General features: G+C 58.8%; 54 protein-coding genes (2 of these 54 only partly in view). 15 read left to right on the plus strand and 39 right to left on the minus strand.

Going from position 1 to position 57,671, the window contains the following annotated elements:
• The 3 genes in view from spoT to ACA075_RS29725 are tightly spaced (at most 55 nt apart) and all read left to right on the plus strand, a layout consistent with a single transcriptional unit that may run on beyond the window.
• On the plus strand, nt 1-1,848 hold the 3' portion of the coding sequence (spoT, locus tag ACA075_RS29715; protein ID WP_403099825.1) for a bifunctional GTP diphosphokinase/guanosine-3',5'-bis pyrophosphate 3'-pyrophosphohydrolase. Its footprint begins 258 nt before the window's first position; only the last 1,848 of its 2,106 coding nucleotides appear in the window; its start codon lies beyond the left edge, outside the window; it ends in the stop codon at nt 1,846-1,848.
• Nucleotides 1,849-1,872: 24 nt separating this feature from the next.
• On the plus strand, nt 1,873-2,253 hold the full coding sequence (locus tag ACA075_RS29720) for a RidA family protein (RefSeq protein WP_003229509.1): 381 nt from the start codon (nt 1,873-1,875) through the stop codon (nt 2,251-2,253).
• 55 nt (nt 2,254-2,308) lie between these two features.
• Entirely contained in the window at nt 2,309-3,049 is a 741-nt protein-coding gene (locus tag ACA075_RS29725; protein ID WP_497296653.1) for a hypothetical protein, read from the plus strand.
• A 141-nt stretch (nt 3,050-3,190) separates the two neighbouring features.
• Here the strand turns inward: ACA075_RS29725 and ACA075_RS29730 are convergent, their stop codons facing one another.
• Nucleotides 3,191-4,048 (minus strand): SDR family oxidoreductase, encoded by an 858-nt coding sequence (locus ACA075_RS29730; RefSeq protein WP_497296655.1) that lies wholly within the window; start codon nt 4,046-4,048, stop codon nt 3,191-3,193.
• A gap of 189 nt (nt 4,049-4,237) precedes the next feature.
• On the opposite strand from ACA075_RS29730, the gene exbB reads away from it, so the two are divergent.
• The 6 genes from exbB to ACA075_RS29760 all read left to right on the plus strand — a co-directional run bounded on the left by exbB (nt 4,238) and on the right by ACA075_RS29760 (nt 11,155).
• The gene (gene exbB, locus ACA075_RS29735) at nt 4,238-5,212 is read left to right on the plus strand and encodes a tonB-system energizer ExbB (RefSeq protein WP_497296656.1); all 975 of its coding nucleotides are present in this window, start codon (nt 4,238-4,240) and stop codon (nt 5,210-5,212) included.
• A gap of 6 nt (nt 5,213-5,218) precedes the next feature.
• On the plus strand, nt 5,219-5,647 hold the full coding sequence (exbD, locus tag ACA075_RS29740) for a TonB system transport protein ExbD (RefSeq protein ID WP_109626740.1): 429 nt from the start codon (nt 5,219-5,221) through the stop codon (nt 5,645-5,647).
• Nucleotides 5,644-6,393 (plus strand): energy transducer TonB family protein, encoded by a 750-nt coding sequence (locus tag ACA075_RS29745; RefSeq protein ID WP_461977860.1) that lies wholly within the window; start codon nt 5,644-5,646, stop codon nt 6,391-6,393. The genes exbD and ACA075_RS29745 overlap by 4 nt, the downstream gene beginning before the upstream one ends.
• A gap of 268 nt (nt 6,394-6,661) precedes the next feature.
• Nucleotides 6,662-7,591 carry a hydrogen peroxide-inducible genes activator gene (locus ACA075_RS29750; protein WP_219094646.1) on the plus strand — a complete coding sequence of 310 codons (930 nt, stop codon included), beginning with the start codon at nt 6,662-6,664 and terminating at the stop codon, nt 7,589-7,591.
• A 9-nt stretch (nt 7,592-7,600) separates the two neighbouring features.
• Nucleotides 7,601-9,676, plus strand: a complete 2,076-nt coding sequence (gene recG / locus ACA075_RS29755; RefSeq protein WP_403099836.1) for an ATP-dependent DNA helicase RecG — start codon at nt 7,601-7,603, stop codon at nt 9,674-9,676.
• 78 nt (nt 9,677-9,754) lie between these two features.
• Complete coding sequence (locus ACA075_RS29760) at nt 9,755-11,155, plus strand: aminoacyl-tRNA deacylase and HDOD domain-containing protein (protein ID WP_497296658.1); 1,401 nt, start codon at nt 9,755-9,757, stop codon at nt 11,153-11,155.
• 252 nt (nt 11,156-11,407) lie between these two features.
• On the opposite strand, the gene ACA075_RS29765 is transcribed toward ACA075_RS29760, so the two are convergent.
• The gene (locus ACA075_RS29765) at nt 11,408-11,797 is read right to left on the minus strand and encodes a hypothetical protein (RefSeq protein WP_008150118.1); all 390 of its coding nucleotides are present in this window, start codon (nt 11,795-11,797) and stop codon (nt 11,408-11,410) included.
• Nucleotides 11,798-12,299: 502 nt separating this feature from the next.
• Here ACA075_RS29765 and ACA075_RS29770 point away from each other — a divergent pair.
• On the plus strand, nt 12,300-12,683 hold the full coding sequence (locus tag ACA075_RS29770) for a DUF6124 family protein (RefSeq protein ID WP_497296660.1): 384 nt from the start codon (nt 12,300-12,302) through the stop codon (nt 12,681-12,683).
• Between the two features lie 55 nt (nt 12,684-12,738).
• Here the strand turns inward: ACA075_RS29770 and ACA075_RS29775 are convergent, their stop codons facing one another.
• From ACA075_RS29775 to ACA075_RS29930, 32 genes are all read right to left on the minus strand, one after another.
• Nucleotides 12,739-13,170 (minus strand): hypothetical protein, encoded by a 432-nt coding sequence (locus tag ACA075_RS29775; RefSeq protein WP_497296661.1) that lies wholly within the window; start codon nt 13,168-13,170, stop codon nt 12,739-12,741.
• Nucleotides 13,171-13,183: 13 nt separating this feature from the next.
• Nucleotides 13,184-13,495, minus strand: coding sequence for a hypothetical protein (locus ACA075_RS29780; RefSeq protein ID WP_497296662.1), 312 nt, complete (start codon nt 13,493-13,495; stop codon nt 13,184-13,186).
• 16 nt (nt 13,496-13,511) lie between these two features.
• Complete coding sequence (locus ACA075_RS29785) at nt 13,512-13,904, minus strand: lysozyme inhibitor LprI family protein (RefSeq protein WP_497296663.1); 393 nt, start codon at nt 13,902-13,904, stop codon at nt 13,512-13,514.
• Nucleotides 13,905-14,204: 300 nt separating this feature from the next.
• Nucleotides 14,205-14,702, minus strand: coding sequence for a lysozyme inhibitor LprI family protein (locus tag ACA075_RS29790; protein ID WP_497296664.1), 498 nt, complete (start codon nt 14,700-14,702; stop codon nt 14,205-14,207).
• A 61-nt stretch (nt 14,703-14,763) separates the two neighbouring features.
• The gene (locus ACA075_RS29795; protein ID WP_497296665.1) at nt 14,764-15,294 is read right to left on the minus strand and encodes a tetratricopeptide repeat protein; all 531 of its coding nucleotides are present in this window, start codon (nt 15,292-15,294) and stop codon (nt 14,764-14,766) included.
• Nucleotides 15,295-15,396: 102 nt separating this feature from the next.
• The gene (locus ACA075_RS29800; protein ID WP_497296666.1) at nt 15,397-15,846 is read right to left on the minus strand and encodes a hypothetical protein; all 450 of its coding nucleotides are present in this window, start codon (nt 15,844-15,846) and stop codon (nt 15,397-15,399) included.
• A gap of 245 nt (nt 15,847-16,091) precedes the next feature.
• Nucleotides 16,092-16,835 (minus strand): hypothetical protein, encoded by a 744-nt coding sequence (locus tag ACA075_RS29805; protein WP_497296667.1) that lies wholly within the window; start codon nt 16,833-16,835, stop codon nt 16,092-16,094.
• 2 nt (nt 16,836-16,837) lie between these two features.
• Nucleotides 16,838-19,921: a hypothetical protein gene (locus tag ACA075_RS29810; protein ID WP_497296669.1), complete on the minus strand. Its 3,084-nt coding sequence runs from the start codon at nt 19,919-19,921 to the stop codon at nt 16,838-16,840.
• 16 nt (nt 19,922-19,937) lie between these two features.
• Nucleotides 19,938-20,957 (minus strand): tetratricopeptide repeat protein, encoded by a 1,020-nt coding sequence (locus tag ACA075_RS29815; RefSeq protein WP_497296670.1) that lies wholly within the window; start codon nt 20,955-20,957, stop codon nt 19,938-19,940.
• 5 nt (nt 20,958-20,962) lie between these two features.
• Nucleotides 20,963-22,999, minus strand: coding sequence for a type VI secretion system Vgr family protein (locus ACA075_RS29820; protein WP_497296671.1), 2,037 nt, complete (start codon nt 22,997-22,999; stop codon nt 20,963-20,965).
• Nucleotides 23,000-23,027: 28 nt separating this feature from the next.
• Nucleotides 23,028-24,029 (minus strand): serine/threonine-protein kinase, encoded by a 1,002-nt coding sequence (locus tag ACA075_RS29825; protein ID WP_497296672.1) that lies wholly within the window; start codon nt 24,027-24,029, stop codon nt 23,028-23,030.
• Nucleotides 24,026-24,754, minus strand: coding sequence for a PP2C family protein-serine/threonine phosphatase (locus ACA075_RS29830; RefSeq protein ID WP_497296673.1), 729 nt, complete (start codon nt 24,752-24,754; stop codon nt 24,026-24,028). The genes ACA075_RS29825 and ACA075_RS29830 overlap by 4 nt, the downstream gene beginning before the upstream one ends.
• Complete coding sequence (gene tssM, locus ACA075_RS29835) at nt 24,754-28,293, minus strand: type VI secretion system membrane subunit TssM (protein WP_497296674.1); 3,540 nt, start codon at nt 28,291-28,293, stop codon at nt 24,754-24,756. Before tssM ends, ACA075_RS29830 begins: the two co-directional genes overlap by 1 nt.
• Before the next feature lie 13 nt (nt 28,294-28,306).
• The gene (gene icmH / locus ACA075_RS29840; RefSeq protein ID WP_461977899.1) at nt 28,307-29,182 is read right to left on the minus strand and encodes a type IVB secretion system protein IcmH/DotU; all 876 of its coding nucleotides are present in this window, start codon (nt 29,180-29,182) and stop codon (nt 28,307-28,309) included.
• 5 nt (nt 29,183-29,187) lie between these two features.
• Nucleotides 29,188-30,519 (minus strand): type VI secretion system baseplate subunit TssK, encoded by a 1,332-nt coding sequence (gene tssK / locus ACA075_RS29845; protein ID WP_094469962.1) that lies wholly within the window; start codon nt 30,517-30,519, stop codon nt 29,188-29,190.
• A gap of 2 nt (nt 30,520-30,521) precedes the next feature.
• Complete coding sequence (gene tssJ / locus ACA075_RS29850) at nt 30,522-31,022, minus strand: type VI secretion system lipoprotein TssJ (protein ID WP_094469961.1); 501 nt, start codon at nt 31,020-31,022, stop codon at nt 30,522-30,524.
• A 5-nt stretch (nt 31,023-31,027) separates the two neighbouring features.
• Entirely contained in the window at nt 31,028-32,224 is a 1,197-nt protein-coding gene (tagH, locus tag ACA075_RS29855) for a type VI secretion system-associated FHA domain protein TagH (RefSeq protein ID WP_497296675.1), read from the minus strand.
• Nucleotides 32,225-32,241: 17 nt separating this feature from the next.
• Entirely contained in the window at nt 32,242-32,382 is a 141-nt protein-coding gene (locus ACA075_RS29860; RefSeq protein WP_497296676.1) for a type VI secretion protein, read from the minus strand.
• 306 nt (nt 32,383-32,688) lie between these two features.
• The gene (locus tag ACA075_RS29865; RefSeq protein WP_497296677.1) at nt 32,689-34,206 is read right to left on the minus strand and encodes a sigma-54 interaction domain-containing protein; all 1,518 of its coding nucleotides are present in this window, start codon (nt 34,204-34,206) and stop codon (nt 32,689-32,691) included.
• 10 nt (nt 34,207-34,216) lie between these two features.
• Entirely contained in the window at nt 34,217-36,865 is a 2,649-nt protein-coding gene (tssH, locus tag ACA075_RS29870; protein ID WP_497296678.1) for a type VI secretion system ATPase TssH, read from the minus strand.
• 13 nt (nt 36,866-36,878) lie between these two features.
• Nucleotides 36,879-37,886: a type VI secretion system baseplate subunit TssG gene (tssG, locus tag ACA075_RS29875; protein ID WP_010465275.1), complete on the minus strand. Its 1,008-nt coding sequence runs from the start codon at nt 37,884-37,886 to the stop codon at nt 36,879-36,881.
• A complete protein-coding gene (gene tssF / locus ACA075_RS29880) occupies nt 37,850-39,637 on the minus strand; it encodes a type VI secretion system baseplate subunit TssF (RefSeq protein WP_497296679.1) in 1,788 nt (595 codons plus the stop codon). Before tssF ends, tssG begins: the two co-directional genes overlap by 37 nt.
• A 389-nt stretch (nt 39,638-40,026) precedes the next feature.
• On the minus strand, nt 40,027-40,392 hold the full coding sequence (locus ACA075_RS29885) for a hypothetical protein (RefSeq protein ID WP_497296680.1): 366 nt from the start codon (nt 40,390-40,392) through the stop codon (nt 40,027-40,029).
• Nucleotides 40,389-41,066 (minus strand): hypothetical protein, encoded by a 678-nt coding sequence (locus ACA075_RS29890; protein WP_497296681.1) that lies wholly within the window; start codon nt 41,064-41,066, stop codon nt 40,389-40,391. Before ACA075_RS29890 ends, ACA075_RS29885 begins: the two co-directional genes overlap by 4 nt.
• Before the next feature lies 1 nt (nt 41,067).
• Nucleotides 41,068-41,592, minus strand: coding sequence for a PAAR domain-containing protein (locus ACA075_RS29895; RefSeq protein ID WP_497296683.1), 525 nt, complete (start codon nt 41,590-41,592; stop codon nt 41,068-41,070).
• Nucleotides 41,593-41,602: 10 nt separating this feature from the next.
• Nucleotides 41,603-42,010, minus strand: coding sequence for a type VI secretion system baseplate subunit TssE (gene tssE, locus ACA075_RS29900; protein WP_008150080.1), 408 nt, complete (start codon nt 42,008-42,010; stop codon nt 41,603-41,605).
• A 14-nt stretch (nt 42,011-42,024) separates the two neighbouring features.
• Nucleotides 42,025-43,500, minus strand: coding sequence for a type VI secretion system contractile sheath large subunit (gene tssC, locus ACA075_RS29905; RefSeq protein ID WP_109626782.1), 1,476 nt, complete (start codon nt 43,498-43,500; stop codon nt 42,025-42,027).
• Nucleotides 43,501-43,528: 28 nt separating this feature from the next.
• On the minus strand, nt 43,529-44,032 hold the full coding sequence (tssB, locus tag ACA075_RS29910) for a type VI secretion system contractile sheath small subunit (protein ID WP_403099869.1): 504 nt from the start codon (nt 44,030-44,032) through the stop codon (nt 43,529-43,531).
• 32 nt (nt 44,033-44,064) lie between these two features.
• Nucleotides 44,065-45,621, minus strand: coding sequence for a type VI secretion system protein TssA (gene tssA, locus ACA075_RS29915; protein ID WP_497296684.1), 1,557 nt, complete (start codon nt 45,619-45,621; stop codon nt 44,065-44,067).
• 651 nt (nt 45,622-46,272) lie between these two features.
• A complete protein-coding gene (locus ACA075_RS29920) occupies nt 46,273-46,548 on the minus strand; it encodes an HU family DNA-binding protein (RefSeq protein ID WP_003213368.1) in 276 nt (91 codons plus the stop codon).
• A 192-nt stretch (nt 46,549-46,740) separates the two neighbouring features.
• Nucleotides 46,741-47,889 carry an NAD(P)/FAD-dependent oxidoreductase gene (locus tag ACA075_RS29925; protein ID WP_497296685.1) on the minus strand — a complete coding sequence of 383 codons (1,149 nt, stop codon included), beginning with the start codon at nt 47,887-47,889 and terminating at the stop codon, nt 46,741-46,743.
• 22 nt (nt 47,890-47,911) lie between these two features.
• Nucleotides 47,912-48,079 (minus strand): rubredoxin, encoded by a 168-nt coding sequence (locus tag ACA075_RS29930; RefSeq protein WP_074872076.1) that lies wholly within the window; start codon nt 48,077-48,079, stop codon nt 47,912-47,914.
• Nucleotides 48,080-48,281: 202 nt separating this feature from the next.
• On the opposite strand from ACA075_RS29930, the gene ACA075_RS29935 reads away from it, so the two are divergent.
• Both ACA075_RS29935 and ubiA read left to right on the plus strand, forming a co-directional pair.
• Nucleotides 48,282-48,833, plus strand: a complete 552-nt coding sequence (locus tag ACA075_RS29935; protein ID WP_497296686.1) for a chorismate--pyruvate lyase family protein — start codon at nt 48,282-48,284, stop codon at nt 48,831-48,833.
• Nucleotides 48,833-49,723 carry a 4-hydroxybenzoate octaprenyltransferase gene (gene ubiA / locus ACA075_RS29940; RefSeq protein ID WP_497296687.1) on the plus strand — a complete coding sequence of 297 codons (891 nt, stop codon included), beginning with the start codon at nt 48,833-48,835 and terminating at the stop codon, nt 49,721-49,723. Before ACA075_RS29935 ends, ubiA begins: the two co-directional genes overlap by 1 nt.
• Before the next feature lie 101 nt (nt 49,724-49,824).
• Here the strand turns inward: ubiA and ACA075_RS29945 are convergent, their stop codons facing one another.
• The gene (locus ACA075_RS29945; RefSeq protein ID WP_094469949.1) at nt 49,825-50,208 is read right to left on the minus strand and encodes a COG4315 family predicted lipoprotein; all 384 of its coding nucleotides are present in this window, start codon (nt 50,206-50,208) and stop codon (nt 49,825-49,827) included.
• Nucleotides 50,209-50,361: 153 nt separating this feature from the next.
• Here ACA075_RS29945 and phoB point away from each other — a divergent pair, with 153 nt between their 5' ends.
• From phoB to ACA075_RS29960, 3 genes are all read left to right on the plus strand, one after another.
• On the plus strand, nt 50,362-51,051 hold the full coding sequence (gene phoB, locus ACA075_RS29950) for a phosphate regulon transcriptional regulator PhoB (RefSeq protein WP_008150066.1): 690 nt from the start codon (nt 50,362-50,364) through the stop codon (nt 51,049-51,051).
• 81 nt (nt 51,052-51,132) lie between these two features.
• Nucleotides 51,133-52,419 (plus strand): phosphate regulon sensor histidine kinase PhoR, encoded by a 1,287-nt coding sequence (gene phoR / locus ACA075_RS29955; protein WP_257605207.1) that lies wholly within the window; start codon nt 51,133-51,135, stop codon nt 52,417-52,419.
• Between the two features lie 123 nt (nt 52,420-52,542).
• The gene (locus ACA075_RS29960; protein WP_219094661.1) at nt 52,543-53,883 is read left to right on the plus strand and encodes a hemolysin family protein; all 1,341 of its coding nucleotides are present in this window, start codon (nt 52,543-52,545) and stop codon (nt 53,881-53,883) included.
• A 175-nt stretch (nt 53,884-54,058) separates the two neighbouring features.
• On the opposite strand, the gene ACA075_RS29965 is transcribed toward ACA075_RS29960, so the two are convergent.
• The 4 genes from ACA075_RS29965 to pstB all read right to left on the minus strand — a co-directional run.
• The gene (locus tag ACA075_RS29965; protein WP_497296690.1) at nt 54,059-54,955 is read right to left on the minus strand and encodes a peptidoglycan DD-metalloendopeptidase family protein; all 897 of its coding nucleotides are present in this window, start codon (nt 54,953-54,955) and stop codon (nt 54,059-54,061) included.
• A gap of 204 nt (nt 54,956-55,159) precedes the next feature.
• The gene (locus ACA075_RS29970; protein WP_497296691.1) at nt 55,160-56,062 is read right to left on the minus strand and encodes a response regulator; all 903 of its coding nucleotides are present in this window, start codon (nt 56,060-56,062) and stop codon (nt 55,160-55,162) included.
• Between the two features lie 167 nt (nt 56,063-56,229).
• Nucleotides 56,230-56,991, minus strand: coding sequence for a phosphate signaling complex protein PhoU (phoU, locus tag ACA075_RS29975; RefSeq protein ID WP_008150055.1), 762 nt, complete (start codon nt 56,989-56,991; stop codon nt 56,230-56,232).
• A 71-nt stretch (nt 56,992-57,062) separates the two neighbouring features.
• On the minus strand, nt 57,063-57,671 hold the 3' portion of the coding sequence (gene pstB / locus ACA075_RS29980) for a phosphate ABC transporter ATP-binding protein PstB (RefSeq protein WP_497296692.1). 225 nt of this gene lie beyond the right edge of the window; only the last 609 of its 834 coding nucleotides appear in the window; its start codon lies beyond the right edge, outside the window — the gene reads right to left on this strand; its stop codon occupies nt 57,063-57,065.

Consider the following 57,671-nt stretch of genomic DNA (forward strand, 5'->3'; position numbering starts at 1 on the left):
GCGCAGTTCGGTGAAACCGTGGCCGAACTGGTCGATGGGGTCAGCAAACTGACCCAGATGAACTTCGAGACCAAGGCCGAAGCACAGGCCGAAAATTTCCAGAAAATGGCCATGGCCATGGCACGCGACATTCGCGTGATCCTGGTCAAACTCGCCGACCGTCTGCACAACATGCGCACGCTGGAAGTCCTCTCCGGTGAAAAACGCCGGCGAATCGCCAAGGAAACCCTGGAAATCTATGCACCCATCGCCAACCGACTGGGCATGCACGCCATTCGCATAGAATTCGAAGACCTCGGCTTCAAGGCCATGCACCCGATGCGTTCCGCGCGGATCAACCAGGCGGTCAAACGCGCCCGGGGCAACCGCAAGGAAATCGTCAACAAGATCGAAGAATCCCTCAGCCACTGCCTGGCCATCGATGGCATTCAGGGCGAGGTCAGCGGTCGTCAGAAACACCTCTACGGCATTTACAAGAAAATGCGCGGCAAGCGTCGAGCCTTCAACGAGATCATGGACGTTTACGCGTTCCGGATCATCGTCGACAAGGTCGATACCTGCTACCGCGTACTGGGTGCTGTGCATAATTTGTACAAACCGTTACCGGGGCGCTTCAAGGACTACATCGCGATCCCCAAGGCCAACGGCTATCAGTCGCTGCACACCACGCTGTTCGGCATGCACGGCGTTCCGATCGAAATCCAGATCCGCACCCGTGAAATGGAAGAGATGGCCAACAACGGCATCGCCGCCCATTGGCTGTACAAATCCAGCGGCGACGAGCAGCCAAAAGGCACTCACGCCCGCGCCCGCCAGTGGGTCAAAGGCGTGCTGGAAATGCAGCAACGGGCCGGCAACTCGCTGGAATTCATCGAGAGCGTGAAGATCGACCTGTTCCCGGACGAGGTCTACGTGTTCACGCCCAAAGGCCGGATCATGGAGCTGCCAAAAGGCTCCACGGCGGTCGACTTCGCTTACGCGGTGCACACCGACGTGGGCAACAGCTGCATCGCCTGCCGGATCAATCGTCGTCTCGCACCGCTGTCCGAACCGCTGCAAAGCGGCTCCACGGTCGAGATCGTCAGTGCTCCCGGTGCGCGGCCAAACCCGGCGTGGCTCAACTTCGTGGTCACCGGCAAGGCGAGGACCCATATCCGCCATGCACTGAAACTGCAACGCCGTTCCGAGTCCATCAGCCTCGGCGAGCGCCTGCTGAACAAAGTGCTCAACGGTTTCGACAGCTCGCTGGAAAAAGTAGCGGCCGATCGCGTCAAGGCGATGCTTGCCGAATACCGTCTCGAACTGATCGAAGACTTGCTGGAAGACATCGGCCTGGGCAATCGCATGGCCTACGTGGTCGCCCGACGCCTGCTTGGCGAAGGCGAACAGTTGCCAAGCCCGGAAGGTCCGCTGGCGATTCGCGGCACCGAAGGCCTGGTGCTCAGCTACGCCAAGTGCTGCACGCCGATCCCGGGCGACCCGATTGTCGGTCACCTGTCTGCGGGCAAAGGCATGGTCGTGCACCTGGACAACTGCCGCAACATCAGCGAAATCCGTCACAACCCGGAAAAATGCATCCAGCTCTCGTGGGCCAAGGATGTCACCGGCGAATTCAACGTCGAGCTGCGCGTCGAACTGGAACATCAGCGCGGCCTGATCGCCTTGCTGGCCAGCAGCGTCAACGCGGCCGACGGCAATATCGAGAAAATCAGCATGGACGAACGCGATGGTCGCATCAGCGTTGTCCAACTGGTGGTCAGCGTGCACGACCGCGTGCACCTGGCCCGCGTGATCAAGAAACTGCGTGCGTTGACCGGGGTGATTCGCATCACCCGCATGCGCGCCTAAGCCCACTATTACAAGGAGTCATTCATGACCAAGACTGTTATCACCAGCGACAAGGCCCCGGCCGCCATTGGTACTTACTCCCAGGCGATCAAGGCTGGCAACACCGTCTACATGTCGGGCCAGATTCCTCTGGACCCAAAAACCATGGAACTGGTTGAAGGCTTCGAAGCCCAGACCGTCCAGGTTTTCGAGAACCTCAAAGCCGTGGCCGAAGCGGCTGGCGGTTCGTTCAAGGACATCGTCAAACTGAACATCTTCCTCACCGACCTGAGCCACTTCGCCAAGGTCAACGAGATCATGGGCAAGTACTTCGATCAGCCATACCCTGCCCGCGCCGCCATCGGCGTCGCTGCCCTGCCAAAAGGTTCGCAGGTTGAAATGGATGCCATTCTGGTCATCGAGTAATACATCCGGCGCAGCCTCAAGGGTTGCGCCGACTTCGTTCTGAAAGGATTCCACCATGCGCCATGCGCTAGCTCTCTCGCTGGTCGCCCTTCTCTTGGGCGGTTGTGCCAGTAACCCTGCCGATCGTGATATCAGCGGCACCTGGATCAATCAGGTGGCGATTGACGCTGCATCCAAAGGCGGCCCCCTGCGTGAAGCGCTCCAGGCTTATGGCCCGAACCTGGAATGGGACGTCAACACCAAGGCCGCTCAGGCCCGCTACACCAACGGTTTTGAAAACGTCGAAGGCAAGCTGCTGGGCGAAGAGTCCGGCGCCTGGAAAGTCGACTTTTACGGCAGCTCCGCCAGCGAACTGAAGCGTGACGGCAAACAACTGAGCCAGGCCGCCAGCGAAAACGAGCCGGAGCAGGTCTTTGACCGCGCGTTGATTCCGGTGCCGGATGGCGCACCGATTGGCGCGAGCTTCGAACGCGCGCTGTACACCGCCTACATGGGCGGCAGCTGGAAAATCGTCAACGGTCCAGGTGAAGGCAATACTGTGCAATTCCAGGCCGATGGCCAGGTTGCCGGCCTGCCGGGTGCCGATCGATATGCCTTGTGCCTGGCGGGCGATTGCGCATCGATGAGCGGCGGCAATGACAACATGTGGCTGCAAGTGAACGGCCAGGGCAATACCTGGATCTTTGCGCGCAAGGGCAAGGAACTGGAGATTCTGCAGGCGGTGAACACGGCTCAGGCGGACGAGATGCCTCAGTTCACGCCGGGCGAGCGCAAGTGGTTGCTGGAAAAGCAGTAACCCGGATCTAACAGCAAAGAAGAACCCATGTGGGAGCGGGCTTGCTCGCGAAAGCGGTGTGACAGACAACAGAGATGTTGCATGTCATGGCCCTTTCGCGAGCAAGCCCGCTCCTACATTTGGTTTGTGGTGTTTGGGAAGTCAGCAGCGTCCTTCGAGAATGGCGGCATAACCTTCGCGATAGGTCGGGTACTTCGGCGCCCAGCCCAAAGCCTTCGCCCGGGCATTGCTGCACTGCTTGCTGCCGGTACGCCGCACGCTCGCGTCCTCCGCCCATTCCGTCACACCCAGGTATTCACGCAACCAGCCAACCACTTCGGCCAGCGGCGCTGGCGCATCATCCACGCCAATATAGACGTCATCCAGCGCCACCCCGCGTCGATCCGCTTCAAGCAAAAACGCCATCAGCCCCGCCGCGTCGTCGGCGTGAATGCGGTTGCCATACAGCGGCGGGTCAACGGCCACGCGATAGCCGCGACGCACCTGAGTCAGCAGCCATTCGCGGCCGGGGCCATAAATGCCGGTCAAGCGCACGATGCTCGCCGGGATGCCGCTCTGCAGCGCCACTTGCTCAGCCTCCAGCATTAATCGGCCCGAATAACCTTCGGCAATGGTCGGCGAAGTCTCGTCGACCCACTCGCCACCCTGCTGGCCATACACACTGCTGCTGGAAACAAACAGCAGGCGATTCGGCACCTGCCCGTAGTCGTTCAACCACTCCAGCACATGCTGCAAGCCCTGCACATAAGCGGCGCGATAACCGGCTTCATCGTGATCGGTAGCGGCCGCACAATACACGAGGTAATCCACCGCACCGATGGGCCACGTCTCAGGACAGTCCTTATTGAACAAGTCGCCGGCAACGCCAATGACCCCCTCGGGCAGGCGCGAGACGTCACGTCTCAGGCCATGAACTTCCCACCCGGAAGCCATCAATTGCGTGGCCAGACGACTGCCGACATCACCACAACCGGCAATCAAAACAGAAGGCGCGGACATCAGAAAACTCCCATCAGAAAGGCAAAGACTAGCGCCAGCAATGGACGAGCGGCTAGCAATGAAGGAAAAAAAGATACTCTATTACTTTTGTTAACAAGAATTACTTGCAATAATGCACGCCACTTTTGTTCTCGGCCTTACGAGGCCTGGAAGAACATTCACCCTATTTTTCTCTCAGGTCCGGCCAGCATGACACGCAATCAATTCCCCGCTTCGCCAACCAAACGACCTCGCGCCTGGAGCGCAGTGGCTGCGCTGCTGCTCAGCCTGATGCTGGCACCGACCGCTGCTTTCGCTGACGCACAGGCGCCAGCCACTCCGGCTACTCCGGCCGCCACTGCTCCAGCCCCGGCTGACCATGCCGCCCCCGCCGTAGCGCCAGCCGCAACCGACCCGGCCCAGGCAGTAGACGCCGAAGACGTTCCTGAAGTCCTCGAAGCCGACAACACCCTGGGCATGGCCCACGACCTGTCGCCTTGGGGCATGTACCAGAACGCCGACATTATCGTGAAAATCGTGATGATCGGCTTGGCCATCGCCTCGATCATCACCTGGACCATCTGGATCGCCAAGGGCTTTGAGCTGATGGGCGCCAAGCGTCGTCTGCGCACTGAAATCGTCCACCTGAAAAAAGCCACGACCCTTAGAGAAGCCAGCGCGACCGCCACCCAGCCAGGCACCCTCGCCAACCTGCTGGTGCATGACGCCCTGGAAGAGATGCGTTTGTCGGTCAACAGCCGCGAGAAAGAAGGCATCAAGGAACGTGTGGCCTTCCGTCTTGAGCGCTTGGTTGCAGCCTGCGGTCGCAACATGAGCAGCGGCACCGGCGTGCTTGCCACCATCGGTTCCACCGCGCCGTTCGTGGGCCTGTTCGGCACCGTGTGGGGCATCATGAACAGCTTCATCGGCATCGCCAAAACCCAGACCACCAACCTCGCCGTCGTCGCCCCGGGCATCGCTGAAGCCCTGCTGGCTACCGCGCTCGGTCTGGTTGCGGCGATTCCTGCTGTTGTGATCTACAACGTCTTCGCTCGCTCCATCGCCGGTTACAAGGCGCAAGTGTCCGATGCCTCGGCTGAAGTCCTGCTGCTGGTCAGCCGTGACCTCGATCACCTGCCGACCACCGAGCGCTCTGCGCAACCCCACGTGGTCAAAGTAGGGTAATCAGCCATGGGCTTGCATTTGAAAGAAGGCGCAGACGACGATCTGGCCGAGAACCACGAAATCAACGTCACGCCGTTCATCGATGTGATGCTGGTGCTGTTGATCATCTTCATGGTGGCCGCTCCGTTGGCCACCGTGGACATCAAGGTCGACCTGCCCGCCTCCAGCGCCAAACCGGCACCGCGGCCAGAGAAGCCGGTGTTCCTCAGCGTCAAGGCTGACCAGCGCCTGTACCTCGGCGAAGAAGAAGTGAAGGCCGAAGCACTCGGCGCCACCCTCGACGCCAGGACCCAAGGCAAGAAAGACACAACGATCTTCTTCCAGGCCGATAAAGGCGTGGATTACGGCGACCTGATGAGCGTGATGGACAACCTGCGCTCCGCCGGTTACCTGAAGGTAGGTCTGGTCGGGCTCGAGACGGCAGTCAAGAAATGATCACGACGCGCCATAAACTGACGCGTTACAGCGGGAGCCTGGCCGTGGTGCTGGGCGTCCATGCGCTGGCCATTGCGCTGGCGATGAACTGGACCGCGCGCCCACCGATCGAGCTGCCGCCGCAGGCGATGATGGTCGAGTTGGCACCGGTTCCGGCCCCGCCGCCGCCGGCACCGCCAAAGGTGATAACGCCGCCACAGCCACCAGCTCCGGTGGAAGAACTGCCGATCCCGAAACTGGCCGAAGTGCCGAAGGCCGAGATCGTTGTGCCGAAGCCGGTCAAACCCAAGCCCAAACCACAACCGCCCAAGCCTGTGGAGAAAAAGCCGGAGCCGCCGAAGGAGAAGCCGTCCGAGGAGAAGCCTAGCGACGCGCAACCGACCCAGGCACCGACGGAGAAATCCGCGCAGCCGGCACCGGGTCCATCGCCGGCGCAACAGGCTGCCAAGGCCAGCTGGGAAGGCACCCTGCTTGCGCACTTGGGCAAGTACAAAAAGTACCCGGCGAGCGCACAGAATCGGGGCAAGCAAGGCACCAACCGTCTGCGCTTCATCGTTGATGGCGAAGGGAATGTGTTGTCGTACGAACTGGTGGGCCGTTCAGGCGTTGCTGATCTGGACCGAGCCACCCTGGAAATGATCCGCCTCGCCCAACCGCTGCCCAAGCCGCCGGCCGACATGCTGACCAATGGCACGATTGAAATCACGGCGCCGTTCCTCTACTCACTGGAAAAACGCCGCCGCTAACAGCAACAAATAACCAAATGTGGGAGCGAGCCTGCTCGCGATGAGGTCATCACATTCAACATCTATGTTGACTGTTAAGCCGCCATCGCGAGCAGGCTCGCTCCAACAGGGTGATGTGCAAAGCCACAGAGGCACCGAAAGGTGCCTTTTGCATATCCGCCAGCGGCAAACCGGCATTACCCAGTGTCACTCAGCACACTCAGTCTGATAACGTGCGTCTATCGATTGCAGCCGGTATGCTTGGCTCGCAACTTCATGGACGCTTGCTATGACTCTCACAGAATTACGCTACATCGTTACCCTCGCCCAAGAGCAGCACTTCGGCCACGCGGCCGAGCGTTGCCATGTCAGCCAGCCGACCCTGTCGGTGGGCGTGAAAAAGCTTGAAGACGAACTCGGTGTGCTGATTTTCGAGCGCAGCAAGAGTGCCGTGCGCCTGACCCCGGTCGGTGAAGGCATCGTTGCCCAGGCGCAGAAAGTCCTGGAACAGGCCCAAGGCATTCGCGAACTGGCCCAGGCTGGCAAAAACCAGCTGACCGCCCCGCTGAAAGTCGGCGCGATCTACACCGTTGGCCCGTACCTGTTTCCGCACCTGATTCCGCAACTGCACCGGGTTGCTCCGCAGATGCCGTTGTACATCGAAGAAAACTTCACCCACGTGCTGCGCGACAAACTGCGCAACGGCGAACTCGACGCGATCATCATCGCCCTGCCGTTCAACGAAGCCGACGTCCTGACCCTGCAACTCTACGACGAGCCGTTCTACGTCCTGATGCCGGCCCAGCATCCGTGGACGCAAAAAGAATCCATCGACGCCAGCCTGCTCAACGACAAGAGCCTGCTGCTGCTCGGCGAAGGCCACTGCTTCCGCGATCAAGTGCTGGAAGCCTGCCCGACCCTGGCCAAAGGCAACGACGGCGCCAAGCACACCACGGTGGAATCCAGCTCCCTGGAAACCATTCGCCACATGGTCGCGTCCGGCCTCGGCATCTCGATCCTGCCGCTCTCGGCAGTCGACAGCCATCACTACGCCCCCGGCATCATCGAAGTGCGCCCACTGACGCCGCCGATACCGTTCCGTACCGTGGCCATCGCCTGGCGCGCGAGCTTCCCGCGGCCGAAGGCGATTGAAATCCTCGCTGACTCCATTCGCCTGTGCTCGGTGGCCAAGCCGCCGGTGCCGGTGGTGGCGGCGTAAGTTGCAGTCATGACCGAGTTGTCGCAAGTGTCGGTGACGGCACTCAAGGGTGTCGGCGAGGCCATGGCCGAGAAACTGGCCAAGGTCGGCCTGGAGAATCTCCAGGACGTGCTGTTCCACCTGCCGCTGCGTTATCAGGACCGCACTCGCGTGGTCCCGATCGGCCATTTGCGACCTGGGCAAGACGCCGTGATCGAAGGCACCGTCAGCGGCGCCGACGTGGTCATGGGGCGTCGCCGCAGCCTCGTCGTGCGTCTGCAGGACGGCACCGGCGGGCTCAGCCTGCGCTTTTACCATTTCAGCAACGCCCAGAAAGAAGGCCTCAAACGCGGCACACGGATTCGCTGCTACGGCGAAGCCCGGCCCGGCGCCTCGGGGCTGGAAATCTATCACCCGGAATACCGCGCCATCACCGGCGACGAGCCGCCGCCAGTGGATGAAACCCTGACCCCGGTCTACCCGCTCACCGAAGGCCTGACCCAGCAGCGCTTGCGCCAGTTGTGCATGCAAACCCTGACGATGCTCGGCCCGACCAGCCTGCCCGACTGGCTGCCGACCGAACTGGCCCGCGACTATCAACTCGCCCCGCTGGCCGATGCGATCCGCTACCTGCATCACCCGCCCGCCGATGCCGACGTCGACGAACTCGCCCTCGGCCATCACTGGGCGCAGCACCGTTTGGCCTTCGAAGAACTGCTGACCCATCAACTGTCCCAGCAACGTCTGCGCGAGAGCATGCGTTCCCTGCGCGCACCGGCAATGCCGAAAGCTACCAAGCTGCCGGCACAATACCTGGCCAATCTCGGCTTTACGCCAACCGGCGCCCAGCAACGGGTCGGCAACGAAATCGCCTACGACCTCAGCCAGCACGAGCCGATGCTGCGGCTGATTCAGGGCGACGTCGGCGCCGGTAAAACCGTGGTTGCCGCACTCGCCGCCCTTCAGGCGCTGGAGGCCGGTTATCAGGTTGCCCTGATGGCGCCCACCGAAATCCTCGCCGAACAGCACTTCATCACCTTCAAGCGCTGGCTCGAACCGCTGGGCATCGAAGTCGCGTGGCTGGCCGGCAAGCTCAAGGGCAAAAACCGCGTAGCCGCGCTGGAGCAGATCGCCAACGGCGCACCGATGGTGGTCGGTACGCACGCGCTGTTCCAGGACGAAGTGCAGTTCAAGAACCTCGCACTGGCGATCATCGACGAACAGCACCGCTTCGGCGTGCAGCAGCGTCTGGCCTTGCGCCAGAAGGGCGTTGGCGGACGGATGTGTCCGCATCAGCTGATCATGACCGCCACGCCGATTCCACGGACGCTGGCCATGAGCGCTTACGCCGACCTCGACACCTCGATCCTCGACGAACTGCCGCCCGGCCGAACCCCGGTCAACACGGTGCTAGTCACCGACACCCGGCGCGTGGAAGTCATCGAGCGGGTGCGCGGCGCCTGTGCCGAAGGGCGCCAGGCCTATTGGGTGTGCACGCTGATCGAAGAATCGGAAGAGCTGACCTGCCAGGCCGCCGAAACCACTTACGAAGACCTCACCGCAGCCCTCGGCGAGTTGAAGGTCGGCCTGATCCACGGCCGCATGAAGCCCGCCGAGAAAGCCGCCGTCATGGCCGAGTTCAAGGCCGGCAACCTGCAACTGCTGGTCGCCACCACCGTGATCGAGGTGGGCGTCGATGTACCAAACGCCAGCCTGATGATCATCGAAAACCCCGAGCGCCTCGGCCTCGCGCAACTGCACCAATTGCGCGGCCGCGTCGGTCGAGGCAGCGCCGCGAGCCATTGCGTGCTGCTCTACCATCCGCCGCTGTCACAGATCGGCCGTCAGCGCCTGGGCATCATGCGCGAAACCAACGACGGTTTTGTCATCGCCGAAAAAGACCTCGAACTGCGCGGCCCCGGCGAAATGCTCGGCACGCGCCAGACCGGCCTGCTGCAATTCAAGGTCGCCGACCTGATGCGCGACGCCGATCTTTTGCCCGCCGTGCGCGACGCCGCCCAGGCTTTGCTGGAGCGCTGGCCGGACCATGTCAGCCCGCTGCTCGACCGCTGGCTGCGCCATGGGCAGCAATACGGCCAAGTGTGAGCACCGTCGCAGTTTGTCGGCGATGCTTTTAAACAAGCTGGTTATACTCCTGCAATTGTTTGAATACGGATACAGACTATGACTGAAGCTGCCCTCGCCCCGGAACCCCTGCACGCTCCGTCTGTTATTCGGTTGCTGCTGGGCAAGTTGGGCATTGCCTACGAAGAAGTGCTCGACCACCACGGCCTCAACGCCTCGCGCAAAGTGCAGGCCGTTCTGGTGGACGACGCGGTCGGCGCCCTGATGGTGCTGTTCCCGCAAAGCCAGTTGCTCGACCTCAATCGCCTCGCCGAACTGACCGGCCGCCGCCTCACCGCCGTGCCCACCGAACGCCTGGTGAAAATGCTTGGCAAGCACAGCTTGAGCCTGTTGCCCGGCCTGCCGGCGCTGACCAGTTCGCCGTGCCTGTACGAAGAATGCCTGCTGCGCGAACCGAAGTTGCTGATCAACTCGGGCGAACCGGGCCTGCTGCTGGAAATCACCAGCGAAGATTTCAAGACCATGCTGACCAAGGCCAGCGCCGCCAATTTCGGCGAGAACCTGACCAGCATCCGCCCCAACCTCGACCGCCCCGACGATGACCGCAAGGAAATCACCCAGGCCGTTCAAGTGTTCACCGCGCGACGCATCCAGCAACGCCTGGAAGAGACCATCGAGATTCCGCCGCTGGCCGAGACCGCGCAGAAAATCATCAAACTGCGCGTCGACCCCAACGCCACCATCGACGACATCACCGGCGTCGTCGAAACCGACCCGGCGCTGGCCGCACAAGTGGTGAGCTGGGCTGCGTCGCCGTACTACGCTTCGCCGGGCAAGATTCGTTCAGTAGAAGACGCGATTGTGCGAGTCCTGGGTTTCGACCTGGTGATCAACCTCGCGCTCGGCCTGGCCCTGGGCAAAACCCTGAGCCTGCCCAAAGACCACCCGCAACACGCCACGCCGTACTGGCAGCAATCGATCTACACCGCCGCCGTCATCGAAGGCCTGACCCGCGCCATGCCCCGCGCCCAGCGCCCGGAAGCCGGCCTGACCTACCTCGCCGGCCTGCTGCACAACTTCGGCTACCTGCTGCTGGCCCACGTCTTCCCGCCGCACTTCTCACTGATCTGCCGCCACCTGGAAGTCAACCAGCACCTGTGCCACAGCTACGTCGAGCAACACCTGCTCGGCATCAGCCGCGAACAGATCGGCTCATGGCTGATGCGCTACTGGGACATGCCCGAAGAACTGGCCACCGCCCTGCGCTTCCAGCACGACCCGCACTACGACGGCGACTACGCGGAATACCCGAACCTCGTGTGCCTGGCGGTGCGCATGCTACGCGGCCGCGGCATCGGCTCCGGCCCGGATGAAGACATACCGGATGCATTGTTGGAACGCGTAGGACTGACTCGCGAAAAAGCCAACGACGTTGTCAGCAAAGTCCTCGAAGCTGAAGTGCTGCTGCGCGAACTCGCCTCGCAATTCAGCCAGGCCTAAAGCACCACGGGCAAGCCCACCCCCACAGGATTTACGCAATCCCTGTGGGAGCGGGCTTGCCCGCGATAAATCCACCCCGATCCAACTGAATCACCCCAACCCCTGTGGCGAGGGGACTTGTCCCCGTTCGACTGCGCAGCAGTCGCAAACCCAGCCAACACGGTACGCCTGATACAACCCAGTCTCAGGTTTGAGGGCCGCTTCGCAGCCCAACGGGGGCAAGCCCCCTCGCCACAGGGTTAATCATCGACCTCAAGCCTTGGCTTTTGCCTTCGCCTTCCTAGGCTTCAAATACTTGGTCAACCCCTGAAACCAGATCACCAGAGCCGGGTTGCCCTTAATCTGAATCGACTTGTCCTGAATCCCCGTCATGAACGCCAACTGCTTGTTCTTCGCCTGCATCGTGGCAAAGCCATACGCCGCATCTTTAAAGGCAATCGCAAACGCCGGCTCGGCATACACGCCCGACTTGCTGGTAATGCGCTGATCCTTCACAAAGAAATGCCGCGCCACCTTCCCGTCCAGGGTCTGTAGCTGGAACACCAATTCCTTGTCACCCAACTGCTGCTGAAACGCAGGATTAGTCCGACTGGCCTTACCCATCAACAAACCCAGCATCCACAGAAGAAAACGAAATTTCATGCGCACAGCCTCAAGAGAAAAGTGAACGGCCGGCGCAGTGTAGCGGCTTCAAGCGAGAACGCCACTGTTGTGCAGCGATAGAAGAAGATGCCGTGGTTTTTGACGCTGATGACTACCAAGTCATTGACGAAACGCCTGTGTTTAAAAGCGAAGATCTTTTGAAGTTTCTACGTTCGACGCTATCGGAAGTTTCCTGCAACACGTGGCGCTGTTCGTGAACTAGGCAGCCCTGGGCTTCGCCGATAGTCTTTGTTCGTTACCGCAAAATCGGTGACACGGACGTGCAAGTCCGGTACATATCGCCGCACGGTCGCCAAACCGAACATCGAGCGTCTTTCTGCTCGTTGTAAATGCTTTATGGCGGCTGTGCGTGGGAGGTCCCTTTGGGGTCTGCCGGGGTCCGATATGCCCGGTCTTGCACACCTGCGCACGGCTGCCACCCTTATTCGAATGCAAGCGAAGAGGAGACAGCTACATCTAAACCACATATCGGAAATTACCAATGATCAAACCAACACCCAATCCACCACAAAACGAAGCCACATCCCCCTACGAATCCCTCGATTCGAAGAAACTCCACGAAGCCGCCGAACGCGCCCTCAACCACCATTTCGCCGCACCACCCGGCGACAAACCCAAGCCTCGCAAAGGCAACCTCTTCGCCGTCGCCCCCAACATCGACACCGAAGCCCTCCTGGCCAACGCCTCGGAAGACCTGCTGTCCATCAGCGCCATCGCCGCCAACCTGGCCGACGACGTAGACGGAGCACGACGCTCCTTAGCCTTGGCGCTAAGCAGATTGGCGGATGGGGTCCGGTTGTTGGTGGAGCGAGCGCTGGATCACATTGATTCGCCGAATCCGGCGGAGCACCGAGCGAAGGTGTAACGGAGCCACGGAATAAAAAAGGGGACGTTGAGTCCCCTTTCTCGATGATCTCGACTCACCACTGACAGCCTGTCTCAGGTGACGCCTCCATGCTGATATCTTGATCGAACGAATACTTCTTACCGGATTTGTAATTCGTGTAGTACATCGAGTTAACCCGAGCCCCCTGAGTTGCCCTTTCATACTCCCCCGTCACCACACCGTCAGAAACCTCCACCCAAGTCGTCGTGAACTGATACGGCCCGTCTTCCGTCATGATTTCTTCCTCAGTGTTCCGATAGACGAGAGGAATGGCCTTCTTCGACTTGCTATACCTAACCCCCGCGCCGCTCCATTTGGTGACCGAGTCGTAATAGGTTGTGAATTCGAAATTGATGTTTTTGCCTTCCAGAGAACGAAAACAAGAAACCTCAGTTGTGACCTCGCTGTGAGCCGCCATCGGATAGAGGAGTAGCAGGGCTACAAAGAACGAAGAAAAATATTTCAAACCGATCATTCCTTCAGCGGTTCATAGGTAACTGAAAGCGCATTCGCACAGCACAATAAGCAAGGTCTTCATGAAACAAACGGAAACTCATCTCGCACTGTCCATCCGCATATTGCTTCCAAACCGGATCGTCGAAGTCCCCCCCTCCCAGCAGATTGATGGAGGCCTTCAGACCGCTTTCGCGATCTTGCCCTGCCATCAGCGATGCAGCTTTGTAAAAGCCATCATTCGGCATACCTGTCTGTAGATAAATGAGCTCACCTAAGCGGGCAACTGGTTGCATGTGCCAAACAGGCAAGATTTTCGACAGACGATACAGCGACAATCCATTTTTTCATTTCTTAATCCTTCATCGTCCCATCTAAATAATCCGATCGCTCTAAGCTCATCCTGGCGATGCAATTATTGACAACAGTTATGTATGCAGGCTTACCTTCTTCTATTTCAAAAGCTTCCAATGGACAGTTGGTGTCTCTCAACTTAATCCATGCTAACTGCGATGCTTTTAATTTAGCCAAAAATTTATCTCCCAATGCCGGATCTACATCATATTGTGACTTAACCCTAGCAATAAGTTTTTTATAGGCCAAATTCAGTTTTAGGTCAGCTGACTCTTTGGCATATTTAACACATTCATCAACTTGCGCACTTACCGTTATATTTTTACAGTCCGGCTCGTCAGCTAAAGCGAAACGAGAAAAAAACAAACAAACGAGCAGAATTTTAATATTCATAACAGTTTCCTATCGGTTTTTTCTAAGATAATTTGCTCTTTGGCGACCTTGCTCATACATATTCATGCCTGGCGTGGTTTCAATATAATTAATTAAACCATCAACATCATCCAACATACCCGCACGCATCGGCTTCGGCCGCGAAGTAAAACCTTGGTATACAAAATCAACCAAAATATCCCGAACTATTTGGCTCAACGAATCCGATGGCAACCGATCCGCATTCGTAGCAGAGGAAAAGGGGACGGATTTATTTATTGGCGACCGCATCATCATAAATAAATCCGTCCCCTTTTCACCTCAAATCGGAGGGTTGAACTCACCCCCTCCCAACAGATTGATCGAGGCCGTCAAGCCGTTTTCGCGATCCTGCCCTGCCATCAGCGATGCCGCTTTGTAAAAGCCATCATTCGGCAGCCCTGTCTGTAGATAAATGAGCTCACCCAACCGGGCATTGGTTGCACGCGCCAAACACGCAAGCCTCTCGATGGGCGCCTCCGCTCCCGGCAAAGCGGACTGATAGATATCCTCACAATACGTTTCCTTGAAACGCACCCACTTTCTTTGCACATTGGTCAGTTGCTTCTTGTCTGCGGGAGACAAGCTGACCAGGACTTTCTTGTATTGGTCATTCAACACGGCATCGACTCTCTCGAGGCTTTGCTGACCGCAAATGATCAAATCGGGATTGGCGAAGCTGTCGGGTTTGCAGGTTTCCTGGGCTTTCGCCGAGATCATCGACGCCGCCCAAACGATGCCCGTCAACGCGATTACAAGCCTCTTAAGTGTTGTGCTCATTGCTGGGCCTCCACGCTACTGCGAAGCTCCATTTTTTTATTCGTCACAGCCGGCCCGCCCATTAGTCCACCGCTCCTTTACTGCGCTCAGCCACTCGATCAGGAATCTTCGATCCCTTGCCCGCGCCGGTCATCAACGAGGCATACCACTTGTAAGCCTGCGCCGCCCGCACTTTATCTTTCACGCCCCAGTAACTATCCGCGAGGTTCAGATAGGTCACTGTTCTGCCGGGGTTTCTGGCAATAACCGCGCTCAACAACACAATGGACTCATCGTAATAGCCGGACTCACCCAATAGAAAACCGACGTCGTTAGACCAGCCTGGCGATTGAGCGAAGTCATACTTCTGCGCGATGTAGCTGTACGGATAGCAATGGCCTTCGCCGCCATCCATCAAAAAATTCGCCATAACCCTCGAAACAGCCTCAGTCTCCCCTCTTCGATACAGCGCCAGCGCCTGGTCGAACTGGTACGCGATATCCGACATCATCAGTTTTTTGTAGCCCTCGGCGGGTCGCTTAACGTGAAGGTCATGCAACTGCTCAAACACCTTGCGCCCATCGAAAGACCTCAACGAGGCTTCACCGATCATGCTTATCGGTACTTCTTCAACACTGACTACCGAGCGATCACAGGACTCGTTGTTGGTTACCTGCGCCAGGCTCCTCAGCTCAAACTGTTTTGAGTTTTTGTTTTAGCGAAACACCAGATTGAAGTTGTAAACGCCGTTATCTTCTTCGTTACTGACAAGCACAAGCGCGTCCCCAGCTTCAGCGGAAGACTGCTTGACTGATACGGGCTCCCCTTGCAAATCGACAACCGTAAGCACGCCCGCCGGACTGTTGATCACGTTGACGCTGAAACCTTCACTCATGGCCGCTGAATATCGGCTTTTGATTAACGGTAAAGCGTTGGAAGTATCCAGCAAAATGTCGTCGCTGGCCCCTTGCTCAGGCGCGATCAGCAGGCGGCGATAAGCCTCATCGGTATCACCGGTCAGCACAAACACATTTTGACGTGATGCATCACTCATTAAATTGACCGGAATCTTCTTGATAACCTGCGGAGTAGCGAGCGCAGACGAAAGCGGCAGAGTGACATAGCACGCTAACGCGCTAACAAAGCACAAGAAAAAGCGAGTCACTGTCTTCAATCCTCAATTTAATCGGGTGAAATACCAGGGATAAAACAACAGCATGAGGTGAAAAGAGCAAAGATTTATTTATCGATAGCTAACTACCTCATAAATAAATCTGTCCCTTTTACGATACTTTTACGAAATTAGCGCGATATAAAATCGCGTTGAGTAAAGGAAAGGGGGTGAATTTATTTTTGCTGAACATCACTCACCAAAAAAAATAGGCGCCCCTTTTCTATCTAATATCAAGGTTATTTCAACAAAGCTTTCAAACCTTCATGATCATAGCGTGTAAACGCTTTTTCAATTCCCTTCGCCGCCACTTCTAAATACTGAGGAGACTTCAAATCACTCACCTTATATACAGAAAATATTGTGCCAGAGTTGAACTGATGACGGATGCTGCCTTGCGTAATAGCAACTGATGGAGATTTAGACACCAAATCGTCCTGAGATTTATAGGTTCTCACCAAATGGATGTCCTTGTACTGAGCCTCATCCACATTCAAAGCCACCGCTGGAGTCTTAGTCAAAGACTCTATTGAAACTTTTCCCGCAGCATTCTTCCACTCGTCAGAGAACTCATAAATCGACTCCTCATAATCCTCGACGAGCGGTCTGTTAAGGTCACAAACAGCTTTGTTGATGAGAACACCGTTTCTGTCATTACGAATATTTGCATATATGCAATCGACAACGACATTGTCTCCTTGCCTACTCAGTGTAAAGTACGCTTCAAACGGGGTGCTTGACGCCAGGTTTTCATAGTGCAAAGCTTTAGCGCCATTAAAGTCAACGAAGTCCCTGGTAACTTCTCCTTTATCACCAATGACACCTTCAATAGTTTTGCTTCCGCCCGACCAGCTAACTTTCAGGCTCTGAGTCGCTTTATCTACTTCATAAACATCGCCCGCAGGGACTTTTGCTTTTTCAGCAGCAGATACGGTAAACGAGAGACCAATGAACAACAACGCAAACAGGTTTTTCTTTTTCATTCTTATCGAGTCTCCGGCGCTACGGATGTAGCTCTCAAAATAGCTTCAAATTTAGTGGCATAACTCGCGATCAGAACTTTCTGATCAGAACCGTTGATAACTTTACGAGCGCCTTGATAATCTTTGGTGGTGTTATTTACATAGGTGCCCAATTTTTGATTGGTAAAAATGCCCTCTTTCATGCCCCAAATCATAATGGGTACTGAATTTTTAAACCCAGCGGCCTCTTCAGGACTTCCAACAAAATCTATCCCGAAATAATCTTTGGCTTTCTGATAGTTGTTTTTCCATGTCAAATGCACCAAGCCACGTCCGCGGTATTTAAAACCGTCACCCTGGACGGTGTTTCCATTACCTATCGCTCTCTCCCTATGCGCAGCACTAGTTGCAAGAACGGGATCATATTTGTCGAAATAACTAACCGGCCCGATCTCCGGGGCAGCGCTAAAGTACTCGGCAATAGTGTAGTTATATGCTTCATGCCTAGCCGTTGCGAACATATATGACAATTCATATATCGTCAGCATTTCTCTATTTTTATCAACGTATATATTTATATTTTTTACAATTTCCCTGAGATTATCCTTCGATTTTGCTGAAAGTGCGGGAGATTCAGCTTGGAAAGACGCGTGCTGTTCGGCATACATTGCAACGAATCGCTCTACATCGATGTATACGGATTGACTCATGAAATTATCAAGCAACGCTATCGGATGAAAATGCCAAATCAAGCTAGAACTGATAGCCGCCTTTCCCGCGAGCTCATCCCAAAAAACATACTTGGTAATACGCTCTTTTTCGTGCTTCAACGTCTTCGGGGAGGTTTCCAATAGCTGATCCAGCTTGCTCCACTTTGCAGAGTCCGCTTTGTCCTTCCACTCGGTCGGATGATGAGCGATCAGCTTCGACCACCGTGAACGCGTTTCAGCATTTTTTAACGCATTCGCGAGCTCCGCCGAATCGACTTGACCGTCGTGGTTTGTGTCAATTTTGGCGAACAAATCTTTGAAGAACTGCGGCATGTCTTCGGGATCAAGGAAACCATCCGCCGTAGCGTTTGTTTCTTCAACAATCTGGAACCCCAGTTTTTCCCAGTCGTGCTGGGTGATGATTTTCGCCCCTGCTTTTTTTACCAGTCCGCTGACGGGTTGACCGTCGTCGGTGATGCTAACGCTGTACCAGTCTTCTGTACCGACCTTGATCACTTGGGCCTTCCCTAGGTCGACGGCGTGGTCAAGCTTTAGCGGAGTCGTGCCGGTCGCCGGGGCTACTTTCTTGAGCTCTGTTCCGGTCGGCAATTGAAGGTACTGCTTACCTGTTTTAAGGCCAGCGAGGTTTTTGAGGAAATCTTTCACTTCCGACTCGGCGGTGAATATTTCGACGTGAACCTGAAACTTGCTGTCCGACGCTCCTTGCTCGCTAGTGAGATTATCCGTCTGCCCCAGGTATCCAATCGGATCGCCAGCCTTGATGCCGGTACTGGTTGATACAACGCTATCAAAGTCCGTAGGAGTCACCGTCTCCCACTGCACATACTGACTTGCTGGATCGTTTTCGACGGTCGTCCAGAATGTCGGCGGTGCATTCCCCGTTGGCTGCCACACTCCGCCAGACACAAGTTTGCATGAGCCCATGCGCCGCAATTTGTTGCCAACCACAAGGTTAACAACTTCCTTGCTATCAAACTCGATAACACTATTGACGGCCAACTCCAGGCCACCATCGACGGGCGCACCGGCAGGTTGCCCGTTTGTTGGATTCGCCGGATTCTGATGCAGTGGCAGACGTTTAGACGCCCTAGCTTTAACCTTTCCTTGCCAGTAATTTGGCCTTGCTCGTTCTGGTATGGCGTCTGCCGTCCAAATACGATGATGCTGGGTGTTTTTGTATGGCTCGCCATCCTTCAAATAAGCGAACCAAATTTCAGCACCTACGTCGCGAACTTTGTGCGAACCAGCCTTCACGCTGCCGGAAAGAATTTTGCCTTTGGCGTAGGTGAGGTTGTTGATGTCCTTCTGCTCAAGAACTTCAAGCTTGGTGCCGTTAGTCAGTTTACCGGGAGAGGTTATGTCACTTGACAAGGGCGCCTCGTCATAAGCCTTGAAGTCCCCGACCTTCATGGTCACCTTCGGTTTTGGCGTTTCATCCGGGGATAGCGGATAGCGCTTATAAGGTAGCAAATGCATATACAGACTGTAGAAATTCAGCTTGTTTTGCTTGCCTTTACTCGGCCCTTCTTCCGGGTTTGGCGCCGACTTGTATTCATGGCGCACTAGGCAGAAGGAGTTGGAGTACTTCAGTTTTTTCTCGTTGTCTCCGAAGGTCGATTCCAGATAATCCTCATTAAGGCGATAAGCAACGACTTCGCCATCGGCCATGCAGCGTATCGGCTCATTCAGGACACATTGTGGGGCACTTGCATCGCTGATGTGGATGCCTCCATGCCAAAACTTATTGCTACCCAACAGGTAATGGCCTGATTTTTCATTTTCGAGAGTTTTGTACACATCTTCTGCATCGGTGAACTGTTTACCGTCAGCCTTACGGAACGGATATTGGAAGCTCATAACAGGTGCTGGACCTGCCGATGCAGGAGCAGGTGTCGGTGCGGGAGCGGCCGCTGGTGCCGCACCCGACCTATATTGCTCTTTTGCTCTCAAGAACTTTGTCGGTACAGGCCAGTAATACGCCGGAGGGTTATTACCGAAAAAAGCCTCCGAAGGCCCGTTCGTGGTTTGAGCACCAAAGATTTTGCCGCCGCTAGAAGCCGGGTTGAAATCCATGACGATACCGGTATGAAACAAACGACGGGAGCCTCCGGTAAGGGGAAGAATATCGATCCAAAGGGCGATATCGCCCTTCTTGACCTCTGCTGGAGCCACCTCCGTGTAATAACCGGAGACATTCATCGTTCTCGTCTCCTCATACGGAATTTGGTACCCCGCTCCAGTGAGCAACAGGTTCACCATATGAGAACAATCGATCAGCTTTTTCCCCGCGGCGTTTGTTTGCTGGCCATCACCACCCATCAGGTATACGTAATCACCGCCGGTGTACTGGTTTCTTAAATCAAGTGGTTCGGTCATTTCTGCTTCCTGCAAATTAATAGCAATAGCTGGCTTTGGTAGCATCAGCGTTTTGCGTATTCAAACGTTTCATGTTTCTGATGGCGGTGTCGTTACCCTGATCGGCAGCTAGGCGATAGCACGCCAGAGCTCTCGACATATCTTTAGTAACAAGCCTTCCTTCTTCAAAGGAGTAACCCAAGTAATTCATTGCGCTCGCAGAGCCCATTGAGGCAGCGCGAATGAGCTCCTTTTCAGATTGTTCGGGATGCAGGCAAGGGCCTTCAGCCGCAGGGTTGTTTCCGTAACAATAAAACGTGGATAGTGAGGCAGCCCCATCAGCGAGAGTGGTCGCAGCCGCTTTAAAAAGCGCCTCAACCTTCTCCGTCTCCAACTGCGGGGCCATCCCCGAAAGACTCAAACTGGCAGCATTCAAGCTGGCTTGAGGATCCCCTGAAGCCGCCGCACACAGATAGTTTTCCAGCGAGGCCTCAAAAAATTCGCCCGTCAACCGGTATAGCTCCAGCCCCCCCAGTCCCCCGAAGACTTCCGCGCGCTGAAAGCAGAAATTCTCCGCCTCGCTCATGCTCGGCTTACTCGCCACACCCAGGTCTTTCTCACTGATCGACCAGTCTTCAACACCCTCAAGCACCCAACATGCCTGACGAGAAAAATTCAAGATCTTGATGTTGCTGTTACCCGCTCGCTTATCCACGACGTTGAAGTGACTGTCGTCGACCGCTTCGACTTCGACACCTTTTGTCTTATCTGTGGCTATGGGTGCGATCAGTGGAAATGCCAATGTGGAGCTGTTGACTCCCGTCGTTTGCGGCTCAAAATTACCGCTCTCCCCCGCGGGCTTTAAAACAAGCAACTTCACTGTCATGGCAGTCAGGCGCTGCTGCGTTTCTGCATTCGCAGAGAACGCCGGAAGGAACTGAGCAAAGCCCTCGGATGGGCACTCATCCGCATAAACGCTGCCATGAAACAGGTACAGCAGTGACGCGGCGAAAACCGCTACCGCGAAGCCATTGCTCTTCTTCAAAACACCATTCATGTCGATCACTCAGAAAACACAAAAAAAGCCTTCGGTTTAACCTTCTCAGGCGGAGCATTCCCCAACGCCTGATCCATCAAACTCCCCGCCTTATCCTTATCCGCAGCCCCCGGCAGAACCGGCGGCTTGATGCCAATCCCAGTCCCCGACCCCGCCGATCCACCCGCATTAATCTTCACCACCGGCCCAACAACCGTCACCCCACCGGCATCCAGTTTGATAAAGCTCCCGCCCCCCAAAATGGTGAGTTCGCTGCCAGCCTCGATAACAATCTTCGCCCCAGCCTTCAGATGAATCTCTTTCCCGACACTCGTCAGCTGCGCAGTCCCCAGCTTCACATGCTGGTTCTGCCCAATCGTCAGGTGATCATCCAGCCGCGTTTCAACCTTACGATCAGCAATCGTCGTGCGATGTTCTTCAGCCTTGAGCTCGGTGTAGGTGTTCTTGACGACCGTATCGTGGCGTTCATTGCCCACACGAATCTTCTGATCATGCTCAATGTTTTCATCCCAATCCCGCTGGGCATGGATGAAGATTTGCTCCGCTCCCTTCTTGTCCTCAATCCGCAGTTCATTAAACCCGCCGCCCCCCGGTGAGCTGAGGGTTTTGAATACGGTGCGGGTTTTATTAGCCGGCAGCTCGTAGGGAACCTGGTTTTCCTTGTGGTACAGGCACCCCGTCACCAACGGCTGATCAGGATCCCCTTCAAGGAACGTCACCAGCACTTCCATCCCAATCCTCGGAATGACAATCGCGCCATACCGATCCCCAGCCCAACTCGAAGACACGCGCATCCAGCAACTGGTTTTGTCATCCGCCAACCCTTCGCGGTCCCAGTGGAATTGCACTTTGATGCGGCCGTATTGGTCGCAGTGGATTTCTTCGCCTTTGGGGCCGGTGACCATGGCGGTCTGGCTGCCGAGGACGCGGGGTTTGGGATGTTCCAGCGCCGGACGGTAGAACACGGTCCATGGGGTGGCGAGGAAGCGGTTGCGGTAGCCCTGGTGGAAGTCGTCTTTGTTGTCGGTGGTGTCGCTGGTCACGGACTCTTCGAGGACTTGCGGTTGTTTGCCTTCGTGGACGATTTCGGTGAGCAGCCAGAGGTCGTTCCACTCGGTGCGCGGGTGGTCGGACATTTCCAGGAAGTGGCCGCTGATGAGCCTGGTCTGGTCGCCGTGGCCTTCTGCTTGCTGATAGTCGGCGCGGTGGCGTTCGAGGGCGCGTTGGCTGAGGAATTTGCCGCGCGCGCGGTCGAGGAAACGGCCGGGGTAGTCGTAATCTTCCAGATCCGGTTCGGTGCTTTCGCCGTCGGGTTTGTAGGCGGCTTCAAGTTGCAGGCGCGGTTTTTCGAAGTCGTAGTCGCGGCGGGTGACGCGGCCGGTGCGGGTTTCGAGGCGCAGTTTGAAGCCTTTGATGACGGGCTCGTCGGCGACCATGCCGCTGCCTTGCACGTAGGCCGTTGGCTGCCCGAGTTTCGGGAACACGGTCTGGTCGTCACCGAACACCAGCAGATGACCCTTCTCGCTGTGTTGGAAGTGGTAGTGAATGCCTTCCTCTTCGCACAGGCGTTGGACGAAGTGCAGGTCGGTTTCGTCGTATTGCACGCAGTAGTCGCGGTCCGGGCAGGGCTGGCTGAGCTGGAAGCAGTAGGCGTTGCCCTTGATGCCGTGCTCGTCGAGGATCAGCGCGATGATTTTCGGCGCGGACATCTGCTGGTAGATGCGCTGGTTGGTGCGGTGATGCAGGTATTGCAGTTGCGGCACCAGGGAGACCTTATAGCGGGTCAGGCGCTTGCCGGCATCGCCTTGGGCGACGCGGTAGATCTGGCCGTGGATGCCTGAGCCCTGCGGATCGAACGCTAGGAACGCCTGTTTGTGCAGGAGTTTTTCCAGGTCCAGATCGGGGTTTTCGCTGACCAGTTCCAGGTCGAAGCGATACGGCTGGCTGATGCCTTCGGTGCCGGTGAACGACAGCACTTGCAGGTCGCCCACGTAGTCTTCGACGGTCAGGCTGAAGTGGGTTTCGTTAGCGGAGTTGAACATTGCTTGCTCCCTGTTCGGTAGTCATCCGTTACGCCCGCAGTCGCAGGCGTTGCAGCAAAGACGAAGTGGCGCCCAAGGCGTCACGCAATTGTGCGGCGGTGATGGTGCGCTTGGCCGCATCGAAAGCCAGCGCCGTTCGCAGGGCTGGCCAGCAGTGTTTCGGTAGATTCCGTGGAGCGTGCAGCTCGCGGTCGAGTTGGCCATCGCGGGCCTCGATCGACGACAAGCGGCGGAACGGGTGTTTGCCGCCCGCCAGTTCGTAGAGCACGCAGGCAACACCGTACACATCGGCGCTGGCCGACAGCGGTTGGCCTTCGAGCAGTTCCGGGGCGGCGTAGCCCGGGGTCCAGGCGTTGAAGCGGTCGCGGCTCAGGTGTGGCAGGCCGGGCAAGATGCCCTCCTCTGCCTGGCCGAGACCGAAGTCGAACAGGCGCACGCCTTCTTCGCTGAGCATCACGTTGCTTGGTTTCATGTCACCGTGCAGCACGCCGCGAGCGTGGGCGTAGGCCAGCGCGTCGAGCAGCGGCAGCGCGATGTCGCGCAGTTCTTTCCACGGCAGGCCCAAGGGGCGCTCGCAGAGCAGTTTGTCCAGGGTCAGCCCACGCATGAGTTCCATGGTGATGAAGGCGCGCTGGCAATCGGTGTCCACTTCAAAGCTGTGCAAGCGCAGCACGTTGTCGTGGCGCAGGCGCCGGATCAGGGCGAACTCGCTGTAGAGCAAGGCGCTGGCGTCCGGCGATTCGGCAAATTCTTCGCTGAGAATTTTCAGCGCGATGTAAGGGTCGGGATCGCCGAACTGTTCGCTCAGCAAGTCCCGTGCGCGGTAAACCGCGCCCATGCCGCCGGCACCGAGCAGACGCTCGATGCGGTAACGGCCTGCGAGCACGTCGGGCATTTCGCCGACGCTGGCCTTGGTTGGCGCCAGCGCGGGCTCGGCCTTGTGAGATTTGGCGAACGCAAAGTAAGTCAGGTTATTGGCTTCCTCGTCGGTCACCAGCAGGTCGTCGAGCGGCGGCATGAGTTGGGTCATTGTCGGATCACCACGGCAGTCAGGTTGTCCCGGGCCGAGCCACGCAGGGCGCCGTCGAACAGACGCTCCAGCGCAACGTGCGGCGCGGTCAGGCTCAGGGCATTGCCCAAGGCATCGCTGCTGAGCCCTTGGTACAAACCGTCGCTGCACAACAGAAACGTATCGCCGGGGTAAACCTCGAGCTCGAGCACGTCCAGCGTCAGCACATCAGCAGCGCCGACCGCACGGGTCAGGGCATGGGCCGACGGATGCGCACGGGCGTCTTCGACGCTCATGTTTTGCTCGTCGATCAGTTGCTGTTGCAGCGAATGGTCCTTGGACAGCTGATACAAACGCTGGCCACGCCACAGGTAGCAACGGCTGTCGCCGGCCCAGATGCAGGCCGCGCGATTGCCGTCCACCAGCAGTGCCACCACGGTGCTGCCCATGATGCTGTCATGGCGCCCGGCGGTGACGGTCAACTCCTGACCCAGGCGGCGATTCAACCAGTGCAGGCACTGGCGAATGCCTTTGAGTCGTTCGTCGAAGTCGTCCTGCACCGGCAATTCCGCCAGGCTGGCGACGATCAACTGGCTGGCGATATCGCCACCCTGATGACCGCCCATGCCGTCCGCGACCACCCACAGCCCCTGCTGTGGACAGTCGAGGAAAGCATCTTCGTTGCGCGCCCGAACCTTGCCGGCGTCGGTACGCGCAGCGCTGCGCCAGGGACTGGCAACCAGCATCAGAGCTGCACCGGCATACGGAAGGTGCGCAGCACGCCCATGTCGAATGGGTTCGGCGTGCGCTGGCTGCTGAGCAGGTAATTGGCGCGCAGGCCACCCACGTCAGCTTTCAGCACCAGCACGTCGCGACCGCTGAGGTATTCGGTCTGCATCAGATCGAACAGACGGAACAGCGACCATGGGCCGGTGTTCTTCTCGATACCGATCGGGCGGCCGGCCATTTTGTCGAGGACCAGGCTGGTGCGACCGTCTTCAGCGTCGGTCGGCCATTTGAACGACACCGGCACGATCGGGCCGTGGCGGTATTCGATGGTCTTGTCGCCAAACTTGAACTCGGAACGGCTGACGGCCGGGTCGAGGGTGTACGGCTCCAGTTTGAACTGCACTTGCGGCTCGGCCGGGTTGACCGAGAAGAAGCTCTGGCGGATCACTTGGGCCGCGGCCATCTGGTCGAGGTAGACCTTGGAGATCGGCATGCTGTGACCGTCGATGGTGCGCAGGCGGTAGTTGCCTGGATCGCCACTGACGAACGGACGCATGTAGGTCTCGAAGAAGCGATCGTTGATGCCCTGCGCCTTGAAGAACTCGCGGAAGTCGCTGATCGCTACGTCGCTGGTGCTGTGGGCGCTGAACGGATAACGCTTGTTGATCGCCTTGCCGTAGAAGCTGTACAGCTCGCTCTGATAACGCTGGTTCAGGTACTGGTAGGAATCGTTCAGCACCAGACGCCAGGTGTCTTCAGCCAGGACGTTGAACCACACGCTGACCGGACGCGGCAGACGGTTCGAGGCATTGCGCAGGGCGCTCAGCGCATCACGCTGGCCACTCATGCGGGTCTTGGCCATTTCGAACGCGGCCTGATCCGGGGAACTGGCACGCGCCAGGCTCGCCAGTTGCAGTTGCAGGTCGTTGAGCGCCGCGAGTGCCGGGGTCAAATCAGCGGCCGGGCCGTTGTTGTCATCCAGCAGACGGTGCAGCGGTTCAAAGCGACGTTGCAGGGATTTCTTCGCGGTGTCCGGCAGGTTTTTCATCGCGGTCATGTCCGCGGCCTGGTCTGCTGCGGCAGACGCGAGTTTGCCCAGCTTGCCCAACTTGCCCTTCTGCTCTCCCAGCGCTGCAGCGGCATCAGCCGCTTGATCAACCGGTTCGGCGTCTGCCGGGAAACGGGTGTTCTCGCGCACTTCCACCAGCAGTTGCAGCACCGGGGAGTTAGCAGAAGTCAGGCCCGCCAGTTGCTCGGCGCCCTCGCCCGCATCGTTGATCGGTGGCAAGGCCACCTGGCCAACCGCTTCACTCCAGAAGTTGGCGTAGTCGCGGAAGTACAGTTGCTCCAGTTCGACCATCAGGCGACGCAAGTCCATGCCGCTGATGCCCGAGCCTTCGCCCAGCACCCAGTTGTCACGCAGGATGTCGGTGACCAGCGCAGAACCCTGAACCGAGAAGTACTGCTGATAACCCTGCTGGGTGTAGAACCCCGGGATCACGTAGTCGGTGCCGACAAACAGTGAAGCCTGCGGGCCCATGTGTTGGCTCAAACGGTATTCCGGCAGGTTGCGGGCCTGCTCGCGCAGCATCCGGTAAACCACGTTGGCCAGCGACTCGCTGCGCAGCACCTGACGCGCCTGCGCCACCAGTTGATCGTTCAGCGGGTAGATAAACGGCTGCTTGAGCAAACGCTCGAAGTGCGTGTTCAAACCGTTCTGCACCGCGGTGTTGCCGGCGTAGCGCTGGGACCACTCGGTGGCGACCCAATCCTTGAGCCACGGCCCGTCGCGACGATCCTTCATGTTCAACATCAGGTACGCGCGCAGGCTGTTGAGCAGACGTTCGCGGTCTTTCATGTTGGCGCGGATCTGCCCTTCCAGCAGCGTCGCGACCTTCGGCAGCAATTGCGCTTCGAGCTCACGCTCGTACGCGTCCTTGACCACCGGGTTGACCTCTTCACCTTGGAACAGGCCGCCACGTTCGTGGTACGACACGTCACCTTTTTTCGGGAAGACCTGAGTCGCCGCGTAGCTGGTGTCGAGGGTCTTGAGCACCGCCATGGAATCATCACGCGCGGTCAGGGCCGAGCGCTGCTGCGTCCAGTTGGTGGCCAGGTTGCGCAGGTTTTCCAGACGCTCGTAGTTGGCGGAGAACCCGCCCGCCCACAGCATGCCGAACAGCGCCAGTGCCGCCAATGCGCCGACGTACAGCGCACGTTGGCCCCAATGGATGCGGCTGCGTTCGCGCTTGTCCAGACCGGCCAGATCGGCCTCGGGGAAAATCACCCGGCTGAGCAAATGGTGAATGAACCGCGAACGGCCACTGCGCAAGGTCGGCAGCATGCCGGCGCTCATGCCCAGACTGGCGCCGATGCCGGCGGTGGTCTGGTCCATCTCTTGGGTCAGGTGCGGTGCGCTGGTCAGGTAAAAACCGCGCAACTGGCTGACACGCTGGTAGCGGTTGCCGGTGAACGCCATGTCGACAAACAGGCACAGGCGCTCGCCGATCTGCCCCAGTTGATGCGGGAAGTCGAGAATGCGGCCACGGCGCTGGGTGTCGCGCTCCTGGTGCATGCGCATGATCACTTGGCTGTTCAGGCGACGCAGCAGCTCTTCAAACTCGGCGCGCAGGACGGCGACGTCGGTGCCGCTCTGCTCCTTGCGGAAGCTGGTGCCGAGCACCTGATCGCTTTCTTCGCGGGTCAGTTGATCGAAGAACTCGTCGAAACCGAGCAGCTTGTCGGCCTTGCTCAGCACCAGGTAAACCGGCACATCGACGTGCAGTTTCTGATGCACGTCTTGCAGACGCGCACGCACCTGACGAGCCAGGGTGTCGAGGTCTTGCTCGGTGTTGCCCAGCAGCAATTCAACCGGGATGGTCACCAGCACGCCGTTCAACGGACGGTTGCGGCGACGCTTGCGCAGCAGGTCGAGCAAGGTGCTCCAGGCACTCCCGTCGACTTCGGCATCCGGCTGGGTCAGGTAACGCCCGGCGGTGTCGATCAGCACACCGTGGTCGGCGAAATACCAGTCGCAATGACGGGTGCCGAGGGTATCGCGGGTCAGTTTGCGGTCGATCTTGTTGATCGGAAACTCAAGGCCCGAGAAGTCCAGCAAACTGGTCTTGCCGCTGCCCTGCGGACCGATCAGCAAGTACCACGGCAAATCACTGCGCCAGCGCTCGCTGCGACCGCGATACAGGCTCGAAGTCTTCAGGGTTTTCAACGCATCCTTGAAGCGCACGCGAAGCTCTTTTTGTTCTTCGTCGATCAGCTCTTCACGGCGGATACGGTCCTGGCCGTCTTCGCTGTCTTCGACGGCTTTTTTACGCACGCCAGCGCGCCAGCTGACGAAGACCATGGTCAGGCCCCAGATCAGGAACAGCACACTGATGGTCAGCAGGCGGGAGGTCGAACCTTCCCAGAACTTGTAGTCATCAACGGCCAGCAGCGGCCCGACAAACCACACCAGCAGCGCGACAAACAGCACCACCAGCAAGGTCCAGACCCAGGTCTTGCGCAAGAATGCGCCGACTTTCTTGAAAAACTTTTTCATCACACGTCCCTGTTTACGGCTGCGACTGCGGCTGGACCGCGGCCGGATCTAGCTGCTGAAAAGGTTGCAGAACGGTTTCGCGTTGCTCGCCCAAGACCCAGGCGAAACCCGAATACATCACCACCAGGCAGACCACGGTGAACAGCACCACCATCCACGCCGGCACGATGCGCACCAGGCTGCGGCGCTGATCGTTCAAGCCTTCCCAATGTGGCGAAAGCTCACGTGGCACGTCGCCGCGCAACTGACGGATCTGGCGATACAAGGCGTCGCGGATGCCTTCGAGTTCGAGCATGCCGCGGGCTTGCACGCGGTACTTGCCTTCGAAACCGAGGGACAGGCACAGGTACATCAGCTCCAGCATCGGAAGGTGCTTGACCGGGTTTTTCGACAGGCGATCCAGCAACTGGAAGAACTTCTCGCCACCGAAGGTTTCGTTGTGGAAGCTGCTGAGCAGGCTCATCTGCGACCACTCGCTTTCGTTACCCCACGGCGTGGTGACGACGGCTTCGTCGACCACGGTGCAGAGCACGTAACGCGCGGCCATCACCTGGCTGCTTTCGGCGCCGTTGTGCAGGGCGCGCACTTCAAACAGTTTCAACCCGGCGGTCAGTCGCTCGTTGAGCGCGTACATGTCTTCGCGGGTGTCGCTGTGCTTGAGGCGCACCACTTCCGACAACAGATCGGACGCGGCGGCCACCAGCGAATTGAGGCTGATGTTGAAGGATTCCGCCGGGCGCAAACGCGCGGCGTAAATCATCCGTTCTTCGAGCTGTTCGAAACGCGGCGGTGCGGCGAAATCGGTGAGCGGACTCTGCGCCGGGCCGTGGCCCTGGCGGTCGAGCAGGACGGTTTTATCGTCCTGGTTATGTTCCATGTCCTTGATCATGTCGGTCAGTTCCTGATGGCCCAGAATTTCAGTTCAAGCTCGGCGAATTCGCCGGACACGTGGAACGCGAAGCCGCCGGAGCGCTCGAGTTGTGCCAGGTCTTCGGAACTGAGTTCGAGAATGAAATAGGTTTTGTTGGAGTGGAACGCGATCTGCCGTGGTGCCACCGGCAACGGTTTGACCTTGATGCCCGGCAGGTGCAGGTTGACCAGTTGGCGGATGCGCTCCACCGGGCCGACCTTGAGGTGCGCCGGCAAGCGGTGGCGCAGTTCTTCGGAATCGCAGTTGGCACTGGCCGCGAGCACGAACGACGCCGAGCCCAGCAGTTTGTGGTCGTGCAATGGCGAGACGATGATTCCGTACTGACGCGCTTGCAGGACCAGTTCGATGGCGTGCTGTTCGAGCACCATCGACAGCACCTGACGAATCGCTTCCATCAGTTTGCGGAAGCTCGCGCCCTGGTCGCTGTGCTGGTAACGGCTGTCCAGACGCGGGCGTTTGCTGTCGCTGGAGAAGGTCGCCAAGTCGCCGAGCATGGTCAGCAGCGTGCGGTACAACTCTTCCGGGTGAACCTGCTCCAGGCCGAGGTAGTGCCGCAGCAGCAGTTCGGTGCGGTTGATCAGTTGCAGCATCATGAAGTCGCCGACTTCCGCGCCACCGACCTTGCCGTTGGAACGGATGCGCTCGGCGATGGTGTCGCCCCGGTGACCGAGCATGCTGATCACTTCTTTCAGACACGACAGCAGGTAGCTGGAGGCATGCGCCTGAATGTAGGTCGGCACGAAGTCCGGGTCGAGGCTGATCACGCCGTCGGGCGTGGTATCGAGCACTTCGCAGATCTTCAGCTTCACGTAGGCCTGGTCGCTTTGCTGCTCGCCGAGCAACAGTTTGAAATCCGGGCGGCCGCAGCTGACCTGGCTCGCGGAATCGTCACCGGCGTTGGAGTCGGCGACTTCCGCTTCATACGCGGTGTAGCGCGCCAGCACGTCGGATTGCTCCGGGCGGCGCGACTCGATGTGATTGCCGGTGACCAGCGGCAGCGCCAGGTAGATCGGCGTGTTGCCGGTGTTCGGTGGCACGTCGAGGGCCAATGGCTCGGTGTTTCCGCCGAGTTCGAACAGGCTGCCGTCCGGCAGAATCCCCGAGGCCTGACTGATCACCAGTTTGCCCATGTTGAGGAACTGCAAATCGATTTCCAGATTGAGGAAGCCCCAGGTGTAGCTGCCCAGCAACTGAGTGCGGGTCTTCATCTGGTGGTCGTAATAGCGGTCGTTATGCTGGAAGTGCTGCGGACGCAGCAGCATGCCTTCCTGCCAAATGACTTTATGGGAGTTCATGTTCAGTCATCCGCCTTGGCGAGCGTTTCGTTGCTGTTGCGAATACCGGCCTGATCGAGGGTCAAATCAGCGTCGGTGACTTCCACCGGGGTGACTTGCACCGTGTAGCGCCATTTGGTTTCCGGCAGGTCACGGTAGGCAGCGAGGATGCCGACGTAGCGACTGCCCTCCTCCACGCTGAGCTTGAGCTCGACGGTTTCGCCCGGGCGCAGTTCGAGTTCTTCGCTGGCCACCAGGTCCGGGGCCAGGGATTCCTTGGCGCGCTCGTACAAGCTGAAGAAGTCAGCGTTCTCGAAGGTCACCGGGTGCTTGAGCTCAAACAGGCGCACGACGATCGGCGACGGACGACCGTTGAGGTCCGGGTTCAGCTGATCGCTGGCAGTGAGCTTCAGGTTGAGCTTGGTGACGTGAGAATACGGCGACAGCGACGAGCAGCCGGCCAGCAGCACCAGGGCCGCGAACGCCGTCAGCGTCTTGAAAAAAGCGGTCGAGCAGCGAGACATGCGCATCATCCTTGGTGGTCGGTGTGAAGGGTGGAAATCAGGCGAATCTGTTCTTCGTAGGCCTGAGCAAAGTCGCGGGCCAACAGGCGCTCGCTCCAGTCATCGTCCTGGCGCAGGGCCTGGTGATAACGGCCATACGCTCTCCAGCGGCTGCCGGACGTGGCCAGAATCGGCTTGTTGTCGCGTTCGAAACGCAAGGTCAACTGCTCTGGCGAGAAGTGTTCCAGCGTGCCGCGAACGGCGGCGCGGCTGGCGGTCAGCAAGGCCACTTGATGCGCCTGCAAATCACGGAACGAGCGAGAGATCGCTTGCTCGGCCGGCAACTGACCCGGCTTGTTCGGCTGCAGCAAAATACCCAGCGCTTCACCCGCATCAACGGCGAATTTCAGCGGGTTTTTGTGGGTGCCTTGAACGAGGGTCTGGGCCAGGCGCAGTTCGTTTTTCAGTTCGCTGCGGGTGCGCAGGCTCTGCTGCAAACCGCCGACGCTCTGCTTTAGCAAGCGTGCTGCATTCAGCGCCAGGGCTTCGCGAGCGTCATGGTCGAGGCCTTTGAGGTCCACGCCCAGCGCCGCACCGAAGTGCTCCCAGAAACCTTCGCTCTGACGCTCGACGGCTTTCGGCGGTGGCGCGGGCGCTGGCTCTGCCGGGGCGTTGATCAGCTCCGGGACCATCAGGCTTTCCATGTCGATGCGGGCGTAGTCGGCGCGCTGACGGGTGTCCTCGATGGTGGTGCTCGGGGAGATCAGCTCGTCGATTTCCGAATACACGCGCTCTTGCTGATCGAGGGCGTTCAGCGGATCGAGGTCAAGGAACGCATCATCAGGAATGATGCTGCCGGCCGCTTGCGGGCGGCCGACTTCCACGTCGAAAGTCGCCGGGTCGCGCACCAGTCGCGCACGGATCTCGAAATCACCCAGCACGTACACGCTGCCGTGTTCGATGCGCATCGCTTCGCCCTTGCGCAGGCGCGCGCCGCTTTCGCTGTCCTGGATACCGTTGCTGCTGGTATCGGTCAGGAAAAACGTGCCTTCGCGGTAGCTGATCACCGCGTGGTGGTTGGACAGGTGACGCTTGCGGTCGGGAATGATCCAGTCGCAATCCTCGCCACGCCCAATCACGCCACCGGCCTGCTTGAAGGTCTTCTGGCACAAATCCGTGGGCACGAACTGCTTGGTGTTCAGCATTTCGAAAACCAGTTCCATGGTGATACTCCTTGCGGTCACTTGCCGCGATTGACCGCCTGCGGATCACCCAATGGGCGATAGGTGTTGTCGTTGAATTTGTAATTGCCGCTACAGCCGCCGAGGCCGCATAAAACGAAGAGGGTCAGCAGGACGGCTTGCCAGTGACGAACAGGCATCAGAGGGTCTCCATGGGTAGACAAAGCACAAAGCGCCGACCCGGTTGGGCGGCGCTATCGAAAGCTAATGAAATGGGTTGTGGGGCTCTAATCCGGTGGTTAGAGCCGATCCCCTGTGGCGAGGGAGCTTGCTCCCGCTCGGCTGCGCAGCAGTCGTAAATCAACGAATGCGGTTTGACTGAGGCACTGCGGCGCATGGTTTTGGGGCTGCTGCGCAGCCCAGCGGGAGCAAGCTCCCTCGCCACAGGGAATGTGCTGGCCAAAGCAAGCATTCCAGCCAGAGTTATTGGTGGGTAGAAAATGGGGTTAACCATCGAAATCACCCAGGTTGATATTCAAGCGCCCGAGGCGGTACAGCAGCGTGCGGCGTGGCAGGCCTAGTTCGCGGGCGGCGAGGGTCTGGTTGCCGTCGTTTTTGCGCAGGCAATCGAGCAGCAGAGTGCGTTCGACCTGCTCCAGGCGCTCGCGCAGGTTCAGGCTGTTGTCTTCCGGCATGGCTTCCATGCGCAGGGAGAAATGCTCGGCCAGCAACTCGCCGCCCTCGCACAGCAGCACCGCGCGTTCGACCAGGCCTTTGAGCTCGCGCACGTTGCCGGGGAACGCATAGCCGGACAGGTGATCCAGCGCCGCATCGGACCAACGCACCGCATCGCGCTGCAAGAACGAGCACGCCTTCTCGGCGAAGTGACGGGCCAGGTCGAGGATGTCGCCTTCGCGTTGACGCAGGGCCGGCAACTCGATCGGGAATTGCGCGAGGCGGTAGTACAAGTCCTCGCGGAATTTGCCTTCGCTGACCAGCACCGACAAATCCCGGTGCGTCGCGGCGATGATGCGCACGTCGATTTTGTGGGTGTCGTTGGAGCCCAGCGGGCGGATCTCGCCTTCCTGCAACACGCGCAGCAGCTTGGCTTGCAGGGACAACGGCATGTCACCAATTTCATCGAGCAGCAAGGTGCCGCCATTGGCCGCATCGAACAGTCCGGCACGGTCGCGGTCCGCGCCAGTGAACGCGCCTTTGCGGTAGCCGAACAGCTCGCTTTCCAGCAGGTTCTCGGGGAACGCCGCGCAGTTCTGCACGATGAACGCCTGGGAACGGCGCGGGCCGCAGTCGTGAATCGCGCGCGCGACCACTTCCTTGCCGGTGCCGGTTTCGCCACGCAGCAGCACGGTGTAAGGGCTGTGCAGGACTTTGCTGATGAGCGAATACGTCTCGCGCATGGCCTTGCTCTTGCCGATCAGGCCGTAACCGCTGGCGCTCGGAATGCTGGCCTTCAGCGGTCTCGCCTCCCCTGTCGGTTGCCGCAATCGCTGCAATAGATGCAGTTGGCCCAGCACGAACGAACCCAGTTGAGCGAGGGAATCGGCAAAGCCTTGCAGGTCGATGTGCCGGCGACTGGCGCACAGCAGCAAGCCTTCAACGGCCTTCTGCTGATTGACCAGCGGCACGCACAACAGCGACTGCCAAGGCGTGGCCTGCGGTGGCAGGAAACTGGTTTCGTGCAGGCTGCCGCTCAACTCGCTGAGGCTCACCACGCGGTTCTGGCACAGGGCGAATTGCAGCAGTTGTTCACCGTTGTAATCCGCCGGCAGGCTCTCCGCTTCCCGGGGTTGCAGGATGCCGTTGAGGCACTCGGCGTTCATCCCCAGGCATGTGTGGGTCGCGTCCAGCAGGTACAGCTGCGTCAGCTCGCAACCACTGAGTTCGGCCAACCCGCGCACGAAGTCACCCAGCAGCGCAGCACCGTCCGCCGCGCGCGACAGGCTGGCGAACTGCGCCAGCAAGGCTTCGGCATAGACCAGCGGTTGCGGCACTTGAGTGAACATCACACCCACCTCAGGCGAACTCGCACATCACGCTGGCGCCGCCGTCGAGCGTCGCGTGGACACGCTTGAGGCTTTCACCGGTGGCCATCGCGTCGAGCAAGCGGTCGGCCACCAGCGGCAGCACGTGCAGGTCGAGCAAGTGGTCGATCAGACGCGCGCCGCTGTCGCTTTGGGTGCAACGTTCGGCCAGGTGATCGACGAGGTCTTGCGAGTAGGTGAAATCCAGCTGACGACGGTTCAGGCGTTCGCCCAGACGACCGAGTTTGATCTCGATCAACTCGCGCAGCACCGGGCCGCCCACCGGGTAGTAAGGCACTACACGCATCCGCGCCAGCAGCGCTGGTTTGAAGTGCTTGCTGAGCACCGGGCGGATGGTTTCTTCGAGGACTTCGGCCGATGGGCGTGCGCCGTTTTCGCAGAGTTCGCTGATGCGGTCGCTGCCCAGGTTCGAGGTCATCAGGATCAACGTGTTGCGGAAGTCGATCTCGCGCCCTTCGCCGTCGTTGGCCACGCCTTTGTCGAAGATTTGGTAGAACAGGTTGAGCACGTCAGGGTCGGCTTTTTCGACCTCATCCAGCAGAACGACCGAGTACGGCTTCTGACGCACGGCTTCGGTGAGCATGCCGCCTTCGCCGTAACCGACGTAGCCCGGTGGCGCACCGATCAGGCGCGAGACGGTGTGCTTCTCCTGGAACTCGGACATGTTGATGGTGGTGATGAACCGATCACCGCCGTACAGCAAGTCGGCCAGGGCCAGCGCGGTTTCGGTTTTACCCACGCCACTTGGGCCGACCAGCAGGAACACGCCCACCGGCGCATCAGGTTTGTTGAGGCCGGCAGCGGTGGCGCGCATTGAGCGGTCCAGGGCGTGGACCGCTTGCTCCTGACCACGAATGCGGGTGCGCAGGTCTGTGGCGAAGCTCGCGACCTTGGCGTTGTGCTCGCGGGCCAGTTGCGCCAATGGCACGCCGGTCCAGGCGCTGATCACTTCAGCAACCAGACGCGGGCACACTTCGAAGCTCACCAGACGCTCTTTGATCTGCAGCTCGGTCAGGGCTTTGTGCGTTTCGTTGAGTGCGGCTTCCAGGGTTTCGACGCTGTGCGCTTCGTCCACCGGCAGGGTTTCGATCACGGTGCCTTCGGCGTCTTCTTCAACCGTGACGATTGGCTCGACGGCTGCCGCTTCACGAGCCTTGGCCAGTTGCTGACGCAGGTCCAGCAGGCGCTCGGCCAGTTCTTTCTGTTCGGTCCACAGGGTTTCCAGTGCGACCATTTCCTCTTCGGCAGCCGCCAGACGATCTTCCAAAGCGTCCAGCGCTTCGTGATCAATCAGCAAGCCTGCTTCGGCGTCGCGGCGCAGGGCCTGACGCTGACGGCCACCTTCGGCCAATTCGCCACGCAGCCGTTCGAGGCTTTCCGGAGCGGCGGCGAGGCTGATGCGAACGCGAGCGCACGCGGTGTCGAGGACGTCGACGGCTTTGTCCGGCAGCTGACGGCCCGCGAGGTAACGCGCCGACAATTCCGCCGCCGCCACCACCGCGTCATCGCGCAGGTAGATGCCGTGGCTCTTCTCGTACACCTGAGCCAGACCACGGAGGATGGTCACCGCTTCGCTGACGGTCGGTTCGTGCAGTTGCACTGGCTGGAAGCGACGGGCCAGGGCCGGGTCTTTTTCGAAGTATTTTTTGTACTCTGCCCACGTGGTGGCGGCGATGGTGCGCAACTCGCCACGAGCCAGGGCTGGCTTGAGCAGGTTGGCCGCGTCCGATCCGCCAGCGTTGCCGCCCGCGCCAATCAGGGTGTGGGCTTCGTCGATGAACAGGATGATCGGTTTTGGCGAGGCTTTGACTTCGTCGATCACGCCTTTAAGGCGACGTTCGAATTCACCTTTGACGCTGGCGCCGGCCTGCAACAGGCCCATGTCCAGCGACAGCAGTTCGACGCCTTTCAAGACTTGCGGCACTTCACCGGCGGCAATGCGCGAGGCCAATCCTTCGACGATGGCGGTTTTACCGACGCCGGCTTCACCGACCACGATCGGGTTGTTCTTGCGGCGACGGGCAAGGATGTCGACCATCTGACGGATCGCGCCATCGCGGCACAGCACCGGGTCGAGTTTGCCGTCGCGGGCCTGTTGAGTCAGGTTATGCGTGAAGCGCTCCAGCAGCGATTCACCCGGTACGGCGGATTTGCCAGTGGCCGGTTGTTCTTTCTGCGACAGGGCGAATTCTTTCAGGCGTTCGATGTTCAGTTTGGCCAGCAACGACTGGTAGCGGCTGCCGGCGTAGCGCATCGGGTTGCGCAGCAGCGCGAGGATCAACGCAGCTTGCTCGACCTGGCTCTGGCCCAGTTCAAGGTTGGCCACCAGCAACGCGTCTTGCAGCCACTGCACCAGTTCCGGGGCGAACACCGGATTGCGCGAGGCGCTGTGCTCGACCCGCGATTGCAACGCGGCGCTCAGTTCGCCAGCATCCACTTCGGCGTCTTGCAGCGCGCGTGCGAGCAGGCCCTGCGGGCGCTCCAGCAGGCCGAGCAGCAAGTCTTCGACGAGGATTTTGCTGCCGCCACGGGCGACGCAACGTTCGGCCGAACTTTCCAGGTCACGACGGGTTTCGGCGTCCAGCGCCTGGATAAGTTGTTGCAGGTCTACGTTGATCATGGGTCATCTGTCCTTAATGAATTTTGCTGCCCAGGGTTACCACGCCGTCCGCTTTTTCGCGGCCCAGCCAACTGGTCCATCCCAGGCGACAGGCGTTTTGCTCACCGATGCGCAGTTCGCGGATTTCTTCCTGGCGCAACACCAGGCGAATGTCGTAATCGAGCGGATCACGCAGGGTGAACCGCACCAGCGCGCACAGCGGCTGGTAACCGAAACCGATCGGCAGGAATTCGTGGAAGCGTTGCCAGTCGAGTTCGCGGATGTGAATGCGGAATTTGCCGCTGCGGTCGCGCACGTGTTCGCCCAGCACCAGGTCTTCGCCAAGCAGGCTGTTGGCGCGGCCCAAACGATTGCGCTGCTCGTCGAGAATCTCCACGCGACGCTCGATGCATTGCTCGATGGTCAGTTCAGCGTGCTTGAAGTAGTAACGCAGCACCGCTTCGATCAGCGCCGCCGAGTGCGCCCGCAAGCTGAGCAGGCCGAGGTACGGCAGCAGGCGCTTCCAGTTCAGCTCCTGGGCCTTGCGGATCTCTTCGCCGCCAAGGCCGATCAGCGCAAACAGCTGGGAAGAAAACGGATCGAGCGCGCCGCTCTCGAAACTGGCGCGGTATCGGTATTTGCGCCAGATCGGCAGCATCAGCCGTTGCAGGCGATGGTGGAACAAGTCGAGGAAGTTGCGGGTTGGGTTGCCGTCTTCGCTGTCGCCCAAGGCTTGCTCACCGTAAAACGCCGGCAGCGGCGAGCCGGAACCGACCAGGCCGATCAGGTTGAAACGCAGGCGCGCGCGCATCTGTCCGTGCTCGTGGAAAAACTCCACGCGATCGACGTCGCTGCCCGGGAAACCCAGGCTCGGGTTGGCCTGGAATTCGAGCTGGTCGTACAGATCGTCCTGGCTCAGGTGCGGGTGGGCCTCGCGCAGCCGGTCAACCACCAGCAGCACGGCCTGAAACAGCGAGTACTCGCGTATTCCTCGGGTCAGTCCGCTTAAAGAAGCGGCTGAAGGCCCATACGTGGTGTCCATTGGTACACCTCTCCCTGTGTGCTTTTTACCCGCAGCTCGTGGTACGAATTGAGACTGGCGTAAAGCGCGAAAAACTCGTTAAGAACCGAGGCGAAAACGAACAGGTCGCCCTCACCGATATACCCTTCCGGGTCGATGGTCAGCTCGGTGCGCAACCCGCGAACCGGCAACCCCCGGTGCAACCGGTCTACGTGTTGGTGCTTGATCGACTTGAGCCCGCCCAGCAGGCGTTTGCTGACTTTTTCAGCGTGTTGGTCGTAGTAGCGCGGCAGGTCGTAGGTTTCCAGAATCACCTTCAACGCGTTGACGTCGGCCAGGGACAGGTAGTTGAGCGACATGTTGCTGATCAGCTTCCAGAGGAAGTCGCGGTTCAGCGGCGGCGCGTAACTCGGGGTAGCCGGAGTGATGTTGCGGAAACTCAGGAACTCCGGCGTCTCTTCGCAGGCCTGGCTGATGTCGCCGAGCTTGAGCTTTTTGGGCAGGTTCTGGTTGGTGCACATCAGCTCGATCGACAGGGTTTCGTGGGCTTCGGTGTGGCGGATGCCGAAGCTCAGGTAGGTGTCGAGGCCGTCGTGCAACAGGGACGAACGCTGGCGGATGCTGTAATGCGGACGGCTGTTGGGCACGTCGAAACTCGGGTCGTGCTCGAAGGATTCGAACGGCACGTATTCCTGATACCCGAGACCGCCGGGCTTCCATCCCGTGACGGTTTCCACCGAGAACACGCCGCAGTTCTGCAGATCGAATTCGGCGGGCAGCAGCAGGTATTCGTCTTGCTTGCCGTCGAGGCGAATCGGCAGTGCGTCGTGCTTGAACAGGTTAACGATGGGCGTGCAGTAGAGCTTCACATTGTCCAGCGTCGGACGCATGCGCAGGATGCCGCTCTTGCGAATGTCGAAACGCAATTCGAGGCCGCGTACCTGTTTGAGGGTGTCTTCCGGCAGCGCTTTGAGCAGGTCCAGACCGTTGATATCGACGAACAGGAATTTGTCCTGGAAGGCGAAGTATTCCTGCAGGTAGCGATAGCCACGGAAGGTGTTCAGCGGATAGGGGATCAACGCTTCTTCTTCGGCAAAACCTACCGGTTGCACACGGTCGCCGGGCATCTTGAACGCCATCGGCGTGCCGTTGACGCCATTGATGGGTTTGCCGGCGCCATCCAGCGGGATCAGTTCGATGCCTTCCAGATTGCGCAGCAGGCTCAGGTAGAGCATCTGACTGATGTAGCGCTCACCGGCGAAGTGCAGACGCAAACGGCTGAGTTCGAGTTCGCCGAGGTGACCGTCAGCACTCATCTCCAGACGCAGGCTCAACAACGAACCGTCGCCCTTCACCGAGTAATTCAGCGCGGCCAGATCCAGCGGCAACACTTCGGTCGGGTAGCAGGTGCGGAAGCGGCAACGCACGTCATCGATCGGCACGCTCTCAACTGGAGTGTCGCGCTCGACCATCAACGCAGGACCCGAACGCTTCAGCGGGTCGAACTGCAAAATGCTGAACGCCGGCAGCGGCCGCATGTAGTTGGGCCACAGCAGATGCATCAACGAATGGCTCAGCTCCGGCAACTCGTCGTCGAGCTTCTGGCGCAGGCGCCCGGTCAGGAATGCAAAACCTTCCAGCAACCGCTCCACGTCCGGATCCCGCCCGGCCTGACCCAGGAAAGGCGCCAACGCCGGGCTACGCTCGGCGAATCGACGACCTAACTGGCGAAGTGCGGTGAGTTCGCTTTGGTAGTAGTGGTTAAACGACACGGGTTACCTGCCTGGTATTGAATCTCATGAAAAAACTGTTCTGTAGCGTGCAAGTGACATCATTACAATCCACCGCTCGGAAACAGGCACGGAAACAACCATAAAAATAAAGCACTACTAAACCACAGACTTAGTAGCGCTATATGTTTCGACATTCCTGACGCACTCCATCCGACAACAATCCCATAACCGACTGAAGCTTGAATTAGAGCGAAAGAGATCAGGCTTAGAGGTAACGAAACAGTATAAGTATACGGTTCGATCGTACCAGTCTTAGCCACAACAAATATCTCGTACAATGCGAACGGCAAAACCAATGCGACAGCCGAAGCCAGTACTGATCTTGTGATTAGAGCTCTATTCATAACGACCATAGTCTGTTCACAGTCTTATTTTAGTCTCACCGGGCTCAGCTTGAGGGCAGTTCCATCCTGCAAATAAACATCATCCCCGCCGTCATACCCAAGCAAGTCCTTGCTGGAAAGCTTGCCTTCACCGCTACCCTCGTATTTCACCCAACCCTCGGACCAGATATCGCCGCTCTCGTAACGGACTTCAATGTAATAGGCCGGGGGATTTGCTTTGGTGATCTCAAAAAAAACACCACCGTCCTGCGCCCCACTCCAGTAAGCATTGGGATGATCTTTCAAAGTCGGTACCTTTCTGTCGGAGCGATCAATCAATGAGTAAGCAACAACCGCCAACATCAACGTCATCGCTAAAAGAGAGATGACGGACCATTTCAGCAGCTTCACTTCGTGATCTCCAGCGTGTCTGTAGCAAATGTATAGTCCAAATCCGGCTCGCTAAATTGGAACTGAGTAATATAAGCGCTTGGCACGACAACACGCGTACGGAATGGAATAGAAAAGCCGACAGACTCTGCCAGATCAGTCGCGAAAGTTACGCAGTTATGATTACCGAGATCATACTCTTGCCGCTTATCATTGGTATTCTCGGCCTCTTTTTCCTTTAGCCACGCCAGTGCTTTATCGAAGACAGCACCTCTTAATACGACCCCAGTAATATTTCCTGACTGACCATGTTTAGCAGCAATATGTCTTAACGTTTTCTTAAGGGATGATTCAGTAATCGCTCCACCTTTCAGTACGACGTCAGGGATTTGCCCAACACGTACACGACCAGCAGGACCCGGGCCTGGATATCGACCATATTCATAATATTTCGCCTGCCCGGTTTTCCCATTAATGATTAGAACCCCCGCATGCCCAAGATACGGAGCGCTACCGCCTGGGATTTCAATCTTCCTACCGAATAATGTCGTCTGATAACCGTCGATATGAATTTTATAGTCAGGAAAAACTACCGGAATAACGTAGTCCTGGTCGCCAACCAAATAGACCGGGACGGGCGCTACTTCTACGGCCGGCGTTGTGGCTACCGTTGTGACTTGAGCGGCTTGAGCCATTTCACTCCCCCCGCAAAAGCCAGTTTGGCTTGGCAGCAAACTGGACGTTTTGTGATTGTGCTTTTTTACCTAACGATTTAGAGAGTCCCGCCTCATCGGTAACCCCTTGAACCTCGGTGCCGTCCTCAAGAATTGCCACATAGGAGACATTCTTGAGTGGCGCTCCAGTTGCCGAATCCAGCAATTGAACACACACATCAAACCCAAATATGTTCAGTGGTACCGGCGGAATAAACGGCACCGGAGAATGCGAATTCCCGATAATCACCGTCCCGGACCCGGCCGTAACCTTGTTGCCATGGGTCCCGACGGAATCCACCGTCGCAGCCGGTTTGCCGTTGATCAAAACCGTCGTCGCCAATCCGCCCGACATCGCACCACCACACGCCGAGGCATCGCCTTGGCGGGCGGCCGCGAGGCCGTCGAAGAAGACGTCGCCGGAACCGGCAGCGATCGGGTTGGTGCCGTGGCCGGGGAGCGGGCAAGCGGTGGGGTCGGATACGCGGGCTGCTGGTTTGCCGGACATACGAATCTCCTTAGTTGACCTTGACTTGACCGCTGCCATCCAGGCGCGCGGCGAAACTGACCTGACGCTTGAAACCATCAACTTCCAGCAAGCCTTCGATGCTGAAGGACAGGCGAAGCTGATCGTGGTCACGCGGCAGGGAGATGACACGCACATTGCTCAGGCGTGGCTCGTAGGCTTCGATGAAATTTTCGATGGCCAGACGGGCCTGACTCAGGGAGTCGTGCAGGCTCAGACGCATGTCATTGAGATCGGGTAGCCCGTAATCGGACAGCGTTTGCACGCTGCCCGCACGGGTGCTGAGCATCTTGGCCAGATGGGCAGCCACGGACGCCATGGCGGAGACCTCGCGGCTCCAGCCGACGCGTTTGTCCGCGTCGCCACCCAGGCGTTCGAAAAGGCTGCCGTATCCAGTCATGACTCAGGCTCCGCTTACTCTTTGTCCAGCTTGCCAACCAGCGACAGGGTGAAATCTGCACCCATGTACTTGAAGTGCGGGCGCACGTTCAGGCTGACGCGGTACCAGCCAGGCTCGCCTTCAACATCGCTGACGATGATCTGGGCAGCGCGCAGTGGACGACGGCCACGGACTTCGGCGCTTGGGTTTTCCTGGTCGGCCACGTACTGGCGGATCCACTTGTTGAGTTCCAGCTCGAGGTCGGTACGTTCTTTCCACGAACCGAGTTGCTCGCGCTGCAGCACTTTCAAGTAGTGAGCCAGACGGTTGACGATCATCATGTACGGCAGTTGGGTGCCGAGCTTGTAGTTCAGCTCTGCTGCCTTGCCTTCTGCGCTGATGCCGAAGAACTTCGGCTTCTGCACCGAGCTCGCGGAGAAGAACGCCGCGTTGTCGGAGCCTTTGCGCATGGTCAGGGAGATGAAGCCTTCCTCGGCCAGTTCGTATTCACGACGGTCGCTAACCAGAACCTCGGTAGGAATCTTGGTTTCGATTTCGCCCATGCTTTCGAAGTGGTGCAACGGCAGGTCTTCAACCGCGCCACCGCTCTGCGGGCCGATGATGTTCGGGCACCAGCGGAATTTGGCGAAGCTGTCGGTCAGCTTGGTGCCGAACGCGTAGGCAGTGTTGCCCCACAGGTAGTGCTCGTGGCTGTTGGCGACGGTTTCTTTGTACACGAACGATTTAACCGGGTTTTCTTCCGGGTCGTACGGGTTACGCAGCAAGAAACGCGGCACGGTCAGGCCAACGTAACGGGAGTCTTCCGACTGGCGGAAGCTCTGCCATTTGGCGAATTGCGGGCCTTCGAAGTGATCTTTCAGATCCTTGAGGTCCGGCAGGCCGGTGAAGCTTTCCAGGCCGAAGAATTTCGGGCCGGCAGCCGCAATGAACGGTGCGTGCGACATGCAGGCTACGCTGGACACGTACTGCATCAGTTTCACGTCCGGCGAGCTTGGGGACATGAAGTAGTTGGCGATGATCGCGCCCACCGGCTGACCACCGAACTGACCGTATTCAGCGGTGTAGATGTGCTTGTACAGACCCGATTGCATCACTTCCGGCGAATCGTCGAAATCGTCCAGCAGGTCTTCTTTGGAGACGTTGAGGATTTCAATCTTGATGTTTTCGCGGAAGTTGGTGCGGTCGACCAGCAACTGCAGGCCACGCCACGACGATTCCAGGGACTGGAAGTCAGGGTGGTGCAGGATTTCGTCCATCTGGCGGCTGAGCTTGGCATCGATCTCGGCGATCATGCGGTCGACCATGGCCTTCTTGACCGGCTCACCGTTGTTCTGCGGCTTGAGCAGCTCTTCGATGAACGCCGACACACCGCGTTTGGCGATGTCGTAGGCTTCGTCGTCCGGCGTCAGGCGGGTTTCGGCGATGATGCTGTCGAGAATGCTGTATTCGCCGTTCTCTTTGCTCTTTTGCTGTGCTGCGCTAGTGCTCATTGTGTTGGCTTCCTTGGCTGATAGAGACTCAGGCGTCCTGGGCTGCGGCGTTCAAGCCCAGCTCACCCAGTACGCGACCGCGGGATTCGTCGTCGGCGAGAACGCCTTCGATGGCTTTGCGGAACGCAGGCGCGTTACCCAGCGGGCCTTTGAGGGCCACCAGCGCGTCGCGCAGTTCCATCAGTTTTTTCAGCTCAGGCACTTGCTCGACCAGCGAGGCCGGGTTGAAGTCCTTCATCGAGTTGACGCGCAGTTTCACGGCCAGTTCTTCAGTGTCACCTTCTTCCTGAAGACGGTTCGGCACGCTCAGTGTCAGGGTCAGCTCTTGCTTGGCCAGCACTTCGTCAAACGTCATTTTGTCGATGCTGATCGGCTTGCGATCTTCGACTTTGCGTTCATCCTTGCGGTGGGTGTAGTCACCGATTGCCAGTAGTTTCAACGGCAGTTCGATCTCTTCCTGTGCACCACCGGTGGCAGGTTTGAAAGTGACGTTGATGCGTTCCTTGGGGGCTACCGAGCCTTCTTTGGCCATGGCTTTTCTCCTTGCGGTTGTGGCCCTGGGGCCTATTCGAGTACCACTTCGAGATCGAGGTGGCACAGCCTGCGATAAATCTCTTCCTTGCGTTCACGTACAGCATGGTTCTGCGGCAACAACTCGCAGCAGCTATGCAGTAAATGCAGCACTTCCAGCGCAAGATCGGGCTCCCAGGCGTTCAGGCCTGAGTCCTGTAATGTTTGGTCGAGTGTTTCGAGTTGGGTCCTGGCCAGTTCGTACTTCTTGGCCATGAAGCACAGCCGCGCCAAGGCGAACTGCCAGAAAAATCGCGCCCGCCCGCCTTGAGCGCCCTGCAGGCCCTGCTTGAGGATCTGCACGGCGGCCTTGAGGCCGTCTTTGCGCAGGATCGGCAGGACTTCTTCGAGGGCCACTTCCCAGGCTGGCTGGGTGTCGGCGACTTCGACCTTGCGTGGCGCACTGGCGCTTTGCAGGTGCGGCATGACGTTAGCGCTGATCCAGGCACGGGTGGCCGGATCGGCAAACGGCGCGCCGTCGTGGAAACGCAATTCGACGATGCCGGGCAGGCGCTGAATCAAAAGCGCGAAGTGGATTTCCACTTCGCGCATTGCCATCTCGGCGTTCAGGCCCTGAAGGCACTCCCAGACCATTCGCTGGCCATCGAACCAGAACGGCGCCTTCGCCAGGCTCGCCTCCAGTTCCACCAGCAGGTCGGCGTATTTGGCCTGGTCGTAACGGTCCTGATAGGCCTTGAGCTTGTCGGCGGGCAAGCCGCGCAGCACGGTGATTTGCTCGGCGTTGCGCTCAGGCACCGCGTCGATGGGCAGCCACAGCAGCGTGCGGTTAAGGCGCAGGGCGCGCAGGTCGGTGGCTTTCTGCTTGAGCCACCAGGCACACAACGGACGGGCGCTTTCCTGCTGAGCGCGCAGGGCCTTGTGGGCTTCTTTTTCGTTGTCGATCGGTGCGCCGGGGGTGAACAGCTGCGTGGCGGCCTGTTTGACCTGGGCCACCGCAGCGCCCACCACGCCGGGTTCCGGCTGGTTGTCAGCGGCGCGTTGCACCATGTTTTTCAGGCGGCGGGAGATCGGCAGCAGCAGCGGCGCGTCGTCGCTCAAGTGCTCGGTGCAAGCGGCATCGAGGCCTTCAAGGTGCTCGACCAGCCGCCGGAACATCGGCAACTGCTCTTTGATCGCAACGTTTTCGGTCAGCACTTGCTCGAGACGCGGCACCAGCCAACTGATCGCAGCGGAGCGGGTACGGGCCTTGCTCGGGTGAACTTCGGCCCAGTGGTTCTCGCACAAGTGGTGCAACAAACCGAGGCCGGCCAGCAGGCCTTGGAAGGATTCGCGCTGGTACAAGGCCCACGTCAGCCAGGCGCCGACCCGCAAATCCTTGGATTGGGTACGCAGCAGGTTTTCGCTGTTTTCACGGATTTTCAGCCAGTCGATCTGACCGCTTTCGTGCATGGACGAGGCTTTCGCCAGCTCGCTTTCCAGTGCCTCATATTCGCTCGAAAAGCGAACGTCCTCGCCCGCGAAATTCTCTTTGGAAACAGAGGCTTTTGCGAGATCAAGGTAATGAGCAGAAAGTTTGCTTGAGTAGGACATCCATGGCCTTTAATTAGGATTACAGTCGAACGCCAACTGCAGTTGCAGCGGCGCGGGACAGTATCAAAGAGCTGCGATGAGTCTCATCCAATTGAGTACGTGCTCTTTCAAGTGGGCGCATCGTAATCACAATGATGGCCACTAGCAAGCATCTGATTAAACAACAAGACGAAGTGTTGTTTATTACGTGTAGGAGATTTCCCTATATGTGCAAGGGGATTCCCTGATACCAATTAAATTTTTACCCCTTCATTGGACAGCGCTGAAAGCATTGAGGCAGAGCGGTCGCCGGCACCTTCATCAAACCGGGGACGGCACCTCCATGGCAGCAGGGTTGAAGCATGCCAACAATAAAAGCGAATGAATGTAGGAACTATCCGAAAGATTGCGGTCATCTGTGAACGGAACGAAGAGCGACAACGGAGAATTAAGAAAGTGCCATCTCCGTGATGGCACTTTATATAAAGCGGTCATTTTAAGGGCGAGGGCGCGAGCATTTGGATGAGGGCAGTTCTTTTCCAGAATGTATTAATCAGTCCACGAAACACATATACAAAACAAAAGGCCGTGCATAAAAAATGGGCACCCGGTTCAATCGGTGTGCCCATTTTTCAATACGGTTCTCCCCATTATTCAGGGAGTTCGCCGCAATTATGGATTAACGCTGTCTTTCAACGATTTGCCTGGCTTGAACGCAACAGTGTTGCTGGCCTTGATTTTGACAGGCTCACCGGTTTGCGGGTTTTTGCCGGTGCGCGCACCGCGGTGGCGTTGCAGGAAGGTACCGAAGCCCACCAGCGTGACGCTGTCCTTGCGGTGCAGAGCGCCGGTGATTTCTTCGAGAACGGCGTTGAGAACGCGGTTGGCCTGCTCTTTGGTGAGATCTGCTTTTTCAGCGATTGCAGCGGCGAGTTCTGGTTTACGCATTAGTGAAGCCCCTTTGACGGTTTTTTGTTGTTATGTCCGTGCTGTTCTCGTTGGAACAGCGCCCAAAGCGCCGCAGGTGCTCTACTCTGCGGCAGACGGGAGTGAGAATGGCACGCACGGAAGAGCCGCGCCAGTCTCGGCGCGACCTTTGTAGGGGCAAAAGCGGGGTGATTCCGACAGAACGACCGGTATTTACGCCAGCAGTGCCGGAAGCTCTTTGTTGAGGGCCAGTTTTTCCATCACCGCCGCGCCTGTCAGGGCATAACCGAGCAGTTTTCCGCTGGCATCGCGGCATAAAGCCTTGATGTCCGCGCCCTGCCCTTCGACCGTCCAGACGCCCTCCAAACCCCGTGGCGGCGGTGAAACCACCAACGGGCAGACCGGGGTTTTCACGGTGATTGGCATCGGGCCGTAACTCACGGCGGTGGGGTTACCGGCGAGGGTTTGCGCCAGCGCTCTCGCACAGCTCATGAGGGGCATGACGTACAAAAGATTCAGCCCATCGACCTCGGCGCAGTCGCCCAGGGCGTAGATATTGGCGTGGGAGGTTTTCAGGTGGCGATCGACCACAACGCCTCGATTGACCTGCACACCGGCCGCAGCCGCCAGATCGATACGCGGACGCAGGCCAATGGCCGAGACCACCACGTCGCAAGCAATCACCTGACCATCGGACAGATGCGCCTCTACGCCGTCTGCCACGCGCTGCAAGCGGTTGAGCACCGGCCCAAGGTGGAAACGCGCGCCCAGGCTTTCCAGGCCGGCCTGCACCGCGGCGGCTGCCGCCGGGTGCAATAGCGTCGGCATGACTTGCTCGCACGGTGCAACCAGTTGCACCTCGTAGCCGCCGAGGATCAGGTCATTGGCGAACTCGCAACCGATCAGGCCGGCGCCGAGCAGCAACACCCGGCGCTTGCCGGCCGCTGCCGCGCGAAAGCGGGCGTAATCTTCGAGGTCGTTGATCGGGAACACCACATCAGCCGCGTCGCCTTCGATGGGCACCCGCACGGTTTCCGCGCCCCAGGCCAGGATCAGGTCGCGATAAATCACCGCTTCCTCACCGATCCACAGGCGTTTGTGGCCCGGATCGATGCCGCTGATGCGCGTGTGGGTACGCACTTCTGCCTTCAATTGCTCGGCCATGGTGCCGGGTTCGGCCATGCTCAGGCCGTCGGCATCTTTGTTCTTGCCGAATCCGGTGGAGAGCATCGGTTTGGAGTAGGAGCGTCCGTCATCGGCGGTAATCAGCAGCAACGGGGTTTCGCCATCGAGTTTGCGAAACTCGCGGGCCAGGTTGTAGCCAGCCAGCCCGGTGCCGACGATCACGACAGGTGCGTTCATTCCTTACTCCTCTGGTGCTTTGTTAGTTGATTTCGATCATTTCGAAATCCATCTTGCCGACGCCGCAGTCCGGGCACAGCCAGTCTTCCGGTACGTCTTGCCACTGCGTGCCCGGCGCAATGCCATCGTCCGGCCAGCCGTCGGCTTCGTTATAGATCAGGCCGCAGACCACACATTGCCACTTTTTCATTCAGGTACTTCCTCAGGATTCAGGCTTATTGCCGGCGCGAACGGTCGATGGTTGGAGCGCTGCCGTCGGGCTCAGGGGCGTTTTGTACTGATCGGGCCCGGCAGATGCAAGCGTGTTCGGCGCAACGGCGGCCCGGACCCATCAAAATCGCTGGCTGACATGGTAAGCTCGCCGCCTCATTTGCTGCCAATAATGACTCACTGTGCCGCACTCAAACTCCCCGCTGTGGCTCACCCAAAGCCAACTCACTCCCCTCCCCGACGCCTCAACTCTCGACTGGCTGTTCGACGAAGGCTCCCTGACCCGACGCCTGATCCGTTTGTCGAATGACCGTTTCAGCGTCACGCCTCTGTTCGAAGGCTGGCAACCGCTGCGCGCCGACGAATGTGCTGCATTGGATCTGGCCGAAGCTAGCGAGGGCTGGGTGCGCGAGGTGTATTTGCGCGGTCATGGAGAGGCGTGGGTGTTTGCCCGCAGCGTGGCGGCGCGCAGCGCCTTGCAGGGCGACGGATTGCACATGGACGAATTGGGCAGCCGCTCCCTGGGCGAATTGCTGTTTTGCGATCACGCGTTCCAGCGCCGTGCGATTGAGGTTTGTCACTACCCTCAAACATGGTTGCCGATGGAGTGTCGGACACCGGAACTGTGGAGCCGTCGTTCGCGTTTTGACCGTGGCGCCCTGAGCGTGCTGGTGGCCGAAATCTTCCTGCCGACCTTGTGGAATGCCACCCGCGCCCACCCGGAGAACTGTTGATGTACCAGAGCCTGCTCAAGTCCCTGAACCGCTTGAACCCTCGGGCCTGGGATTTCATTCAGCTGACGCGCATGGACAAGCCGATCGGCATTTATCTGCTGCTGTGGCCGACGCTGTGGGCGCTGTGGATTGCCGGCAAAGGTTCGCCCTCCCTGGCCAACGTGGTGATTTTTGTTTTGGGCGTGATTCTGACCCGCGCCGGTGGCTGCGTGATCAACGACTGGGCGGATCGCAAGGTCGACGGCCACGTGAAGCGCACCGAACAGCGCCCTTTGGTCAGCGGCAAGATCAGCTCCAAAGAAGCTCTGGTGTTCTTCGCATTGCTGATGGGCGTGAGTTTCCTGTTGGTGCTGTGCACCAATGCGGCCACGATCTGGTTGTCCTTTGGCGGTTTGGCACTGGCCTTCAGCTACCCGTTCATGAAGCGCTATACCTATTACCCGCAGGTGGTGCTGGGTGCTGCTTTTTCTTGGGGGATGCCGATGGCGTTCACCGCCGAAACTGGTGAACTGCCCGCGGCGGCGTGGTTGCTGTGGATTGCCAACCTGCTGTGGACCGTGGGTTATGACACGTATTACGCGATGACCGACCGTGACGACGACTTGAAAATCGGCGTGAAATCCACGGCGATTCTTTTTGGCGACGCGGATCGGGTGATCATCCTGACCTTACAGGCGCTGGCGCTGGGCTGCTTATTGCTGGCCGGGTCGAAATTCGAACTCGGGGGCTGGTTCCACTTGGGACTGCTGGCGGCGGCAGGCTGTTTCGCGTGGGAATTCTGGTACACCCGCGGCAAGGACCGGATGCGTTGCTTCAAGGCGTTTTTGCACAATCACTGGGCCGGGTTGGCGATTTTTGTCGGGATCGTGCTGGATTACGCGCTGCGCTGAAAAATTGGAAGGATCGCAGCCAGCGGCCAGCTTCTATTTTGCTCAGAGCGACGCTGTAGGAGTGGCCGCAGGCTGCGATCTTTTGCGGTTTGCAATATCCGTTACATATGCTCGCGAACAACGTGCCAGACGTCCTTCATCTTGTCGCCCGTCATATCTCCAGGAGCCTTGTCCTTCATGAAGTAATACAGCGGCTTGCCGTTGTAAGCCCACTGCATCATGCCGTCGTCACGTTTGATAATGGTCCATTTCCCTTCAGCTTTGTCGCCTGCTTTTGCCTCCAGCGGTGGCCAGTTTTTTGCACATTCACCTGTACATACCGACTTGCCCCCAGTGTCCTTGTCAAACGTGTACAGGGTCATGCCCTTGTGGTCGACCATCATGTCGCCTTTCATCATGCCCGGCTCAGCCGCGAAGGCCATGGCCGGCAACGAAAACGCCGCGACCAGCAGCAGGGCCTTGAAGGATTGCGAGATGTGCTTCATGGAAACCTTCCTTTTGTGGTTGTCAGGATTCGGACTTAGAGCTTAGTTCAGGATCATGACAATCGCCGAGCTGCTAAATTGTTGTCACACGACTGCAATAATTCCGTTATCTAATGCGGCGCAAGACAGTTAAATGACAAGAGGATTAATGGCATGGTTGGCAGGAGCATTCTGATCGTCGACGACGAAGCGCCCATTCGCGAAATGATCGCCGTTGCGTTGGAAATGGCCGGCTATGACTGCCTGGAGGCCGAGAACTCCCAGCAGGCCCACGCCATCATCGTCGACCGCAAGCCGGACCTGATCCTGCTCGACTGGATGTTGCCCGGCACGTCCGGTATCGAGCTGGCCCGTCGCCTCAAGCGCGATGAGCTGACCGGGGACATCCCGATCATCATGCTCACCGCCAAGGGTGAAGAGGACAACAAGATCCAGGGCCTGGAAGTCGGCGCAGACGATTACATCACCAAACCGTTTTCTCCCCGTGAGCTGGTGGCGCGCCTCAAAGCCGTGTTGCGCCGGGCCGGTCCAACCGATGGCGAGACGCCGATCGAAGTCGGCGGCCTGCTGCTGGACCCGATCAGCCACCGCGTGACCATCGACGGCAAACCCGCCGAGATGGGCCCGACCGAATACCGCCTGCTGCAATTCTTCATGACCCACCAGGAACGGGCCTACACCCGCGGCCAGTTGCTGGATCAGGTCTGGGGCGGCAACGTGTATGTCGAAGAGCGCACCGTCGACGTGCACATCCGCCGCCTGCGCAAAGCGCTCGGCGATGCTTACGAAAATCTGGTACAAACCGTGCGCGGCACCGGTTACCGGTTTTCCACCAAGGCCTGACTCGGACCTTTCCCGCCCGACAAGCTGACAAGGACGCGTGTTCAATTGAACCAAAACTGGCATGGCACCCTGATCCGCCACATGCTGTTGCTGGTGACCGGGTGTCTGGTGATCGGCCTGATTACCGGCTACTACGGCTGGAGCCTCGCCGCGGGCCTGGGCCTTTACCTGGCCTGGACCCTCAAGCAATTGCTGCGGCTGCACGAATGGCTGCGGCTGCACAAACCCGACGAGGCACCACCCGACGGCTATGGCCTGTGGGGTGAAGTGTTCGACAGCATCTACCACCTGCAACGGCGCGACCAACGCGTGCGCGGACGCCTGCAAGCGGTGATCGATCGTGTCCAGGAATCCACGGCCGCGCTGAAAGACGCCGTCATCATGCTCGACAGCGACGGCAACCTTGAGTGGTGGAACCGCGCCGCCGAAACCCTGCTCGGCCTCAAGACGCCGCAAGATAGCGGCCAGCCGGTCACCAACCTGGTGCGCCATCCCCGCTTCAAGGAATATTTCGAGCAGGACAGCTACGCCGAACCGCTGGAAATCCCTTCGCCGATCAACGATCGCCTGCGCATTCAGCTGTACATCACCCGCTACGGCAACAACGAACACTTGATGCTGGTGCGCGACGTGACACGCATCCATCAGCTGGAACAGATGCGCAAAGACTTCATCGCCAACGTCTCCCATGAACTGCGCACACCGCTGACGGTCATCTGCGGCTACCTGGAAACCCTGCTCGACAACGTCGAGGAAGTGAACCCGCGCTGGACCCGTGCCTTGCAGCAAATGCAGCAGCAAGGCGGGCGCATGCAGACCTTGCTCAACGACTTGCTGCTGCTGGCCAAACTGGAAGCCACCGATTACCCCTCAGACAACCAGCCCGTGGCCATCGACGGCTTGCTGCAATCGATCACGAGCGACGCTCAGCAGTTGTCCGGCCAGAAAAACCAGCGCATCACCCTGGAAGCCGATCCGACGATTCTGCTCAAGGGCAGCGAAGCCGAGTTACGCAGCGCGTTTTCCAACCTGGTGTTCAACGCGGTGAAATACACCCCGGCCGAAGGCAATATCCGCATTCGCTGGTGGGGCGATGAGCAAGGCGCACACCTGAGCGTGCAGGATTCCGGGATCGGCATCGACAGCAAACACCTGCCGCGCCTGACTGAACGTTTCTACCGCGTCGACTCAAGCCGCAACTCCAACACCGGCGGCACCGGCCTCGGCCTGGCGATCGTCAAACACGTGCTGCTGCGCCACCGCGCGCGGATGGAAATCAGCAGTGTGCCGGGCCACGGCAGCACCTTTACCTGCCATTTTGCGCCCGCCCAAGTGACGAAAACGCGCGTCATCAGCACCGCCGACTGATACCGGCCAGCACTCGCTACTAGGCAATCGCCCGGTCAGCCGCTACATTGGCTGACTTGTGCCTGCCCTTCAGGCACCGCATTGACCCCCTATTCGAATACACGGAACCCGCAAAACTCCATCATGGACCCTTCCCCTGGCTTGACCCTCGCGACACTCTTCGCCGATTTCGGCATGATTCTTTTTGCTCTGATCCTGGTTTTGCTCAACGGCTTTTTCGTTGCGGCGGAATTCGCCATGGTCAAATTGCGCTCGACCCGGGTCGAGGCCATCGCTGAAAAAAACGGCTGGCGCGGACACATCCTGCGCACCGTTCACAGTCAGCTCGATGCCTACCTGTCGGCGTGCCAACTGGGTATCACCCTCGCCTCCCTCGGCCTCGGCTGGGTCGGTGAGCCGGCGTTTGCGCACATCCTCGAACCGATGCTTGAAGCAGTCGGCGTGCAGTCGGCCGAAGTGATCAAGGGCGTATCGTTCTTCGCTGCGTTCTTCGTGATTTCGTACCTGCACATCGTGGTCGGTGAACTGGCGCCCAAGTCGTGGGCGATCCGCAAACCCGAGCTGCTGTCGCTCTGGACTGCCGTGCCGCTGTACCTGTTCTACTGGGCCATGTACCCGGCGATTTACCTGCTCAACGCCAGTGCCAACTTCATCCTGCGCATCGCCGGCCAGGGCGAACCCGGCCCGCATCACGAGCACCATTACAGCCGTGAAGAACTGAAACTGATCCTGCACTCCAGCCGTGGCCAGGACCCGAGCGACCAAGGCATGCGTGTATTGGCTTCCGCCGTGGAAATGGGCGAGCTGGAAGTGGTCGACTGGGCCAACTCCCGGGAAGACCTGGTGACGCTGGAGTTCAACGCGCCGCTCAAGGAAATCCTGGCGATGTTCCGTCGCCACAAGTTCAGCCGTTATCCGGTCTACGACAGTGAGAGCCAGGAGTTCGTCGGCCTGCTGCACATCAAGGACTTGCTGCTGGAACTGGCGGCCCTGGACCACATTCCCGAGTCATTCAACCTCGCCGAACTGACCCGGCCGCTGGAGCGCGTGTCGCGGCATATGCCGCTGTCGCAGTTGCTGGAGCAGTTCCGCAAGGGTGGCTCGCACTTCGCCCTGGTCGAAGAAGCCGATGGCAACATCATCGGCTACCTGACCATGGAAGACGTGCTTGAGGTGCTGGTCGGCGACATTCAGGACGAACACCGCAAGGCTGAGCGCGGCATCCTCGCTTACCAGCCAGGCAAGCTGTTGGTGCGCGGTGATACGCCGCTGTTCAAGGTCGAACGCCTGCTGGGCATCGACCTGGACCACATCGAAGCCGAAACCCTCGCCGGGCTGATCTACGAAACCCTGAAGCGGGTGCCGGAAGAGGAAGAAGTGCTGGAAGTCGAAGGCTTGCGGATCATCATCAAGAAGATGAAAGGGCCGAAGATCATTCTGGCCAAGGTGTTGATGCTGGATTAACCGCGATCCCTGTGGCGAGGGAGCTTGCTCCTGCTGGGTCGCGAAGCGGCCCCAAATCCTGCAACCGCAATCTTCCAGGCACACCGCATTCACCGGTTCACGACTGCTGCGCAGCCGGACGGGACGGTGCGACGATTCGACAAGCTCCCTCGCCACACTAATCGCGCTGATCCGGCTATTGCTTGCCGAGCGCAAAGTTCGGCAGGCTGCCCACCGGTTGATTGAACTGATACGGAATCGACACCAGGCCCAACCCCGTATTGCGCTGCACCACGAAGTGCAAATGCGGCCCGCTGCTGTTGCCGGTATTGCCCGACAGGGCCAGCGCACTGCCCACCGCTACCCGTTGCCCCTCGCGAACGCCCACCGAACCTTGCTTGAGGTGCAGGTACACGCCCATCGTCCCGTCATCGTGAAGCACTCGAACAAAATTGCCTGAAGGATCGGTGCCGCGTCCGGTCTGAGCGTTCTCGGTTTTCACCACCACCCCGCCACGCGCCGCGATGATCGGCGTACCTTCGGGCATGGCAATGTCCATGGCGTAGCGGTTCTTGGCGCCGAAATGGCTGTATTGGCCGTTGGCGCCCTGGCTTAAGCGAAACGGCCCGCCACGCCAGGGCAGCGGATACCGATAGGCCATGGCAGCCCCTGAAGGGTCGCCCAGGGAATATTCGAACCTTGGCGTGTACGCCAGCGGCCTTCCGGCCTTCGTCGCCGTGAGCAGCGCCAGACGGATGTTGCTGCGGGCCGGCATGACCCGGCGGATGGGTCGGCTCGGTGCGCCGCTGACATTGCTCAGACCGGCAAAGCTCAACTCGATCTCGACCGGCGCATACAGGTCGTTGCGCACGTACACGTTGTCCACGCCCTTCTGCTTCTTGATCTCCAGGTACACCTGGCGCTCAAGGTGCTCGACCATGCGATCACGAAAAACGAACACCTGGGAGCCTTTCGTGGGGCGGTCGCTGTACGAGACCACGCCATTGGCGTCTTTGGACTTGTAGATCGTCATGGCCACAGCCGAGGTGGAGGCCATGAAAAGACCACAGAAAAACAGCAGGCGCGCGAGCATGGGCAAGAGTCTGTCGAGTAAGGCCTGGGAAGGAGCCTAGCAGCTGCAATGGACCCGGGTAGTCGGCAGATGTTTCAAAATGGGCAGCGAAGGGGATGTGCGGTGAATTTGATGGCCCTTCGCGGGCAAGCCTCGCTCCTACAGGTCGGTGTGATCTATAAGAGCGAGGCTTGCCCGCGAACACGGACTCTCAGGCGACGAAGATTACGCGCCAGGTACGAAATGCTTCTGCGCCGTACCCCGGGCGATCAATCGGGAGATGTAGTCGAGCTTCTGCGCATCCTGGTCCACAAAGCGGAAGGTCAGTTGCAGCCAGTCGCTGTCGGGTTTCGGTTCAAACGCGACGATGGCGTGCAGGTAGCCATTGAGGCGGGCGACTTCAGCGTTGTCGCCCTGCTCCAGGTCGAGCACGGCGCTGTCGAGGACTTGCGGCAACGTGTTGGTGCGCTTCACCACCAGCAGCGCTTCCTTGATGCTCAAGGCTTTGATCACGCACTGCTGAATGCCGCTTGGCAAACGCAACTGGCCTTGACCCCGACCGCTGGCAGGAGCGGAAGCAGCGACCGGCGCCTTCACCGGTGGGCTGTTGAGCAAACCACGGGTCGGTGCAGGCGCCGGGGCGGGAGCGACCACGGCGGCCTTGCCGCCGGTCAACGCGCTCAGGGAGTCGTTGCCGAAGGCCGAGTTCATTTTGGTCGGCGCACCGTTCATCAAGGCGTCGAGCTTGCCGACCTTGTTCAGCGCTTGCTTGACCTTGGTCAGCAGTTGTTCGTTGGTGAAGGGCTTGCTGACGTAGCCGGAAACGCCGGCCTGGATCGCCTGGACCACGTTCTCTTTATCGCCACGGCTGGTCACCATCACGAAGGGCATGGTCTTGAGGTTGTCCTGCTCGCGGCACCAGGTCAGCAGTTCCAGCCCAGACATTTCCGGCATTTCCCAGTCGCACAGCACCAGGTCAAACGTTTCCTTGGCCAGCATGGCCTGAGCCTTTTTGCCGTTGATGGCATCTTCGGTCCGGATACCCGGGAAGTAGTTACGCAGGCACTTCTTTACCAGGTCACGAATGAATGCCGCATCGTCCACCACCAACACACTGATCTTGCTCATCCATCACCCCTCGAAAAAATCCCGGCAAGCATACCGCTTTGCTGATGGCACATTGCCAAAAACCTTCAGTCACGCCGGGACTTTTCGTTCGCGGGTGCTGCTTTTGAAATCGAAAACCACACAAAAAAACGCCCGGCCAAAGGACCGGGCGTTTTTCTTGGGCAGTCTTACTTATCGTCAGCTTTGCCCGGAACATTAGCGGTTTCGCCACTTGTGCCTTCAACTTCTTCTTTCATGCGCTTGAGGCCCAGGTGACGCACGTCCGTGCCGCGCACCAGATAAATCACCAGCTCCGAGATATTGCGCGCGTGGTCGCCGATGCGCTCCAGCGAACGCAGTACCCAGATAATGCTCAAGACCCGCGAGATAGAGCGCGGGTCTTCCATCATGTAGGTCGCCAGCTCACGCAGTGCGGTCTTGTATTCGCGGTCGATGATCTTGTCGTACTGGGCCACCGACAACGCCAGGTCGGCGTCGAAACGGGCAAAGGCGTCCAACGCGTCACGCACCATGTTGCGCACCTGGTCGCCGATATGGCGAACCTCGACGTAGCCGCGCGGGGCCTCGCCTTCTTCGCACAACTGAATGGCGCGGCGGGCGATCTTGGTCGCTTCGTCACCGATGCGCTCCAGGTCGATCACCGACTTGGAGATGCTAATGATCAGACGCAAGTCAGACGCGGCCGGCTGACGGCGGGCCAGAATGCGCAGGCATTCTTCATCGATGTTGCGTTCCATCTGGTTGATCTGGTCGTCGATCTCACGAACCTGCTGGGCCAGGCCGGAGTCGGCCTCGATCAGCGCGGTCACCGCGTCGTTGACCTGCTTTTCCACCAGCCCGCCCATGGCCAAGAGGTGGCTGCGCACTTCCTCGAGCTCGGCGTTGAACTGCGCGGAGATGTGATGGGTAAGGCCTTCTTTGCTAATCATGTTGGCGTCCTTGGAGCGTCCGGTTAGGTGCGGTGGACCGCAGCGTCAATTCAGTGAGCAACAACAGCTTCCTAGCCGTAGCGACCAGTGATGTAGTCTTCGGTCTGCTTCTTCGCCGGATTGGTGAACAGCGTATCGGTGTCGCCGAATTCCACCAGTTTGCCCATGTACATGAACGCCGTGTAGTCGGAAACCCGCGCGGCCTGTTGCATGTTGTGGGTCACGATGACGATGGTGAACTTCGATTTCAGTTCGTAGATCAGTTCTTCGACTTTCAACGTTGAGATCGGGTCGAGTGCCGAGCACGGTTCGTCGAGCAGCAGCACTTCCGGCTCCACGGCGATGGTGCGCGCGATCACCAGACGTTGTTGCTGACCACCGGACAGGCCGAGTGCCGACTCATGCAGACGGTCTTTGACTTCGTCCCACAGCGCCGCGCCTTTCAACGCCCACTCGACCGCTTCGTCGAGGATGCGCTTTTTGTTGATGCCCTGGATGCGCAGGCCGTAGACCACGTTTTCGTAGATGGTTTTCGGGAACGGGTTCGGCTTCTGGAACACCATGCCGACGCGACGACGCAGTTCGGCCACGTCTTCGCCCTTACGGTAGATGTTGTTGCCGTAGAGGTTGATTTCACCTTCTACGCGGCAACCGTCGACCAGATCGTTCATGCGATTGAA

Source organism: Pseudomonas sp. LBUM1663, assembly GCF_059695905.1.

Coding starts and splice junctions, on each gene's coding strand:
- ACA075_RS29720 (WP_003229509.1), top strand. CDS start 1,873: ATGACCAAGACTGTTATCACCAGCGACAAGGCCCCGGCCGCCATTGGT.
- ACA075_RS29725 (WP_497296653.1), top strand. CDS start 2,309: ATGCGCCATGCGCTAGCTCTCTCGCTGGTCGCCCTTCTCTTGGGCGGT.
- ACA075_RS29730 (WP_497296655.1), bottom strand. CDS start 4,048: ATGTCCGCGCCTTCTGTTTTGATTGCCGGTTGTGGTGATGTCGGCAGT.
- exbB (WP_497296656.1), top strand. CDS start 4,238: ATGACACGCAATCAATTCCCCGCTTCGCCAACCAAACGACCTCGCGCC.
- exbD (WP_109626740.1), top strand. CDS start 5,219: ATGGGCTTGCATTTGAAAGAAGGCGCAGACGACGATCTGGCCGAGAAC.
- ACA075_RS29745 (WP_461977860.1), top strand. CDS start 5,644: ATGATCACGACGCGCCATAAACTGACGCGTTACAGCGGGAGCCTGGCC.
- ACA075_RS29750 (WP_219094646.1), top strand. CDS start 6,662: ATGACTCTCACAGAATTACGCTACATCGTTACCCTCGCCCAAGAGCAG.
- recG (WP_403099836.1), top strand. CDS start 7,601: ATGACCGAGTTGTCGCAAGTGTCGGTGACGGCACTCAAGGGTGTCGGC.
- ACA075_RS29760 (WP_497296658.1), top strand. CDS start 9,755: ATGACTGAAGCTGCCCTCGCCCCGGAACCCCTGCACGCTCCGTCTGTT.
- ACA075_RS29765 (WP_008150118.1), bottom strand. CDS start 11,797: ATGAAATTTCGTTTTCTTCTGTGGATGCTGGGTTTGTTGATGGGTAAG.
- ACA075_RS29770 (WP_497296660.1), top strand. CDS start 12,300: ATGATCAAACCAACACCCAATCCACCACAAAACGAAGCCACATCCCCC.
- ACA075_RS29785 (WP_497296663.1), bottom strand. CDS start 13,904: ATGAATATTAAAATTCTGCTCGTTTGTTTGTTTTTTTCTCGTTTCGCT.
- ACA075_RS29790 (WP_497296664.1), bottom strand. CDS start 14,702: ATGAGCACAACACTTAAGAGGCTTGTAATCGCGTTGACGGGCATCGTT.
- ACA075_RS29795 (WP_497296665.1), bottom strand. CDS start 15,294: ATGATCGGTGAAGCCTCGTTGAGGTCTTTCGATGGGCGCAAGGTGTTT.
- ACA075_RS29805 (WP_497296667.1), bottom strand. CDS start 16,835: ATGAAAAAGAAAAACCTGTTTGCGTTGTTGTTCATTGGTCTCTCGTTT.
- ACA075_RS29810 (WP_497296669.1), bottom strand. CDS start 19,921: ATGACCGAACCACTTGATTTAAGAAACCAGTACACCGGCGGTGATTAC.
- ACA075_RS29815 (WP_497296670.1), bottom strand. CDS start 20,957: ATGAATGGTGTTTTGAAGAAGAGCAATGGCTTCGCGGTAGCGGTTTTC.
- ACA075_RS29820 (WP_497296671.1), bottom strand. CDS start 22,999: ATGTTCAACTCCGCTAACGAAACCCACTTCAGCCTGACCGTCGAAGAC.
- ACA075_RS29825 (WP_497296672.1), bottom strand. CDS start 24,029: ATGACCCAACTCATGCCGCCGCTCGACGACCTGCTGGTGACCGACGAG.
- ACA075_RS29830 (WP_497296673.1), bottom strand. CDS start 24,754: ATGCTGGTTGCCAGTCCCTGGCGCAGCGCTGCGCGTACCGACGCCGGC.
- tssM (WP_497296674.1), bottom strand. CDS start 28,293: ATGAAAAAGTTTTTCAAGAAAGTCGGCGCATTCTTGCGCAAGACCTGG.
- icmH (WP_461977899.1), bottom strand. CDS start 29,182: ATGATCAAGGACATGGAACATAACCAGGACGATAAAACCGTCCTGCTC.
- tssK (WP_094469962.1), bottom strand. CDS start 30,519: ATGAACTCCCATAAAGTCATTTGGCAGGAAGGCATGCTGCTGCGTCCG.
- tssJ (WP_094469961.1), bottom strand. CDS start 31,022: ATGTCTCGCTGCTCGACCGCTTTTTTCAAGACGCTGACGGCGTTCGCG.
- tagH (WP_497296675.1), bottom strand. CDS start 32,224: ATGGAACTGGTTTTCGAAATGCTGAACACCAAGCAGTTCGTGCCCACG.
- ACA075_RS29860 (WP_497296676.1), bottom strand. CDS start 32,382: ATGCCTGTTCGTCACTGGCAAGCCGTCCTGCTGACCCTCTTCGTTTTA.
- ACA075_RS29865 (WP_497296677.1), bottom strand. CDS start 34,206: ATGTTCACTCAAGTGCCGCAACCGCTGGTCTATGCCGAAGCCTTGCTG.
- tssH (WP_497296678.1), bottom strand. CDS start 36,865: ATGATCAACGTAGACCTGCAACAACTTATCCAGGCGCTGGACGCCGAA.
- tssG (WP_010465275.1), bottom strand. CDS start 37,886: ATGGACACCACGTATGGGCCTTCAGCCGCTTCTTTAAGCGGACTGACC.
- ACA075_RS29890 (WP_497296681.1), bottom strand. CDS start 41,066: ATGGCTCAAGCCGCTCAAGTCACAACGGTAGCCACAACGCCGGCCGTA.
- ACA075_RS29895 (WP_497296683.1), bottom strand. CDS start 41,592: ATGTCCGGCAAACCAGCAGCCCGCGTATCCGACCCCACCGCTTGCCCG.
- tssE (WP_008150080.1), bottom strand. CDS start 42,010: ATGACTGGATACGGCAGCCTTTTCGAACGCCTGGGTGGCGACGCGGAC.
- tssC (WP_109626782.1), bottom strand. CDS start 43,500: ATGAGCACTAGCGCAGCACAGCAAAAGAGCAAAGAGAACGGCGAATAC.
- tssB (WP_403099869.1), bottom strand. CDS start 44,032: ATGGCCAAAGAAGGCTCGGTAGCCCCCAAGGAACGCATCAACGTCACT.
- tssA (WP_497296684.1), bottom strand. CDS start 45,621: ATGTCCTACTCAAGCAAACTTTCTGCTCATTACCTTGATCTCGCAAAA.
- ACA075_RS29920 (WP_003213368.1), bottom strand. CDS start 46,548: ATGCGTAAACCAGAACTCGCCGCTGCAATCGCTGAAAAAGCAGATCTC.
- ACA075_RS29925 (WP_497296685.1), bottom strand. CDS start 47,889: ATGAACGCACCTGTCGTGATCGTCGGCACCGGGCTGGCTGGCTACAAC.
- ACA075_RS29930 (WP_074872076.1), bottom strand. CDS start 48,079: ATGAAAAAGTGGCAATGTGTGGTCTGCGGCCTGATCTATAACGAAGCC.
- ubiA (WP_497296687.1), top strand. CDS start 48,833: ATGTACCAGAGCCTGCTCAAGTCCCTGAACCGCTTGAACCCTCGGGCC.
- ACA075_RS29945 (WP_094469949.1), bottom strand. CDS start 50,208: ATGAAGCACATCTCGCAATCCTTCAAGGCCCTGCTGCTGGTCGCGGCG.
- phoB (WP_008150066.1), top strand. CDS start 50,362: ATGGTTGGCAGGAGCATTCTGATCGTCGACGACGAAGCGCCCATTCGC.
- phoR (WP_257605207.1), top strand. CDS start 51,133: ATGCTGTTGCTGGTGACCGGGTGTCTGGTGATCGGCCTGATTACCGGC.
- ACA075_RS29960 (WP_219094661.1), top strand. CDS start 52,543: ATGGACCCTTCCCCTGGCTTGACCCTCGCGACACTCTTCGCCGATTTC.
- ACA075_RS29965 (WP_497296690.1), bottom strand. CDS start 54,955: ATGCTCGCGCGCCTGCTGTTTTTCTGTGGTCTTTTCATGGCCTCCACC.
- ACA075_RS29970 (WP_497296691.1), bottom strand. CDS start 56,062: ATGAGCAAGATCAGTGTGTTGGTGGTGGACGATGCGGCATTCATTCGT.
- phoU (WP_008150055.1), bottom strand. CDS start 56,991: ATGATTAGCAAAGAAGGCCTTACCCATCACATCTCCGCGCAGTTCAAC.